This is a genomic window from Mycobacterium sp. P2_H7, assembly GCF_056403275.1.
This window is the reverse complement of record NZ_JBFUFU010000001.1, coordinates 338,594-380,031: the sequence shown is the minus strand read 5'-3', so window position 1 is coordinate 380,031 and position 41,438 is coordinate 338,594. Positions and strand designations below refer to the sequence as shown.

Sequence of the window (41,438 nt, the reverse complement as noted above, 5' to 3'; positions counted from 1 at the left end):
CACCGACGAAGACACCGCCACCACCGGCAACGTCCTCACCAACGACACCGACATCGACGGCGGCCCTCTCCAAGTCACCACCACCACCCCGATGAACGGCACCTACGGCACCGTCACCATCAATCCCGACGGCAGCTACACCTACACCCCCTACAACGGCAGCGCACCCGGCCATGGCACCACAGTCGGAGCCACCGGCGGCACCATCACCCTCAACGACCCCACCCAAGTCACGCAAGGCACCACCGTCTTCTTCGGCAGTGGAGATAGCCCGCGCAACTACATCGCATTCGTCTTCACACCGAGCGCGACCCAGAGCTACCTGTTCGGCCAACCCAGCGGACCGATCGACACCATGCTCGCGCTATACAACGGCCCCTTCGACCCCGCATCACCCGAGAACTGGATCGCATTCAACGACGACAGCGGCGGTGGCACCTGCGGCGGCTACTCGTGCCCACAGGTCACCGCCAATCTCACCGCCGGACAACCCGTCACCATCGTCATCACAACCTTTGGTGTCGCCGTTCCCCTCGGCTTACCGCAGAATCTCTACACCACCGGCCCCGGCACCTTTGCCAATACTTCAGCAGGCGCCGATGCCCTCGCCGAAGGCCAAACCGGCACCGACACCTTCACGTACGAGGTCTCCGACGGCAACGGCGGCACCGACACCGCCACACTGACCATCACGATCACCGGCACCAACGACACACCCGTCGCGGCCGATGACCTCAACGCCACCAACGAAGAAACCCCGGTCTCCGGGAACGTCCTGACTAACGACACCGACGTCGACAACGGCGATGTCCTGACAGTCACCACCACCACACCGATGACCGGCAACTACGGCACCGTCACCATCGGAACCGACGGCTCCTACACCTACACCCCCGGCACCGCAGCCCAAGGCCTCGCCGCAGGCGAAACAGCCACCGAAACCTTCACATACAGCATCACGGATACGCACGGCGCCACAGACTCCGCCGATCTCATGATCACTCTCACCGGAGTCAACGACGCACCAGTGGCCAATCCCGACGCGTTCGGCACCGACGAGGACCATCCACTGACCGGGGATCCAAATGCATTCCTGGGCATCAACGACACCGACGCCGACGGCGATCTGTTGACCTTCACCGGATTTACCCAGCCCACCAACGGCGGGATCGTCGTAGACAACGGGAACGGCACCTGGACCTACAATCCCAACGCGCAAGACCTCGCCGGCGGCCAAACCCGAACAGATACGTTCACGTACTTCGTATCGGACGGCACCGCGACAACTGAGGGCCTCGTCACCGTCACCATCACCGGCCTGGACGACGCCCCCACGTTGACCGCGAGCCCGGGCGGCACCACCTACACCGAGAACGATGCGCCCGTGGCCGTCGACAGCGGAATCACCCTGACAGACATCGACACTCCCATCATGGTCGCCGCCATCATCAGCATCAACAACGCTCAAACCGGTGACACACTGCACTGGACCGAGCCCACCGTCAGCAATATTCACATCCAGTACAACGACGGTCAGCAGATCGTCCTGGTGGGCAACGCCTCTCAGGCGGAGTACGAGGCGGCCCTACAAAGCATCACTTTCGAAAGCATCGGCGACGACCCGGTGGCCGGCAACCGCACCATCAACTTCACCATCGTCACCCCCGACGCGCAGAACACCGTCTCCAAGTCCGTCACCGTCGTCGCGGTCAACGACAACCCGGTGGGTCAACCGGACGAATACACGACTGCTGAGGACACCGCGTTGGTGATCGCGGCACCAGGCCTGCTGGCCAACGACTCGGATGTAGACAACGCCGTCATCAAGGCGACTATCTGGGTGAACCCCAATCCGGCTACCGGCAGTGTCGTCGTCAACAACGATGGTTCCTTCACCTTCACCCCAGCGCCGGACTTCAACGGCACCACGTCGTTCTACTACGCTGCCAATGACGGCTTGGGGGGCGTCGCCGACCCCACATTGGTCACCGTCCACGTAACACCGGTCGATGAAACACTCCAACCTTTTGACACGGTCACCCTCAACACAGGCGGCTCGCCGAGTGACATCGCGATCAGCCCCGACGGCAAACGCGCGTACGTCACCAACACCTTCGGAAATGCCCTGACGGTGATCGATGTCGATCCCAACAGTCCCAACTTCAACGAAGTCATCGACACAAACACCGCGGCCAGCGGCGTACAGGGCATCACGGTCGGCGGCGATGCGCACACCATCGCGATCACACCGGACGGCAAACGCCTGTACGTCACGCACTACGGAAGCAGCGGCGGAGTGTCAGTCGTCGACATAGACCCCGCCAGTGCGACATACAACAAAGTGATCGACACGAACCCGTCTGCAAGCGGCGTACAGGACATTACCGTCGGGAGCTTTCCTGCGGGAATCACTATCAACCACAACGGCACTCGCGCCTATGTGGTGAACAGCAATAGCAACTCAGTGTCCGTGATCGACATCGACCCCGCCAGTGCTACCTACAACCAGGTCGTCGATGCAGACCCGACAACTGGTCCGATCGACTCCATCACCGTCCCGAACGGTCCTTTCAAGGTCGCCGTCAGTCCCGACGGTAAGCGGATTTACGTCAGCCACATCACAGCCAGCGCGGTCACGGTGATCGACATCGACCCCTCCAGCGCCGACTACCACAAGGTGATCGACACCGATCCGATTGCCGCCGGGATCAATTCGATTGCGATTGGCGGGGTGCCCGAAGGGATCGCCGTGACTCCCTCGACGACCGGCGCACGCGCCTATGTGGTCACTCAGGGCGGCAACAGCGTGGCAGTCATCGATATCGATCCGACCAGTCTGAACTACAACAAGCTCATCGACGCCAATCCGTCGGTGGGCGGCATCCAACAAATTCCCGTCAGCGGAGTCCCGGTCGCAATCGCCATCAGTCCCGACGGCAAGCGGGCGTACGCCACAAATCTCATCGGCAACACTGTGGCTGTGATCGATACTGACCCAACCAGTGTTACGTACAACCAAGTGATCGATACGAATCCAAGCACAGTCGCGATGGACAACATCAACGTGCCGGCCAATCCTGGAGGAATCGCGATCACGCCGGACGGTACCCGCGCCTACGTGACCAGCTATACAACCGGCACCGTCACAATGATCTATCTCGGCGAGGCTGATACGTCGATACCTGAGTTGAATTTCGAGAGCGGCTCGCTGGCTGGGTGGAATATCGGCACCCAGAACGGAACTCAAGGAGCCACCATTGATATCAGTGGGACCGGCGTCAGCTTTATTGGTGGTCCCGTGACTTACGTTGGCCCGTTTGGTACCTATGTCTACACGCCGAGCGGCACAGGAGCGGCGTCGCTATCGCCGGACAGTTCTCAGACGTTCGGACAAGCAACCACTTCGCTCGGACTGACCCCAGCTGAACAACAAGCGATCACGGCGAGCAGTCCTAGTTCAGTACCCACAGACGCCGCCTGGATGTCTCGCATGGTTTACCTGGACGCAGATACGACATACACGATGGCCTGGAACTTCATCAGCACCGACAGCACTTCCTGGGGCGACGGCTCCATCACGACGCTCGTATATCAGGGCGGAGGCCCAGCACCCACCGTGCTGATCAATGGGGATGCCGGAAATTACGCGCTCCTGGGTTACATCGCGGACCCCGGCGACTACTCGACGGGATCCTACGAATCGACGGGCTGGCAAAACGTGACATACAAGGTGTCTCAGTCAGGTGACTACCTGCTCGGATTCTCGGTATTCAATGGCGGTGACACAGCCGTTGACCCCGTGCTTCTGGTCGACAACGCACCGGGAAGCACAACTCGAGATGGGCAGCCGTACACGCTGACGCCCGAGAATATCTGAACGCGACCGCGGCTAGTACGGAGCAACCGTGAACTATTCGACACCCGGCCGGCTACACCCGGTGCACGACTACCCCGACTTCCCACCCGACCCACCCCGCCGGGCACCGTGGCTCTGGATCTCCCTGGCCATCGCGGTCGTCGTCATCCTGGCCCTGTCCGTCGTCGTCATCGCACAGCAGAAGGACGGCGCCACGACCACCGCGGCCCCCGAGCAGTCCCAGGCCCAACCTGCCGCCCAGCCGCGCCAACAACAACCACAGCCGAATACCACTGCGGGACTGTCGACTACCTGCGAAGGCTTCACCGCCTCCGTCGACGCGAAGTCCCAACCCGGCTGGCACGCCACGATCAACAAGTACGGGCTGGCCTACGCGGTCCCGCCGGATTGGGCCGTCGCGGCGTGCGGTGTGCGGATGGGGTGGGCCCAGCCCTGTCCGGACGGTCAATGCGTCGTCCGCGATGTCAGTGCGGCCACCGCGGTTGCCAACCCGGCCTGCACCAAACAGAACCTCGCAATGGCCGGCGTAGCCGGATCCAAGAACCCGGACATCAAGGCCGCACTCGACGAGGAAACCTCCACGGTGCCAACGATCTACACCCGTAACGGCCAGCCGCCCCCGAACGTCGACTTCACCCCGGTCCGCGAGTTCAGCATCGGCGGCCGCCCGGCGGTGCAGACGGTGGCGACGGTGACCGGCATGGCACCGGACAGTTGCAACGGCTCATCGGCGCTGCACAGCATCGTGGTCACCACGGTGCCCCACGTCGAAGGCTCCGTCGTCTTCCTCATCTCGCTGCGGCAAGGAGCCAACGCCACACCGAAGCCTGATGTGATCAACAAGATCGTCGCGACCTTACGCAGCCCCGCCTAATCTCGCGAAAACGCTTGGTTCACTTCCGGTCCGCATCGAGATGCGCGGCTGATGTGGGCCACCGCTGGCAATCACTGGCCATTCCGGAGATGACGCGAGAAAAATGAAGAGAGCGCTCAGGCCATCGGGTTCGACTGCTCGTTGACTCGGTACAGCCGCCAATCCGGTTGACTGTCGCCATCGTTGGGAATCTCCAGTTCCAGCGTCGCGATGTCGGCGCCGGTCTCGTACAGCGTCGGGTAGCGCTGGTTGAGCGCATCGGAGATGCCACGCCCGGTGGGCGGAACCGCGAGGAGGTACTTGACGCCGTGCGCTGACGGGTCGTTGAGTAGCTGCACGAAGTCGGGATCCGACGGGACCACGAACGTACGCGGTTTGTCCGACGCGACGACGACCGCGAAACCATAGACAGTGTCGGTGATCACGGAACTCTCGGGCAGATTCTGCCCGTCCAGGTAGTCGGCGATCTGCCGCTCGGTGGAGAAGGTGGCGGCGATGCGCCGCTCCACCGCTTTCTGCGGCCGGACATCGTCACGATCGGGGCGCAGCACCGTCGCCAGCGCGTACTCCTGTGGAGCGTAGTCGGGTAAGGACATCCCGTACGCCGACACCGGAACGGTGACTGCGAACACCAGAATGACCGGCACGTAGGCGAATCGGCCGAACCGGGTGCTACTCACGCCCGTGTCGACGGCAGCATGACGGCCCCGCCGTTTGGGAACGAGCAGCTTTCCGTCAGGGACGGCGAGCATGGCCAGACACGCCGCGAAGGGAATCGCCACGATGTAGAAACGCAGGAACGGAAAGGTGGAACCGGTGGCGAACGTGTAGGCCTGGAACGCGAGCACCGCGCCGTACATCAGGATCGGCGCGGCAAGCACGGCCCATTGTGGCCGGCGCCAGCGCATGAACCCCGCCCATCCCGCGAGTGGCACCAGGGTCGGGGCCAGCAGCGTGATGCAGACCAGAGCGAAGGACAGGCCGTCGGTGAAACTGCTTGCCGTCGCACCGCCGGACTGTTTGAGAATGGCCGAGTTGCCGTATTGGGAGCTGAACTGAGCGAACGCATCCCCGGTGATCAACCAGCTGGTCGCCGCCCACCCGACGAAGGCGACGAAGCCGGGGGCGCTCACCAACAGCACGTCGAGCAGGGCCCGGCGGAACCGCGGTGCCGTACGGGCCCGTAGGAACGTCGTAACCCCCACCAGCAGGCCGGCGGCGGCGACAGTTCCGACGGCGTCATAGCGCGTCAGGTAGGCCAGGCCCATCGCGATGCCACCGGCGGTGACCAGATGATGCACATCGTCGTCGACCACCCACAGGATCAACCGGCGCACCGCCCAGGTGAGAAAGAAGATGAACGGCGCCTCGCTCATCCCGTTGGACCCGTAGAAGGCGATCATCGGATTACAGGCGAACAGCGCGGTGATGGCAACGACGTAGCTGCGCGGCAGTCCACGATCGGTGCCGACCGTGAATATCTGCACCACCGCCCCGGCCATGAAGATCGCCGACATGATCGATCCGGAGTAACCCCGGGCGGTCAAGTCCGACCAGTAGGGCATCAACAGCATGCTGGGAATCTCCAGCATCGCCGTCAATGGTGTGAAGATGAATCCGATTGCCGCCAAATGGGGATCACGGCTGTGGAGAACGCTCTCCGACGCCTGCACCCGCGAGAGCGCGTCACCGAGAATGAACCCGTGCTGCACCTGCAGCCAGTAGCCGAGACCCAGATACAACCCGAACGACAATGCGAACGCGATCTGCTTGCAACGCCTGTCCGACAAGCCGGTGCTCACGTGGTGTCGCTCGTCGCGACGTCTGGTTTGGCCGCCAGCCCGTGAAAGGTCTTCTCCCAGTACGACGGATTCCGGATGATCTGGTACACACCTTTGGCGGCGGCAATACTCATCATGAGCCAGAACGCCGGTACGGTCAGCGCCGGCACCAGCAGATCCGAGCGGTCGTCCTCACGCAGGGCAATCACATTCATGTACAGCGTGGCCGTGTTTCCCAGTACGAGGGCGACCAACGCGGGGAAGTAGATGAGGGGCGGGAACACCTCCCCAACCACCGCGGGCTGCCCGAGGAACCAGGTGATGGTGATGAGCCAGAACAACAGGTTGAGCACCGCGATGATCGGCGTGCCCGCCAGCACCAGGGTGAATCGGAGGAAGCTGCGGGGCCCCAAGATCCGGAACACCTTGACCGGTTGGCGGATGTGCACCAGCCAGGTCTGCAGATAGCCCTTGTACCAACGGGAACGCTGACGGATCCAGTTGATCGGATCGGAGTTGGCCTCTTCCAGCGTGGCCGAGTCGATAACCGCAGTGTGATAACCCGATGCGTCGATCCGCAGGCCCAGGTCGGCATCTTCGGTGACGTTGAAGGGATCCCACGCGCCGATCTCGTCGAGGACGGCACGGCGCAGGTGATTCGAGGTGCCGCCCAACGGAATCGGCGACGTCGTCGTCATCATTCCCGGCAGCAGGTAACCGAACCACAGACCGTACTCTGCGGTGAACCAGCCGGCGAGCAGATTCTGCTGCCCGTTGTGATACGCCAATTTGGCCTGCACACAGGCGATGTTGTCCGGCAGGCTCCGGAACGCCGCAACGACCCGACGCAACTGCAGCGGCTCGGGCAGATCCTCCGCGTCGTAGATGGTGACGATCTCACCGGTGGAGAAGTGCAGGCCGTAATTGCAGGCTTTGGGTTTCGTCCTGGGCTCGGCCGGCGGCACCAGCAAGATGGTGATCACCTCGGATTCACCGCACGCCTTGGCCGCGGTGATGGTGATGTCGTCGTCTTCTTCCAGCAGGAGCAGCACCTGGAGTTTGTCGCGCGGGTACTCCAGCGCGGTCATCGCCCCGATCAGGTCGCCGACCACTTCCGGCTCGTTGTAGGCGGGGACCAGGATCGTGTAGAGCGGCAGGTCGTCATCCGGGATGGCGCGGGCCTGTTCGTCGGTGATGGTGATGGGCCGCGACGCCAAGCCTTCCTTGAAGATGAGTACGCGGTCGAACATCGTCAAGACGTAGCCCACGGTGCACAGCCCGATCAGCACGACCGCGGTCTGCATCGGGCGCCACGCGGCGAAAGCCGCGGTGATGATGAGCAGCGAAACGAGAACCGGCTTCTGCCAGCCCCACACGGCCTGCGAGGCCGACTGCATCGGATGTTCTTCGCGCAGTTCGTTGATGGCCCGGTCCAGTGCGTACTGCCGCTGCTCGTCGGTCCCCGGGCTCGAGAACGGGAGGTGCTCGGCGTGCGTGGTCACGGCTTGTATCCCAACGGCTCCAGTTGGGCGCGCAGCAGGCCGTGCCCGAACTCGGTCAGGAGGTCGTCGTCCTTCATGTTCGGGTCGGTGTCGTGTGCTGCGGCGTTTCCGCGGAACAGCACGGTGAACATGGAGTTGATCGTCGGACCGACGCCGCCCGTCGGTTCTGGGAAAGGGGCATTGTCCTCGTGGTTGTCCACGGCGATCGACAGCACCCGCCGACCGATCGCGCCGTTGGTCCACGTCCACTGCAGGCCGTCCCATGTCACCAGGATGCGGTCGTCCACGACGGAGAAGAGGTCGGCCTGCTGGCCGTACCCGAGATCGATCGGCCGGATACCACTGAGCCGAATCCCATTGACCCGGTAGATCATTCGAGCAGGATAAACGTAGAGGGAGAACGGGCGCAGCGTGGTGATGGTGTCGACCATGACGGTGCGCGGCCTGCCGAATTTGTCGTGCCGGTAATCTCCGGCATCGGCGACCATCTTCTGCCGGACCAGTGTCGCGCCCCTGCCATAGAACCGGGCCACCCAGTCGTACTCCCGGGTCTCGATGATGCGCCAGCCCTGCGGGGCTTTCAGCGGCTCGGCGAAGTTCATTGAGCTGACCCCCAGCGGCGGCGCCAGGCCGACGTCGGGCAACCGGACGAACGACAACAGGATCGCGACCACGAAAACCACCGGAACGGCCGACCAGATCTGCTTGGCGGCAAGCGGTTCGAGCTTGCGGTCCAGCACGCGCTTGGGCGCTCCGCGGCGGGATGCCAGATACATCAGCGTGCCGACCAGACAGATCGACGTCAGTGCCGGGACGTACTGGTAGGTGCGCAACGAGGCGTTCGGGAAGAAGATCGCCATCGCCCCCAACATGAGCAGCCCGACCAGCCACGCGAGGTTCGATCCGATCATCGCGCGGCTGGTGTGCCTGCCCACCGCGGTGGCGGTGGCCGTGGCGGCAACGATCATCGTGCCCACTCCGGCGGCCACCCGGTTTCCACCCAACAGGATGACCGTCAGGAAGTACGGCAGCGGGAAGATCATCAGCAGGATCAGCCAGGCCCAGCCGAAGCGGATGATGGGCCGCAAGCCGAACAACGCGACGCTGGCGCTGACCACGAACAGCCACAACGCCACGAAATCGAGTCGTAGCAGGTGGAAATACAGTCCATACCGCGGCAGCAGAATCGCGTGCACCAGCAGGGCCAGCACCAAACCCATCGAGCCGACGATGACGTCGGTCTGTCGGTCATGGATGGGCAACTCGGTGCGGTGGCGGCGGGCGATACCGACGGCCGCGAGCGCCGCCGCGATCGGGACGATCCAGGTGTAGCCGCCGAGCCCACCACCGACGGTCGTGGCCCACGCACTGCGCAAGGTGTCCTGGAACGCGATCGCGGTCAGTAGCGCGATGTAAGCCCAGCGCACGACGAGACGGGTGATCGGGTGCCACGTCTGAGTCGAGGAGAGGCGCCACGCCTGCACCTTCACTGGGGCAGACATGTCAGGCGTCCCGCGCGCGGCGCCGCTCCCGTACCCGCATCCACACCGTGAGTGCCAGCACGACAACCAGTGCGGCGCCGCCGATCCACCACCACGGCGCTATCGACGATGCCGTCGTCGGCTGCGCAGACTGCGCCATCAGGTCCGGCGCCGACACAGTGATGGGCTCACGGTCGGCCACCGAGATGAGCGCCACCCCGTTGACAATCGACCAGCGTCGTTCGTCGCTGCCCAACCATCGCAGCAGTTCGTCGAGTTGACCGGACGCGCCGTTCGAGGTGGCGACAAGCACCGACCGGTGACCATCGAAAGCCGTTTGCAGCGAAGCGAATTTCAAGGCGGGATCCAGCGTCAGGGTGGTCGGATCCCCGTCGTCGTCGAACGCGTTCAGGGTCATCGGAACCGCGTCGGGCGCAGACACCGGGAGCGGAATGTCGGGTTGATCCCAGCCGTCGGGTGAGATCAAAACGGCGGGGTTGGTGGACTTGAGCGCTTCGTCCAGCGGAACCACCGAGGTATCGATGGGTAGGGCGCTGAGCCTTTGCATACCCGTCATGATCTGCACTGCGCGAACGGTATCCGCGAAGATGTCCTTGTTGACACCGATCTGGACCTTCGGCATCAGCGCCTGCGGCAGCGACTGGAACCCCGGCGGGACAGGCGGATTGGCGGGTTCGCTCAGAACCGCACTCTCACCGTCGATGGTCAGGGTGATGGGCTGGAACTCGCCGCATCGACCGGTGTTTCCCGAGATGTTCACCTGGACGTTCAGCGTGGTGTAGCGCTGCAGCAGCCGATCCGGCACGTCGACCCAACGGTCCACAACGCCCGATGCGTCTGCCTGCCAATGGGCGATGGTCTCACCGGCGATGGAGACCACGATCTGTCCGCCGATGCTGTTCGGCAGTGGGGTGTAGGAGCCTTGGAGGTGAACGCGGAGGTTGTGCGCCGAGCGCCCCAGCCGAGTCTGATCCAGCCCGATACCCACCTGTGGATTCAGCGCGACCGCGTTGACACCCGGTTGGCCGAGCTTACGGATGGTCGTTTCGTTGCCGGTCAGCTGTGGCGTCGACTTCAGCGGGCCGGCAACGGCTTTGGAGGTGAGCGCATACTCGGCGAGCCTGCTGTTGATCAACCGCACCTGGTTGACCAGCTCGGCGGCCGGTCCCGTGATGAGCAAGGCCGGCATCCCGCCCGCCCCGTACAGCGACACACCCGCGTCGGGCCCCTCCGAGATGACGATGTGCCGTTCCAGCGCGCCGCCCGTGCCCGGCGGCCGCACGTCGGGCGCCGGTAGTGCGGCCACCTCGACCGCGGGGTACTGCTTGCCGTACCGGGCGACGACGGCTGTGGCGAGTTGAACCGCGGCGTCGGCCTCGGCAAGTGACGGGCTGGCGCCGATGTACACGACCAGTTTGCGCAACACCGGGGGCAGGAAGTCGGCCACCACCACGGGGGCGCGTTCCACGCCGGCGTAGGTCACTGTGACGTTGGTGAGCCGCAGCGGGTTGGTCGGGTCGAGGCAGTAACCGTCCAGCGGCAGCAGATAACTGCGCAGCAGTAGGGTGATCGAGTTGTCGACGACCTGCACCCCAGCGAGCGGGATGACGACCGGTCCACGCTGCGCGGGGATCTCGATCCGGGTGAGCACCCGGTTGTCCTGACTGACGGTGAGCTCGGCGCTACGGACATACGTCGGCAGTTCGGCGGTGATGTTCAGGGTGGCGGGAGTCATCCCGGCCGGTACCGGCACCGTCAGAGCGGACGTGCCGATCTGGCCGTAGAACAACAGGTCTGGCTCCAGGCCCAGATCCGTGAGCGCGAGCGTGGGCGAGTCCGCCAGCCAGGGCTGGTCGGGTGCCGCACGCACGACGGCGGGAGCAGGCACCGTGAACACGGCCGCGAGAACGGCCAGCAATCCTAGGATCGAGCGCATTCGCTGCAACATTGCACAAAACGATATGCGCTTGCGCGGCTGTTTGACCTGCAAGTCGTCGAATTGTCACCCGCAACTGATTGCGCCTTCATATCTCTATCGACCGAAATACGGTTCTGGCAAACTACCGTCCGCCCACTTGGCCGGCAGTGGTCGACGGCCTGCGAAGACGGCATTGCCATTGCACGTTGTCATTCGACCCTAGAGCCAGGCAACACAAGCTCAGGACTCTGTACCGATATGCAAAAACAGCAATGCCCGGTGGCACGGACCGACGGTAAGCGTCAGCCGATCAGCCACTGCGGCAACAGCATCCGCGTATCGGCGACAAACGGCCAGTCCGGCTCCGCCAACCGGGCCCACAGTTCGGCGTCGGTCCGCCACCGTCCATCACCCAACACGGGGAGACGACAACTCCACATACGCAAAAACCCCCGCCCAGTAGGGCGGGGGTTTCACGAATACGGACTTACTTGGCGCGCTCGAGAACCTCGACCAGCCGCCACCGCTTGGTGGCCGACAACGGCCGGGTCTCCATCAGCGAGACGCGGTCGCCGACACCGGCATCACCGTTCTCGTCGTGCGCCTTGACCTTGGTGGTGGTCCGGATGATCTTGCCGTAGAGCGGGTGGCTCTTGCGAGATTCCAGTTCGACCACGATGGTCTTCTGCATCTTGTCGCTGACCACGTAGCCGATGGCCGTCTTACGACGGCCACGCGGCGACTCGGTGGCCGGCGTGTGGTTGGGGCCCTTAGTTTCTGCCATTACGAATCCTCACCAACGGGTCCGGCGGCCAGACCCAGTTCACGTTCACGCAGCACGGTGTAAACCCGTGCGATCTCCTGGCGAACCACGCGCAGCCGCCGGTTGTTGGCCAGCTGGCCGGTTGCCATCTGGAAGCGCAGGTTGAACAGCTCTTCCTTCGACTCACGCACCCGAGTGGTGAGCTCCTCATCGGTGAGCTCACGCAGTTCGCCGGGCGAAATTCCCACTGCCATCAGAACTGCTCCTCTCGTGTAATGATGCGTGCCTTGATCGGCAGCTTGTGGATCGCGCGGGTGAGCGCTTCCTTGGCGATCTTCTCGTCCGGGAAGCTGATCTCGAACAGCACGCGTCCGGGCTTGACGTTGGCGACCCACCACTCCGGCGAACCCTTACCGGAACCCATGCGGGTCTCGGCGGGCTTCTTGGTCAGCGGGCGGTCCGGGAAGATGTTGATCCAGACCTTGCCGCCACGCTTGATGTGCCGGTTGATGGCGATACGAGCGGACTCGATCTGCCGGTTGGTGATGTAGGCATGCTCCAGAGCCTGGATGCCGTAGTCACCGAAGCTGACCGCGGTGCCGCCGCTGGCGATGCCACGCTGCTCCGGGTGGTGCTGCTTGCGGTGCTTGACCCTGCGGGGAATCAACATGATTAGTTCTCCGTAGCTTCCGGCTGACCGGAATTGGAAGCTGCCTCGACAGCAGCGTCAGCGGTCGGCGCAGCTGTCTCGTCACCGCTGGCGGCACGCCCGGCGTCGGTGCTCGTCGCCGTGGTACCCGACGCACCGCTACGGCGCGGACGGGTGCCCGTCGGACGATCCCGGCGGGGACGGTCTGCGGCCGGCGCAGCGGCGGCGGTCAGCTCACGCTTACCACCGACGATGTCGCCCTTGTAGATCCAGACCTTCACGCCGATGCGGCCGAAGGTGGTCTTTGCCTCGTAGAGGCCGTAGTCGATGTCCGCGCGCAGCGTGTGCAGCGGGACGCGACCTTCGCGGTAGAACTCCGAGCGGCTCATCTCAGCACCGCCGAGGCGACCCGAGCACTGGACCCGGATGCCCTTGACGTTGGGCTGGCGCATGGCCGACTGGATCGCCTTGCGCATCGCGCGGCGGAACGCCACGCGGTTGCTCAGCTGCTCCGCGACGCCCTGGGCCACCAGCTGTGCCACTGCCTCGGGGTTCTTCACCTCGAGGATGTTCAGCTGCACCTGCTTCTTGGTGAGCTTCTCCAGGTCGGTGCGGATCCGGTCGGCCTCGGTGCCACGACGCCCGATCACGATGCCGGGACGCGCGGTGTGGATATCAACACGGACTCTGTCGCGAGTCCTTTCGATCTCCACATCGGCGATGCCGGCACGCTCAAGGCCGGTGGCCAGGAGGCGACGGATCGCGACGTCTTCCTTCACGTAATCCGAGTACTGCTTGTCCGCGTACCAACGCGACTTCCAGTCGGTGGTGATACCGAGGCGGAAGCCGTGCGGATTGATCTTCTGGCCCACTACTCCGAGCCCTCCTTCGCCTCTGCAGAAGCCTTGGTGGATGTGGCCTTGGTCGTAGCGGCCTTGCTGCCCTGCGCACGACGTGCGCGAGCCGCACTCGCCGAGGCGCCCTGCTGCCCGCTCTTGCGCGGCGGCCGGCTCTCCACGATCACAGTGATGTGGCTGGTGCGCTTACGGATCCGGAATGCACGCCCCTGGGCGCGCGGACGGATCCGCTTGGCGGTCGGGCCACCGTCGGCGTGGATGGTGGCGACCACGAGGGTCGCCGGGTCCAGCCCGTTGTTGTTCTGCGCGTTGGCGGCCGCACTGGCGATCACCTTGGCGACCGTCTCGCTGGCCTCCTGGGGAGCCCAGCGCAGGATGTCGAGCGCCTCGGCCACGGACTTGCCGCGGACCAGGTCGATGACCCGGCGTGCCTTGGTCGGCGACATGTGCACGTAGCGTGCAACCGCCGTCGCGGACGGATATTCAGTCGTCGTACTCATTACCGGCGCTTCGCCTTCCGGTCATCCTTGATGTGACCCTTGAACGTACGGGTGGGCGCGAACTCGCCCAGCTTGTGCCCGACCATCGCCTCGGTGACGAACACCGGCACGTGCTTGCGACCGTCGTGGACGGCGAAGGTGTGACCGATGAAGTCCGGAATGATGGTGGACCGGCGCGACCAGGTCTTGATGACCTGCTTGGTGTTCTTCTCGTTCTGGACGTCGACCTTCTTGAGCAGATGGTCGTCGACGAACGGGCCCTTCTTGAGGCTGCGTGGCATCGCTTTACTCCCTAGCGCTTATTCTTGCCGGTGCGCCGGCGACGGACGATGAGCTTGTCGCTCGCCTTGTTCGGCTTGCGGGTGCGGCCCTCGGGCTTGCCCCAGGGGCTCACCGGGTGACGACCACCGGAGGTCTTACCCTCACCACCACCGTGCGGGTGGTCGACCGGGTTCATCACGACACCACGGACGGTGGGGCGCTTGCCCTTCCACCGCATACGGCCGGCTTTACCCCAGTTGATGTTGGCCTGCTCCTTGTTGCCGACCTCGCCGACGGTGGCGCGGCAGCGCACATCGACGCGACGGATCTCGCCGGAGGGCATACGCAGGGAGGCGTAAGTGCCTTCCTTACCCAGCAGCTGGATGCTGACGCCGGCCGAGCGGCCGAGCTTGGCACCGCCGCCGGGCCGCAGCTCCACAGCGTGGATGACGGTACCGGCCGGGATGTTGCGCAGCGGCAGGTTGTTACCCGGCTTGATGTCGGCGTTGGGGCCCTGCTCGATGACATCGCCCTGCTTCAGACCCTGCGGCGCGATGATGTAGCGCTTCTCGCCGTCAAGAAAGTGAAGCAGCGCGATGTTCGCGGTGCGGTTGGGGTCGTACTCGATGTGCGCGACCTTGGCGTTGACGCCGTCCTTGTCATTGCGACGGAAGTCGATGACGCGGTAGGCACGCTTGTGGCCACCACCCTTGTGCCGAGTGGTGATGCGGCCGTGGGCGTTACGTCCACCAGTGCTGTGCAGCGGGCGGATGAGCGACTTCTCCGGAGTCGAACGAGTGATCTCGGCGAAATCGGAGACGCTCGAACCGCGACGACCCGGGGTCGTCGGCTTGTACTTGCGAATTGCCATTATCAGTTAATCCCTTAACTCCCGGCCGGTCAGGCCGGTGCTCCGAAGAGGTCGATCGGCTTGCTGCCCTGCGCCAGGGTCACGATCGCGCGCTTGGTGCTCTTGCGCTGGCCGTAACCGGTGCGGGTGCGCTTGCGCTTGCCGTTGCGGTTGAGGGTGTTCACCGAATCGACCTTGACGGAGAAGATCTTCTCGATGGCGATCTTGATCTGCGTCTTGTTCGAATCCGGGTGCACCACAAACGTGTACACGTTGCCCTCGATCAGTCCGTAGGACTTCTCCGAGATGACCGGGGCCAGAATGATGTCGCGGGGGTCGGTAATCGTTGCCATCAGACCGACGCTCCTTCTTTGTGATCCTTGGTGTTCGCATCGATGTACGCGTTGAGCGCTTCGACGCTGAACACGATGTCATCTGCGCGCAGCACGTCATAGGTGTTGAGCTGGTCGGCCGAGAGCACGTGCACACCGGGAAGGTTGCGCACGCTCTTGGCGCCGACTTCGTCGGCACGGCCGATGACCACCAGCACGCGCTTGCGGTCGGTCAGCGTGCCCAGGAAACCCTTGGCGCTCTTGGTCGACGGGTTCTGGCCGGCCACCAGTTCGGTGACGGCGTGGATCCGCTCGTTGCGCGCCCGGTCCGAGAGCGCCCCGCGCAGTGCGGCGGCGATCATCTTCTTGGGGGTGCGCTGGCTGTAGTCACGCGGCTTCGGAGCGTGCACTGCGCCACCACCGGTGAACTGCGGTGCACGGGTCGAGCCCTGACGCGCCCGGCCGGTGCCCTTCTGGCGGTACGGCTTCTTGCCGCCACCGGAGACCTCGGCGCGAGTCTTGGCCGAGTGCGTGCCCTGGCGGGCCGCGGCGAGCTGCGCGTTGACCACCTGGTGCATCAGCGCGATGCTGGCTTCGGCGTCGAACAGCGCGGCGGGCAACTCGACGGAGCCGTCCAGCTTGCCGTCCGGGGTATGAACGTCAATCTTCAAAGAAGTCATTACTTCTCACCTCGTTTGATCGCGGTGCGAACCACGACGAGTCCACCGTTGCGCCCGGGAACTGCGCCCTTGATCAACAGCACGCCATTCTCGGCGTCGACCTTGTGCACCTTCAGGTTCTGGGTGGTGACGCGGTCACTACCCATACGGCCCGACATCCGGGTGCCCTTGAAGACACGACCCGGGGTGGCGCAGCCACCGATCGAACCGGGACGACGGTGCACAGCCTGCGCACCGTGCGAAGCGCCCTGGCCCTTGAAGCCGTGACGCTTCATGGTGCCGGCGAAGCCCTTGCCCTTGCTGGTGCCGGTCACGTCGACGTACGCGCCGTCGGCGAAGATCTCGGCAGTCAGCTCCTGCCCGACCTCGTACTCGGCGGCCGCGGCCTCGTTCTCCAGGCGCAGCTCTGCCAGGTGCCGGCGCGGGTTGATCCCGGCGGCGGCGAACTGACCGGTGACCGGCTTGGTGACCTTGCGCGGGCTGATCTCGCCGTAGGCGAGCTGCACGGCGCTGTAGCCATCGAGCTCGGTGGTGCGGATGCGGGTCACCACGTTGGGGCCGGCCTTGACGACCGTCACCGGGACGACTTTGTTGTTCTCGTCGAACACCTGCGTCATGCCCAGCTTGGTGCCCAGAATGCCTTTTCTAGCCATTTCTCTGAGTCTCCTACTGGATATTGACGTCGACGCTCGCCGGCAGATCGATGCGCATCAAGGCGTCAACGGTCTTCGGCGTCGGGTCGAGGATGTCGATAAGGCGCTTGTGGGTACGCATTTCGAAATGCTCCCGCGAGTCCTTGTACTTATGGGGAGACCGGATAACGCAATACACGTTCTTCTCGGTCGGCAGCGGCACCGGGCCGACCACGCTGGCGCCCGTACGGGTGACAGTCTCGACGATCTTTCGCGCCGAGGCGTCGATCGCCTCATGGTCGTAGGCCTTGAGCCTGATGCGGATCTTCTGTCCCGCCACGCTTCTCCTACCTCACTATTAACGGGCCCAGTGTTGGGCCATGTTCTGCTTGGTCTAGCGCGCACCGCACGAATGCGCTGCGCTGGCTATGCCGCCGCTGTTTACCTGTCTCTGGTACACCGACCCCCGCGCTCGGGTGTGTCGCCCTTGCGCACACTCGTCCGCGTTCGAAATATCGATCACGATCGAGGTGGGGACCGGACGCGTCCGTGAGGACGCTGGTCGCATGCCCGGCCAGGCGAACCCGGCTCAAGGCAACCCGAACAGTATGCCTCAGATCCGGGCGGCAGCCAAATTCCGGCTGATCGGCCCCGCGCCAGCTGCGATGAGGGCCGGGAGAGGCGCAGACACTGAAGCCAGGGACCCCCTCGTGAGACGAATTCGTCCCTGGCTTCAGCCTCGGCGTCGGGCCCTACCTTACTCCACAGTAAGGTCTAGCTCCATGCCCGCTCAGAACCCCACCTACCGCGCCTGGAAGGCACTCTCGGGACGCCCGGGCGGCACGCGAGTGTTCTCGGCCGCCGCCATGGTGCGGGTGCCGTATTTCGCCTCGGTGTTACCGCACGTCCTGACGATGGAGCCGGGTCGCGCCGAGGTGGCGGTGCCCAAGTGGTTCTTCGTCTACAACCACCTGCACACCGTGCATGCCATCGCGTCCTGCAACGCCGCCGAGGTGGCGATGGGCATGGCCATGGAAGCCACCGTGCCCACCACCCATCGCTGGATCCCCAAGGCGATGACGGTTCAGTACCTGGCCAAGGCGACGTCGTCACTGCGGGCGGTCGCCGAGTTCGAGGTGCCGGACTTCGGCGCCATCACCGAGGGCACCGAGATCACCGTGCCGGTGAGCATCACCGATCGGGACGGCACCGAGGTGGTGCACGCGGACATCACGACGTGGGTGACGCGGGTCTAGCTACTCCAGGTAGGTGCCGTGCCCTTCGCGCACCAGGTCGCCGTCGAAGATGAGGACCTCGTTGACCAGCTGCCCGCGGTGGTTGCGGTAGTTGATGACGATGGTGGACACACCCTGATAGACGCCGACGATCTCGAAGTGCAGGTCGGGCAGCTGCGCCAGCGCGCGGGTCCAGTACTCGCGCAGCGCCTGCTTGCCGCGCGCGACTCCCCCGCTCTCCGGCACCACACGCTCGGCCACCGGCGAGGTGAACACCACGTCCTCGTGGAAGTGCGCGAGCACCGCCTCGACATCGTGGTCGTTCCACGCATCCACCCAGCGTTGCGCGAAGTCGCTCATCCCGTCAGCCTTCCAGCCCGGCCCAGAACGGGCAGTGGTGCGACGCCGCGAAATCGGTGATCACCCTGCTGCCGTCGGGCCGAAGCTGCATCCACTGCTCGGGCACATCGTTCACGGGCGGCCAGACCGGCCCGCCCGGTGCCGCGGGTACACCGGTGGTGACGAATTGTGTCCAGTAGGACAGCATCTGGTCGGACAGCTGTTGCTGTGCGGCGTCGAGCCGGGGGGCTCCGCCAATCTCGAACAGGTACCGAAGTTCCAGGGAGTGACTGGCGCCGACCGGGAACGGCAAGTGCCGCAACGGATCCGGTGTCGGTGGCATCGGATCGTCGAATTCGTAGCCGTACACCGGCGCAGATCTGGCCAGGTCGGTCGCCATCCGGTGCGCAACGCAGGCGAAGACACCGTCGGTGACCGTCGCGGCATACGCCAGCGATGCGCTGCCGCCGAAGTGGGCCAGCGGATACTGCGCCCCGACGGCAGCCGCGTCGGGCCCGAAGGTGTCCGCGAGCAGACCCGGGTAGTCGGCCGGGGTGGCGTCATGGCGGGTGCGCAGGTACTGCAGCGCCACAAAGAGCGTGAACTCATCGGCCGTGGTGCCGACGAGCACCGGGACCTTGGCCGCCTTGCCGTCGCGCATCATGGCGACCGGATCCGCCGGCAGGATCGGTGTTCCCGTCACCGGACCGGTCAGCCAGTCGCTGCCGATGCGGTAGAACCACGGCGGCTGGTCGAGCTTGGCGGCGGGCAACTCCCGCAGGCAACGCGCGGCGTCGGCCGGATCGGTACAGCCCACCCGCGCGGCATAGCGCAGGCTTTCGCGGCGGGCGGTGGCCAGGTCAGCCTGCGCCTGGCACGGACCGCTCTGGATGATGGCGGCGCGGAACAGCCCTGTCGAACCGGGTGCGACAAGGTGATCGCAGACCGACATCGCACCCGCGGATTCCCCGGCGATGGTGACCTTCGCGGGGTCGCCGCCGAAGGCGCCGATGTTGTCGTGCACCCAGCGCAGCGCGGCCTGCTGATCGGCGAGCCCGTAATTGCCGTCCCCGACATCCGGGTGGGCGAGGAATCCGGGCGCGCCGAGCCGGTAGTTGACGGTGACCACGATGACGCGGCCTTTGGTCGCCATCCAGCGCGAGCCGTAGAGCTCGCCGCTGCCATTGATGAACGCTCCGCCGTGAATCCAGAACATCACCGGTAGGCCAACGGCACCGGCCGGCACCCACACGTTGAGGGTGAGGCAGTCTTCGGAGGTCTTGCGACCCCAGCCGGGATCGCGCGAGGTGTCCTGCACGCATCGTGGACGCGGGATGGCCGCGTCCCGGACGCCCACCCACGGCGCGACCGGAGCGGGCGGCTGCCAGCGCAGCGCTCCCAGTGGGGGTGCGGCATACGGAATGCCTTGGAACAGAACGTAGCCCGACGCCGCAGCGCCTTCGAGCAGGCCTTCGGCGACGTGCACCAGGCCGCGGTCGAGCCCGGGGTCCGGTTTCGGCACCAGACTGGTTCCGGCCACCTGTCCGGCACCCCGACCGCAGCCGCCGAGCACCAGCACACCGATCGCCAGGACGGCCAGCAAGCGAGCGACAGGGCCTGGCAGACGGCGCCCGAACGAACCGGAGGGCATGATTCGCGAGCCTACGGCAGCCGATCGACGCAATCCCGCCCGTGCGGCGGCGTACATCGTCGACACTGGGGGTGACCGGAAACCTGACACCCGTCAAGTCAACCGCAAGGAGCTGCCGATGAGCACCCCGCCCACCGACCGCCCGGTGAGCCCGCAGAACCGAGTCCTCGCCGACCCGGCCGCCTACGCCGACGACGCGCGTCTACACGCGGCCCTGCGTCAACTGCGCGCCGAACAGCCGGTGTCCTGGGTCGAGCACCGGCACTACCGGCCGTTCTGGGCCATCACCAAGCACGCGGACATCATGGCGATCGAGCGGGAGAACGACCTGTTCATCAGTGGGCCGCGGCCGCTGCTGGCCACTGCCGCCGCCGACGACATGGCCAAGACGCAGTTGGAGGCCGGGATGGGCCTGCGCACCTTGATCCACATGGACGATCCGCACCATCGCAAGGTGCGGACCATCGGCGCGGACTGGTTCCGGCCCAAGGCGATGCGCGATCTGAAAGTCCGCGTCGACGAATTGGCCAAACGCTATGTCGACCGGATGCGCGACATCGGGCCCGAGTGTGACTTCGTCACCGAGATCGCGGTGAATTTCCCGCTGTACGTGATCATGTCGCTGCTGGGGCTGCCCGAATCCGATTTCGGCCGGATGCACACCCTGACCCAGGAGATGTTCGGCGGCGACGACGAGGAGTACCAGCGTGGCAAGTCCCTGGAGGACGGCCTGGAGGTGCTGATGGACTTCTTCGCCTACTTCGCCCAGTTGACCGCGTCACGCCGGGCGACCCCCACCGGTGATCTGGCATCGGCGATCGCCAACGGGAGCATCGACGGGCAGCCGCTCTCCGATGTGGACACCGCGTCCTACTACGTGCTCGTGGCCAGCGCCGGACACGACACCACCAAGGATGCGATCTCCGGCGGCTTGCACGCCCTCATCGAGAATCCCGCCGAACTGGAGCGGTTGCGCGCACAACCCGACCTGATGGGCACGGCAGTCGAGGAGATGATCCGCTGGACCACGCCGGTCAAGGAATTCATGCGCACCGCGACCGCGGACACCGAAGTGCGCGGCGTCTCGATAGCCAAGGGCGAATCCGTCTATCTGGCGTACGCGTCGGGCAACCGTGACGAAGAGGTCTTCACCGATCCGTTCCGCTTCGACATCTGCCGGGATCCCAACAAGCACTTGGCATTCGGGTATGGCGTGCACTTCTGTCTCGGTGCCGCGCTGGCCCGGATGGAGATGGCCAGTCTGTTCACCGAGCTGATCCCGCGCCTGGAATCCATCGAATTGGCCGGTGCCCCCACGCTTTCGCGCACGGTCTTCGTCGGCGGCCTCAAGCACCTGCCGATCCGGTATTCGTTGCGCTGATCGAGTGGGTGGCCAGGAAACCGTCCACCGACGCCTTGGCGACCTCGGCGTAGTCGAAGTCGGGCAGCGTACTGAGCTTGCCGAGCACGACGGGGCCGAGGAGCAGGGCCGCGGCCCTGGTGCGGTCCACGTCGCCGAGTGCGGCGACCGCCTCCGGGCTGCCCAGGACGGCTTCCAGCGGCGCCGCGTACTGTTCGGCGACCCGCTCGCGCAGGGTCTGCACCTCCGGACTCTCCGAGTGCCCGGAGGTACCGACCCAGGGCAGTGCGGTCATGTCGCCGCCCAGCGCCAACCAGGACATCGCCGCCACCGTGACCGGCACCTCGGCGATCAGGGCGGCCTGAGCCTGCACCAGCACTGTCAACCGTTCGCGCAGCGGTCCGTCCGGCGGCGGTTCCGGCGCGGGCGGGATCAGCGCGTGAAAAGCGGCCGCCAGCAAGTCGTTTCCGCTGGGAAAGTGCCGGTAGAGGGTGGCCCTGGCCACGTTGGCGCCACGCAAGACGGCATCGACGGTCACCGCGCTGGGGCCGCCGGTGCGCAGCAGGGCCGTCGCCGCGTCGAGCAGCCGGGCCCGGGAGCGAGCCGGCCGCGGATCCGATTCGACCGCCACCTCGAAAACTCCTCACTACAGAAACAAGACTGTTAGTCTCGTAGAAAGACCAAGAGTCTCGTTATTGTCGCACCCGTGAGGAGCCGAGCATGGTCGACACCCCACAACTCGAGATACCCGACATCTCCGCGCGCACCCGGGCGTGGACACTCTGCATCGCCTGCCTGGGTGTCCTGCTGGTCATCTCGTCGATGGTGGCGCTGAACACCGCGCTCGGCGACATCGCCGTCGCGATGTCGGCCAGCCAGACGCAGCTGACCTGGATCGTGGACGTCTACACACTGGCGCTGGCATGTCTGCTGCTGCCGGCCGGGGCGATCGGCGACCGGTTCGGCCGCCGGGGCGCGCTACTCGCGGGGCTCGCGGTGTTCGCCGCGGCCTCGGTGGTTCCCGCGGTGTGCTCGGATCCCGGGTACGTGATCGCGGCCCGCGGGGTGGCCGGGGCCGGGGCCGCGTTCATCATGCCCGCCACCTTGTCGCTGCTGACGACGGCATACCCGAAAGATCAGCGCGCCAAGGCGATAGCCATCTGGGCCGGCGTCGCGGGCTGCGGGGCCATCGTCGGGATGCTGGGGTCGGGTGTGCTGGTGCAGGTCTGGTCATGGCAGGCGGTGTTCTGGGGCTTCGCCATCGGCGCGGCGCTCATCTTCGTACTGGCCCTGACCATCGCCGAATCCAAGGATCCCAATGCCACGCCATTGGACGTCGTCGGCGCGGTGACGATCGGCGTGGCCGTCGCGGTGCTGGTATTCGGGATCCTGGAGGCTCCCGCCCGCGGCTGGGGCCATCCCGTCGTGTTGTGCTGCATCGCCGCGGGGGTGCTGCTGATGATCGCCTTCGGCATCGTCGAATTGCGCAGGGTGCATCCGTTGTTGGATGTGCGGTTGTTCCGGGTACCCGAGTTCGCCACCGGCGCGGCGGCGATCACCGCACTGTTCATGACGATGTTCGGCTTCTTCTTCCTGGAGATGCAATTGCTCCAGTTGGTGTTGGGGTACTCCCCCTTGGGAACAGCTGTCGCGCTGTCCCCCTTGGCCGTTCCCTTGCTGATCCTGTCGCCGCTGTCGGCGTGGTACCTGCCGCGCCTGGGGTTGCGGTTCGTGGTGTTCACCGGCTTGATGCTGATGGCGACCGGGCTGCTGTGCATGCGCGGCCTCGCGGTGGACGCGACCTACTGGGAGCTGGCCTGGCCATTGCTGATCATCAGCACCGGCGTCGGGTTGTTCACCGCGCCGACCACCTCGGCGATCATGACCTCGGCCCCCGACGACAAGCAAGGTGTGGCCTCAGCGGTCAACGACACCACCCGCGAGATGGGTGCCGCGCTGGGGATCGCACTGGCCGGTTCGATGCTGGCGGCGGGCTACACCCACGAGATCCTGCCTGCGCTGGGCGGCTACCCCGAACCCCTGCGCAGGGCGGCGGCCGGATCCTTGGGCGAGGCGCTCAATGCCGCAACACAATTGGGACCCCACGGCACCGATTTGATCTTCGCCGCAAAAATGTCGTTTCTCTACGCGATGCAGAGCTCGCTGACGGTGCTCGCGGTCGTGACAGCGGTTGCCGCCCTGGTGATCTCGTTGTTCGCGCCCGGCCGCGACGGTCGCCTGCTGTTCAGGAGATGAATTCGGCCGCCCGGTGCCCGATCATCGCGATGGTGGCATGTGGACCGCGGCTGGGCAGTGTCGGCATGATCGACCCGTCCACCACCCAGAGGCCGTCCACCCCGTGCACCCGGCATCGCTCGTCGAGCACCGAACCCATCGGCACGGTAGCGCTCAGATGCTGCGTGGTGGACCAATGCGCCTCCAGCCCAGCCATTCCCGCTATCGCGCGGGCGAGTCCTGCGCCGGCACCCAGCGCGGCGACATCGGCTTCCGCGCCGTCATAACGATGTTCGAGCACCGGGGCATCGGTGAGGTCGGGCGACAGCACCGAGAGCCGGCCCCGGGACCGGGGCCGCATCAGCGCGACACCGATATGCGGATGGTCGGCGGGACCCGCTCCGATCATCTCCGCGAAACCCGTTGTATAGAGCCTGATCTCCAGATCATCGACGGACAGCGCCGCCTCCACCGGCGGCCGGCCCGGGGCCGCGGGCCACTCGACGGGCAGCACCCACTCGGGGTGATCGCAGAACGCCGTCCCGACCGGCAGATCGGCCTGCACCGCGATGCCGGCGCGTTCCAGCATGCCGGCCGGCCCGAAACCCGACACCATGAGCAGCTGTGCCGAACCGATAGCCCCGGCGGACAACACGATTCGATCTGCCGTGAGGACTTCCGCGCCGGCCGGGCCCAGCACCTCCACACCGACGGCCCGGGACCCGCGGATCAGGATCCGCAACACCGGGGTGCTCGACCGCACGCTGAGGTTAGGTCGCCCCTGCGCGGGCAGCAGGAACGCCGAACCGGGGCCGAGCCTGACCCCGTCGTCGATGTTGAGCGGTATCGCCCCCACCCCATCCGGCCCGGGCGCACCGTTGAGATCGTCGAGCCAGGGATACCCGAGGTCGAGCACCCCCTGCACGAACGTCGCGGTGCCGGGACTGAGGTTCGTCGTCCGGCTGACGCGGATGGGGCCCACCGCGCCATGTAGGGGCCCGGTGCGGTCCAGGTCGGTCTCGATGGCCCGGAAGTGGGGCAGCACGTCGTCCCAGCGCCACCCCGGCAGGTCCCAGCCGTCGAAGTCCGCGGGCCGGCCGCGGCAGAAGTAGCCGCCGTTGATGGCGCCCGAGCCGCCCACCACGGCACCGCGCATCACGGTCGCCGTTCGATGAGGGTGGTCGGTCAGTGTCGTCACGTAGTGCCGGGCGACCGCGCTACCCGGCCCGATCGGGAGCCGGGTGGCGTCGCGCAGCTGCGCGGCAACCGCGGGGTCGTCGGCGGCCGGGCCCACTTCCAGCACCGTGACCCGGCAGCGTTCGTCGACCGAAAGGCGTTCGGCCAGAACCGAACCAGCGCTTCCCGCGCCGACGATCAGGACATCGCTGTGCAAGTGTCAGGTCACGACCGGATCTGCGGCTTGAGCGCTCCGACGTGGCGCTCCCGCACCACCCCGGTCCACAGGCCGAGCCCGTAGGCGATGTCGTCGAGGCGTTTGAGCAACAGGTAGCTCAGCACACCGACCCGTTGCGTGTCCTGGTCGGCGCTGTTGTTGCGGCTGGCCCAGTCGGCGAGGCCGTCGAGAATCGCGGCCAGCAGGACCACCTGCCGACAACGCCGGAAGAACACGGCGGCCAACAGTGTCACGGGCCAGTAGTGCCGGCAGATGGCGGACGCGGTCTGCAGCGCCGACCCCCACAACCCGCGCGCGGCCATCGCGGCGACCTGTTTGGGTTCGGTGTCCACCGCACCGAGCGAAGCCGATATCCGGCGCCCGAACAACACCGTGATGACCGCGGCGGCGAGGTACCCGACGCCGGACCCGCTCGCCATCAGGATCCAGACCAGCAGCATCCAGCGGTGCACCACCATCGGAGCGGTCTTACCGGGGTGGCGCACCGAGAGCGGCGCCGCAGACTGCCCGTAGAAGGCCTTGCGTCCGAACCACTCCCGCAATTGCGTCCGGTGGTCGTGGCCCACCTGCGCAATGGGCTCGTAGCGGAGCCGGTGACCGGCCTCCACGAATCGCCAGCACAGGTCGACGTCCTCGCCCGAGCGCAGGGTCTCGTCGAAGCCGCCCACCTCTGTCAGCAGGCTGCGCCGGCAGATGATGGCCGCACTGGGCACGTAGGACACGGGGCCGTACGGGACGACGGGGGCCTCCCGCATTCCCAGGTCCAGCGACGACCGCACGGACTCGTACCGGGCGACCAGATTGTCGGGCTCACGCAGGCTCACGATGCGCGGCGCCACCAGAGCCACCGCGGGGTCGCAGAAGTGCCCCAGGAGCGCTTCCAGCCAGCCGCGCCGGGGCACCACGTCGGAGTCCAGGAACGCCACGAAGTCGGTGGTGCACGCCAGCAGGCCGGTGTTGCGCGCGGCGGCCGGACCACGGCTGCGAGCATGCCGCAGCACCAGCATATCGCTGCGCACGCCGTCGAAATCGGAGTCCTGCACCGGCACCGTCGAGCCGTCGTCGACCACGACGACGCGCATGCCCCGCAGCGAGCGCACCAACCGGCACAGGCCGAGGGTGTTGTCACGCACTGGCACAACGACTGTGACATCGCGGTGGGACGGACCGGTGGCCGGCCGCGGATGTGCGACGGTGGCATCCAGCAGGGTGCGGGCCAGCTGCGCCGACAACGCGTCGTGCACCTCAAGGCGGCCGTCGTCGAGCATGGTCTGGGCCACCGGTGCCAGCCGCAGCAGTCGGGTCGGCGACCCGCCCAGCAGTGCGGCGCCCTCGCCGAGAACCTTCACCCTGCGGTCGACCTGGACCGCGAAACCGTCGGGCAGCCGCGGACCCGTCATATCAGCATCCCGCGCGCGTCCGGTGCCCATGCCGACACCCTGCGCACACACCCGTCGACCATGGCGGCGAAAAGTTGCTCGCCGTCCTGTTCGGTCGCCGTCGTCGGATCCCCCAGGACCCCTATCTCACTCACCGCAGCCACCCCGCCGCGACGCATTGCCGGCATCAGTTCCGACAACGGTGCACTGTTACCCGGCACGCGTTCCTCTATCCGCACGTTCTCTGGTGAAATATGTAGCAATACAGAAGTTTCGGTATGGCCCGCATGTGCGTCGGCGCCTGCGACCGTACAGGAGGACCAGGCGGCGTCGCGGCCTTCCGCGCGAAGTAGCGTCACCGCCGCCACCAAGGCCTCGACGTTCCCACCGTGGCCGTTGACGAAGAACAGGCGTGTTGCCCAGCCGCACGCCGAGCGGCCGAACTCCGTCAGGACCATCCGCAGGGCCTCGGTGCCGATCGACACCGTGCCGGGGAAACCCTCGTGTTCGCCACTGGCGCCATAGCTCAGTGCCGGCGCCAGCAGCCAGCCCGCCCCGACCCGGGCGGCCGCCGAGCGGGCGACCGCGACCGCAATCCTGGTGTCGGTGTCGAGCGGGAGGTGCGGACCGTGCTGCTCAGTCGACCCGAGCGGGACGATCAGCGAAGGATTCCGTGCAGGCGAAGCCCCATGCAACCGATTCGACGTCGCAGTGCCGAGGTCGGTGGGGAAGGCCACGCGACGATGGTAGGCCGAATTCACCTGGCGTGCGCCGATTGTTGGCGCATGCGCAGCAATTGATTTCAATTGCCGGGCGTGGCTGACGGACGAGGGGTCACGTCAGCCACGTCAGCCACGTCCGTATCAGCTGGCGGGGACCCCGAGCGTGCGGGTGAACCCTTGCGGAATCAAGATGTCGTCGGGCGTCAGATCGTGGATCGAGGACTTGCCGAGCCCGCGCAGGGCGGAGTCGATGCCGCCGTGCAGGATGTCCAGCACGTTCTCGACGCCGGCCTGACCGTTGGCCGCGAGACCCCAGAGGTAGGCCCGGCCGATCATGACGGCGCGGGCGCCGAGGGCCACGGCCTTGACGACATCGCTGCCGCGCCGCACGCCACCGTCGAGCAGGACCTCGACCTGATCGCCGACCGCGTCGGCAATGGCAGGCAGGCAACGAATGGCCGCCGGGGTGCCGTCGAGGTTGTTGCCGCCGTGGTTGGACACCGTGATGGCCGAAACACCCGCATCCACAGCGCGTTTGGCGTCGTCGACCCGGACCATGCCCTTGAGCAGGAACGGACCACCCCACTGCTCACGCAGCCAGGAGACGTCTTCCCAGGTCGGCGGCGGTGTGCCCATCCACTGGCCGTAGGCCTCGAAGAAGGTCGGACCCGCCTCACCGCGGCGGCCCTGGTTGGGGACCCGCAGGTCCGGCGGGCGCAGATTCTTGCCGAAGCTCCACAGCCAGCGGGGCTTGCTGATGACCTCCGGCGCCATCTTCACCATGGTCTTGAGGTCCATGCTCTCCGGGATCTTGGGGCTGCCCCAGTCCCTGCCATGGCTGAAGCTCCAGTCCGTGGTGAGGATCAGCCCGACCGCGCCGGCCTCGCGGGCCCGGATCATCCGGGCCAGGATTTCGTCGCGGCCGCCCAGCCAGTAGATCTGGAAGAAGATCTTGCCGTTGACGGCCGTCACTTCCTCCATCGGCTTGCTGGCAAACGACGAGAGCCCCATCGCGGTGCCGCGGGCCGCAGCAGCGCGGGCGACGGCCACCTCGCCATCGGGGTCGACCGCCTGCACGCCGGTCGGCGAGATGACGACCGGCATCGAGATGTCCTGGCCCATCACCGTTGTCGACATGTCACGCTTCTCGGTGGCACCGATGACGTGCGGGGCGAAACCCAACTCGGCGAATGCCTCGACGTTGTCGGAGACCGACACCCCCTTCTCGCTCGCCGAGATCAGCGAGGAGTAGGCGGAGCGGGGCAGCCGTTTCTTCGCACGCTGTTGGGCGATGGCAACGGTCTCGAACCAGGTATCGCGAGCCATGATCTACACAGGACTTTCGTTACAGAACTTCTTGGGCGGGACGGTGAGCAGTTTGAGTGGGATGGGGCCTTTGCGACCGCCCGCGCGGGAGTGGTCGCCGCTGGGCTTGGGCTTGTCCCGCTCCAGCGCCAGGGCGGGCTCCCCGAAACCCTGCACACATTCGGGGTCCGGGCCGTCCATCGGCAGCCCGGTGAAGAACTTCGCGGCCATGCAACCGCCACGGCAGGCGTCGTAGTGCCCGCATCCGGTGCAGGCGCCGGCCGACTGCGGTTCACGCAGTTCACGGAACAGTTCGGAGTTCTGCCAGACGTCCTGAAAACCGTTGCTGGTGAGCACGTTTCCGGCAAGGAACTGCTCGTGGATGGCGAACGGGCAGGCGTACACGTCACCGATCGGGTCGATCAGGCACACGACGCGGCCGGCACCACACAGGTTCAGACCGGCGAGCGCACCCGGCTCACCCAGGCCCGACAGGTGGAAGAACGAATCACCGGTGAGCACACGCTCGCCCTTGGCGACGAGCCAGTCGTAGAGCTGCTTCTGCTGCGCGGCGGTCGGGTGCAACTCGTCCCAGACGTCGGCGCCGCGGCCCGAGGGGCGCAGCCGGGTGATGCGCAGGGTGGCGCCGTAGCTGTCGGCCAGGGCCTTGAACTCGTCGAGTTGATCGACGTTGTGCCGGGTGACGACGACAGAGATCTTGGCGTCCTTGAAGCCCGCGGCGGCCAGGTTCTCCAGCGCACGGATGGCCATCGCGAACGAACCGGGCCCGCGCACCTCGTCGTTGATCTCGGCAGTGGCACCGTCGAGCGAGATCTGCACATCGACGTAGTCGCTGGCGGCCAGTTTGGCGGCCACCTCGGGGGTGATCCGCACGCCGTTGGTGGAGAACTTCACCCCCACCTGATGCGCCGTCGCGTAATCGACCAGCTCCCAGAAGTCCGACCGCACAGTCGGTTCGCCGCCGCCGATGTTCACGTAGAACACCTGCATGCGCTGCAGCTCGTCGATGATGTCCTTGCACTGCCGGGTGCTCAGCTCACGCGGATCGCGTTTGCCCGACGCCGACAGGCAGTGCACGCAGGACAGGTTGCAGGCGTAGGTCAACTCCCACGTCAAGCAGATCGGGGCGTCGAGGCCGCGCTCGAATTGATCGATCAGCCGTGGGACGGGTTGCATGGTTGTCACTCGGAAGCCTCCCTCGGGACCAGCATGTGGGACTGTGCGAGCACGCTCAGCGCGTGCAGATAGGGGCCCTGCGCGTCGTCATCGATACCGGCGGCGCGGCAGGCGGACGGGACGTCGGGGTGGTCAGCCAGCGAGCTGACCACCTCGACGATGATCCGGTTCTTCAGAAACGACAGCTTCCGGGTACCGAAGTGATACAGCAACGCCCCGAACGGTTCCGGTCGCACCGCCACTTGGTGGTGCAGGGTCCAGGCCATCGCGGGGTCGAAGGCCGGAGCCGGGGCTGTCGGCGCCGACATGGTCAGTAGACCCCGCACATCCCGTCGATCGAGACCTCTTCGACGAGAGACTCGGTGACCAGTTCGGTGTCAGACGCAACCTGCTGATTGGGTTCCATGGACTGCCCCTTTCGTTACCGTGAGAGTTACCGCAGGGTCTGGACAACTGTGACCCACGCCGCACACAATATGGCATCGAGTGCCGAAATGGAAGGGGAGTTGCCCGATGAGCGTGGGACGGCGCCCTTCGACCACCCAGGACCACATCAGCGGGGTGGCCCTGGAACTGTTCGCGACCCGCGGTTTCGACGATGTCAGCGTCGACGACGTGGCCGCCGCCGCGGGCATCTCCCGGCGCACCCTGTTCCGCTACTTCTCGTCCAAGAACGCCATCCCCTGGGCCGACTTCGACGCGCACCTGCAGTACCTGCGCGACGTACTGGGCGCGGTGCCGACCGATGTGCCGCTCGAGGCGGCGTTGCGCTCAGCGTTGTTGACGTTCAACGACTTCGGAGTCGACGAGACCCCGCAACACCGCCAACGCATGCGCGTCATCCTGGAGACCGATGCGCTCCAGGCCTATTCGATGACGATGTACGCCGGGTGGCGCGAGGTGATCGCCGCCTTCGTGGCGCGCCGGCTGGGTCGCAAGCCGGCCGACCTGGTGCCGCAGACGGTCGCATGGACGGCACTGGGCGTGGCGCTGACCGCCTACGAGCAGTGGCTGGCCGACGAGTCGGTGTCGCTACCCGACGCACTCGGCGACGCCTTCGACGTGGTGGGCCACGGGCTGCGTGAACTCGCCCCGCAGAACTGAGGCGAAAAAAGTTCGCCCAACCCCGTCGGAGTTCGGGCCGCCACGACGACGATAAGGGTATGAGCGCCCAAACCGAGTCTGCGCGGGCTCTGTTGACGCTGTACGACGAAGCCCTGCCGGTGGTCTACGGGTACTTCGTCAGGCGCTGCGGCGACCGCGGCACGGCCGAGGATCTGACGTCGGAGACGTTCCTGGCCGCGATGGATGCGGCCCGAAAGCCGGCGCCACCGCCGATCACGGTGCCCTGGCTGATCGGGGTGGCCCGGCACAAGTTGGCCGACCATTACCGCAGACGGTTCAGTGTGCCGGTCGGTGAAGTGCCCGAGACGGCCGATCCCGTCGACGACTGGGATGCCGAACTGGACCGCATCGTCGCCGAGGCGGTGCTGGCCCGACTGCCCGAACACCACCGCACGGTGCTGGCGTTGCGCTACATGGATGACCGCACGGTCCCCGAGTGCGCGGAATTGATCGGCCGCACCGTGCACGCGACCGAGGCCCTGCTGGTACGGGCCCGCCGCGCCTTCAGATCGCACTACCCGGAGGGAGGCAAGCCATGACCGACAACAGCCACGACCCGCTGACCGCGCTGCACGGCGACGACCTGCCCACCACGCCCGACCCGGCTTTCGCGGCCCGCCTGCGCGCCCGTCTGGAAGCCGCCCTGTCCCTACCCGCCGGAACCGAAGGAGTGGAAATGAGCGGAACCGATTCCCTGCTCGCCGAACTGAGTACGCCCGTGGTCACCAACGCCGTCATCCCGTACCTGGCCGTCGCCGACGCCCGCGCCGCACTGGACTGGTACACCGAGGCGTTCGGCGCCTCGGTGGTGGGTGCACCCGTGCTGATGGGCGACGGCCGCATCGGCCACGCCGAACTGTCGATGGCGGGCGCGGTGGTCTACCTGGCCGACGAATACCCCGAGATCGGACTCAAAGCACCTGCACCCCAATCTGTTTCGGTGAGCCTGATGCTCGATGTCCCAGACACCGACACCGCATTGCGACGCGCGCGCGCACGCGGCGCCCAGGTGCAGCGCGAGGCGTCGGAGAGTCACGGCTCCCGTAACGCCGCGATCATCGACCCGTTCGGGCATCGCTGGATGCTCTCGGGCCCGCTGACCGGCGCCCCGGTGACCATCCGGCACGGCGATGTCGGCTACGTGTCGATCAACACCCCCGACGCCGCACGCGCAGAGGCGTTCTACGCGCACGTGTTGGGCTGGTCCTTCGACGGGCAGCACGTCGCGAATTCCACTCTGTCGATGGGCATTTTCGAGACCACCGGGCCGAGCACGCTGTTCTGCTGCTACGCCGTCGACGACCTCGACACCGCGCGCGACTCGATCCTCGCCGGTGGCGGCACCGTCGGCGAACCGCAGCAGCGGGAGTTCGGCACGGTGTGCGATGCCACCGACCCGTCGGGCACGCCGTTCGCCGTCTACCGCGATACCGCGGGAACGCCGCGGCCCGCTCTGAACGGCACCGGCCCGGGCGAACTGTCCTACCTCACCTACGAGGTGCCGGATTCAGCCGCATTCAAGGCGTTCTACAGTCGGGTGCTGTTCTGGGCGTTCGAGCCGGGCCGGATCAACGACGGCTGGGGCGTGCAGGACACGCACCCGATGGCGGGCGCGGCCGGCGGCGCGCAGGTGGCCCGGACGGTGCCGATGTGGACGGTGCACCCGTAATGATCACGGGTGCGGCTCCACAAATCACGGGAGAACGTCGGCGATCGGGGTGCCGGCGGCGATCTTGCCGCGGGCCTTCATCACCTTGCCGGGCATGCCGCCGCCCACGACGGCGGTCAGCACGCCGTCACGCTCGTAGTAGGCCAGGAACTTGCGGCCGTCGTCTTCGACGATGTGCACGGTGTCATCGGCCGCCGGCTCACCGAGGCACTGGATCTTCACGTCGTACTGGTCGCTCCAGAAGTACGGCACCACGGTCAGCGCCGCACCGGGCTCCCGCCCCAGCAACGCGGGCACCATGGCCCGGGCCTGCTCGGCCACGTTGCTCCAATGCTCCACGCGCACTTGGTGTCCCACCTCGGAACGCCAGGAGGCCACGTCGCCGATGGCCCACACGTGCGGCGCGCTGGCCCGGCCGGCGTCATCGCACACCACACCGTTCTCGACGGTGATACCGCTGCCGTCCAGCCAGCCGGTGACCGGATGGCTGCCGATGCCCACGACGACCACGTCGGCCTCGAGTTCGGTGCCGTCGGACAGCACGACCTTCTCGACCTTGTCGGTACCGGATACCGAAGCGACCCCGATGCCGCAGCGCACGTCGACGCCCTCGGCCCGGTGCAGGCGGGTCACCAGCTCACCGATCTGCTCCCCCAGCACCGAGGCCAGTGGAGTGGGCTGCGGCTCGACGATCACCACGTCCACACCGAGCTGGCGCAGGCTCGCGGCCACCTCGCAGCCGATGAACCCGGCGCCGACGATGACCGCGCGCTGCGCGGTGGACGAATGCGCCCGCAGGGCCACGCTGTCGTCGAGGGAGCGCAGCACCCGGATGCCCTCCAGGTCGGGGAAGGACGGAATACGTTTGGGCACAAGACCGGTCGCGATGACCAGGTCGTCGTAGCCGACCACCGATCCGTCGGCCAGCGTCACCGTCTGCGCGGCGGTGTCGACGGATGCCGCGGCCGACCCCAGTCGCAGGGTGATGTTGTTGTCGTCGTAGAACTCCTGCGGCTTGAGCACGACATCGTGATCGGGGTTGCGCAGCACTTCCTTGGACAGCGGCGGCCGGTCATACGGGAGGTGCGTCTCATCGCTGACGATGGTGATCGGCCCGGCGTATTCGGCCCGGCGCAGTTGCTCGGCGGTACGGGCCGCAGACAACCCACCACCGACAATGACGATTCCACCATTATTTGTCACGTGGGTCTTCTTACACGATGACAGGGGTCTTCTGCCTGTCCACCCCGTCGGTACTGCTCAGGACCGAGCGCGCTCGATGATGTTGGACAGCACCACGATGCTTTCACTGCGTTCGATGTCCGCGCTGGCCCGGATGCGCTCCAGCGCGTCCTCCAGATGCCGCATGTCGCGCGCGAGCACGTGCAGGATGGCATCCGCGGTTCCCGTCACCGTGGCCGCGCCGACCACCTCCGGGATGTCGATCCAGGCCTGGCGCAACTCGGCGGGCGCGATGGTGCCGTGACAGTAGACCTGCACGTAGGCCTCGGTGCCCCAGCCCAGTGCGTTGCGGTCGACGACGGTGGTGAAACCGCGGATGACCCCGTGATCCAGCAGGCGGTCCACCCGTCGTTTCACCGCGGGCGCGGACAGGCTGACCCGCTGCCCGATCTCGGCGAAGGTGGCCCGAGCGTTGTCGGTCAACTCGGCCAGGATCCGCTCATCGGTCTCGTCCAGGCGATCCATCACCCCTCCTCGCACAACAGACAGCCGCAGATCGCCACTGTACGCAACGAAACGTTACTCAACACGCAATATATGGCGATTGATTGCATTCGAGAGCGCACATACCGTTGAATCATGACGATTTCTGAGGTCGCCAGCCAATCCGTCCTGCATCCGACCCGGTCTGCCCGCACCAGGCACTACGCCATGACGGCACCGACGCATTTCGCCGTCGAATACGCGATCAACCCCTGGATGGACACCTCGACCCCGGTGGACACCGGTCTCGCGGTGCGACAGTGGGAAAACCTGCGCCGCGTCTATCTGGACCTGGGCCACACCGTCGACCTGGTGGCACCCGCACCGGGGCTGCCGGACATGGTCTACGCCGCCAACGGCGGTCTGCTGGTCGGAGGCCATGCCGTCGTCGCCCGGTTCGCCTACCCACAACGGGCGGGGGAAGCCGACGCCTACGCCGCGTGGATGGCCGCGCACGGGCACCGGCCGGTGCAGACCCGCCACGTCAACGAAGGCCAGGGCGACCTGCTGGTCGCCGGGTCCAAGATCCTGGCCGGACACGGTTTTCGCACCGACCCGCGCGCACACGACGAGATCGCGGCCATCACCGGAATGCCGGTGATCGGCCTGGAACTGGTGGACCCGCGCTTCTACCATCTGGACACCGCGCTGACCGTGCTGACCGACGAGCTCATCGCGTACTACCCGCCGGCGTTCACCGACGCCGCGCGCAACACACTCGAGCAACACTTCCCCGACGCCATCGTGGTCACCAGTACCGACGCCTTCGTGCTGGGCCTCAACGCCGTGTCCGACGGCCGCCACGTCGTGCACCCCGCGGCCGCCACCGGCTTCGCTGAGCAGTTGTCCGCGGCGGGCTTCAAGCCGATCGGCGTCGATCTGTCCGAGCTGCTCAAGGGCGGCGGATCCGTCAAATGTTGCACCCTGGAAGTCCATTCATGACCATCCTGGGTGGCATGGACAAAGCGGACACCGCGATCGCACTCGACGACCGCCACACCGCGCACAATTACTCCCCGCTGCCCGTCGTCGCGGCCTCGGCCGAGGGCGCCTGGATCACCGACGTCGACGGCCGGCGTTACCTGGACTGCCTGGCCGCGTACTCCGCGGTCAACTTCGGCCATCGCCACCCCGAGATCACCGCCGCCGCGCATGCCCAGCTGGACAGCGTCACCCTGGTCAGCCGGGCGTTTCACTCCGACCGGCTGGGCCCGTTCTGTGCGGCCCTGGCCCGGATGTGCGGCAAAGAGATGGTGCTGCCGATGAACACCGGCGCCGAGGCCGTCGAGAGCGGCATCAAGGTGGCCCGCAAATGGGGCACCGACGTCAAGGGCGTCGCGCCCGACCAGGCCAATATCGTGGTGGCACAGAACAACTTCCACGGTCGCACCACCACCATCATCAGCTTCTCCGACGACGAGACGGCACGCGCGGGTTTCGGCCCGTTCACACCGGGGTTCCGCTCCGTGTCGTTCGGCGATGCCGACGCGGTGGCCGGTGCGATCGACGAGAACACCGTCGCCGTGCTCCTCGAACCCATCCAGGGCGAGGCCGGGATCATCGTGCCGCCCGACGATTTCCTGCCCGCGGTGCGTGCGCTCTGCACCCGGCACAACGTGCTGATGATCGCCGACGAGATCCAGTCCGGACTGGCGCGCACCGGGCGGACCTTCGCCTGCGACCACTGGGCCGTGACTCCGGACGTGTACTTACTGGGCAAGGCGCTCGGCGGTGGGGTGGTGCCTGTCTCCGCGGTGGTGGCCGACCGCGACATCCTGGGCGTACTGCATCCCGGTGAGCACGGTTCCACCTTCGGTGGTAATCCGCTGGCCGCGGCCGTCGGCAGCACCGTGGTGGCAATGCTTGAGCGCGGCGAATACCAAGCCCGCTCAGCCGAATTGGGCATGCACCTGCACACCCGGCTGACCGCGCTGCGCGGCCATGGCGTGCTCGCGGTACGCGGCAAAGGGCTGTGGGCCGGCGTCGACATCGACGCGCGCCTGGGCACCGGTAAGCATCTCAGCCTGCGCCTGGCCGAACGCGGCGTCCTGGTGAAGGACACCCACGGTCATACTCTGCGCTTCGCGCCGCCCCTGGTCGTCACGGAGGCGGAAATCGATTGGGCGATAAATCAGTTCGCGACCGTCCTCGCCGCCGGGTGAGACCTACCAGCTCCAGACGATGCCGCGCCGGCGGCGGTCTGGGGTGATCTCGCCAACGTGCGGAGCGCGCGTCTGCGGCACCGCTTTGATCGAGACGCTGCCACTCGACTCGCACCGGACGTGACTGCCGGCGTCCTGGCAGGTCGGCATGGCACCGGCCGTGGGCGCCATGAACAGCGACACCGCCACCACACCGACCGGGATCAGTGCAGTCTTCTTGTAATTGAACATGTTCGACTCCCTACCGGTACGCCAGGAAAACGGTGTGCTCACGGGCAGACCGACGCGAGAATGCGGGCGCCCGGCCCGAGCGGCGCACCGGCGTCCTGGGCATGGCGGTAGGCATCGTCGCGGGCCGCCTCGATCGTCGGGCCGGCCCCACCGGACACGACCCCGCTGTCGTCATCGGCGCCGACGGATACCACGCACAGATTGTCGTTGGTGACCTCGTCCCGGGTGCATTCTCCGGCGCCGGCCTGCTGACACGCAGCGACGACGGCCGCCGAGGCCGCCTCGTTGGTGGGGCCGGTGACGGTGAATCCCACCAGGTTTCCGTTCAGCACGCCCGAGCCGACGGCTCGGGATATGTCGACGACGCCGGCCGGGCCGTCGGCCCAGGCCGAACCCATCGAGATCATCACGGCGGCTGCGCCCACGGCGGCAAGCCCAAAACCCTTGCGGATCAAAGCCATCCCATTCCTGTCGAGAGGTGATCGGCGATCGCCACCGCGATGATATCCCGATCAACCGTCACCGGCGTCAAAAAGGGGGCTTGCCGCTAGTACTTGAGCACACCCCGGTCGACGGCGATCTGGCTGCCGGACAGCGTCGCCGACCCGTCACCGGCCAGCCACGCCACCACATTCGCGACCTCCTCGGGCGCCATGAACGCCGCGAGTCCCTCGTTCTTGCCGTCGGTCACCTTGTGGTACGGCATCGGGGCGAAACTGTGCAGGAAGCTCGGGAACTTGGAGAAGATGGTCGCCATCGCCTCGGGCTCGATCATCGGGGTGTCGATGGAGTACGGGTGGATCGAGTTGACCCGAATTCCGAACTCCCCCACCTCGAGTGCCAACGAGTTGGTCAGCGCGACCAGGCCGTGCTTGGACGCCGCATAGTGCGAGTTGCCGGGGGTGGCCTTCACACCCGCCGACGAGCTCACGATGATGATCGACCCGCCGTTGCCCGCGTCGATCATCGCGGGCACCGCCGCCTTGATGGTGCGCCAGGTTCCGTTGAGGTTGACATCGATGACGGTGTCCCACTGCTCGGGCGTGAGCTCCCACACCCGGCCCCAGCTCAGCACGCCGGCATTGGCGACCACCACATCGAGCCGGCCGAACTGCTCGATGCCGTCGGCGATCAACTGCTGCTGGGCATCGAGGTCGCGGACGTCGACCGCGCGCGCCAGGATCTTGCGGCCGGCGGCTTCGACCCCGCGCACCGTCTCGGCCAGGTCGTCGGCGGTGGCCGCCGGATAGGTGACGGTGTCCGAGACCGGAGCGCAGATGTCGGCGGCGATGATGTCGGCGCCCTCATTGGCCAGCCGGATCGCGTGGGCCCTGCCCTGGCCGCGCGCGGCTCCCGTCACGAATGCCACACGTCCCTCGAGGGATCCGTTACCCGCCGCCATTGCCGGTCCTTTCGTCAACCCGCGCCCAGGCTAGCAGCCAGACTGAAACGTGTTCTAGTAATCGATCGCGTCCCGGATAATCGGGCAGGTCATGCAGTGGCCGCCGCCGCGCCCGCGGCCCAGCTCCGCACCCACGATGGTGATGACCTCGACACCGGCCTTGCGCAGCAGCGAGTTGGTGTGGATGTTGCGGTCGTAGGCGAAGACCACGCCGGGTTCGACGGCGACGAGGTTGTTGCCGCTGTCCCACTGCTGACGCTCCGAGTCGTAGCGGCTGCCGCCGGTCTCGACCACCCGCAACTCGGCCAGACCCAGTGCGGCCGCGACCACCTCGATGAACGGTTTGGACTCCTCGATGACCTCGACGCCCGGCGCCGCGTCGGTGGGGACCAGCGTGAACGGTTCGATGCCGTCGACGATGTCGGGGTAGATCGTCACGACATCACGGTCGGCGAAGGTGAAGACCGTGTCCAGGTGCATGGCCGAACGCAGTTTCGGCATACCCGCGACGATCACCTTCTCGGCCGCACCGGCGGCGAACAACTCGGCCGCGACCTGGGTGATGGCCTGGCGCGACGAGCGTTCGCTCATGCCGATCAGGACGACGCCGTTGCCGGGGATCAACACGTCCCCACCTTCCAGAGTGGCCAGCCCCCAGGTCTTTTCGGGGTCGCCCCACCACACGGTCGAGCCGACGTAGTCGGGGTGGAACTCGTAGATCGCCTTCATCAGGAGGGTTTCGTCGTGCCGGGCGGCCCAGAACAGCGGGTTCAGCGTCAGACCGCCGTAGATCCAGCACGTCGTGTCACGGGTGTAGAGCGTGTTGGGCAGCGGCGGCATCAGGTATTCGGTGACGCCGCTGTCCTCGCGGGCCAGTGCACGGTAGCCGGTCCGGACATCGGCGGGCAGGTCGCGGGTGGACATCCCGCCGATCAGGAACTCGGTGAGCCGGCGCGGTTGCAGCGAATCCAGGAAGCCCCTGGTGTCGTCGACCAGACCGAGCCCCACCTCGTTGGCGACGATCTTGCGGTCCAGCAGCCAGTCCCTGGCGGCCGGGATCTCCATGGTCTCGGTCAGCAGCTCGTGCAGCTCGATGACTTCCACGTCGCGGTCACGCATCTTGTCCATGAAGTCGAAGTGATCGCGGCGGGCGTTCTGCACCCACAACACGTCGTCGAACAACAGGTCATCGCAATTGGTCGGAGTGAGACGCTCATGCGCCAGGCCTGGTGAGCACACCAGTACCTTGCGCAGCTTGCCCACCTCGGAGTGCACGCCGTACGCGGCCGAAGTCGCTGTCATGACGGTCCTTTCGCTCAAATCTGGATGGAGCCCGACACCAGTCCGTACACCCCGCTGATCGCGCCCAACACGATGATCCCGAACAACACCGCCTCGGGCGGACTGAACACCCGCAGCGAACGTTCCCGGCGGGCCTTGACATACAGCAGTGCCGCCGGCGCATAGAGCACGCAGGACAGCAACAGATGGTCCCACCCGGCGGCGTAGACCAGGAACAGGGTGTAGATCGTGGCCAGTGCCGCGACGACCATGTCGGGCACCAAAGACTTTGTATCACCGTATGTTTCGCGAGTGATGGTCAGTTTGAGGGCGTACCCGGCAGCCAGCAGATACGGGATCAGGGACAGCGCAGCGGTGAGGTCGAGCATGAAGTCGAGGGCATCGGAGGTGAACAACAGCAGGATCAGCAGCAGCTGCACCAGGCCGGCCGCCATCACCAGGGCAGCGACCGGGGCGCCCTTGGAATTGCTGCGCGCCAGGAACTTCGGCATGTCGTCGGCCTTGGCGGGGATGTAGAGGACTTCGGCCGCCATCAGGGTCCAGGCCAGGTACGCGCCGAGGACGGACAGGATGACGCCCACCCGGATGAAGATGGAACCCCAGTGCCCGACGATGGATTCCAGCACCGACGCCATGGACGGCTGCTCGATGGTGGCCAGTTCCGATTGGGTCAGCGCACCGTAGGAGACCATCGTCACGAGCATGAAAACGCTGAGCACCGAGAGGAACCCGATGACGGTGGCGCGACCGACGTCCTCCCGTTTGCGGGCGAACCGGGAGTACACGCTGGCGCCCTCGATGCCGAGGAAGACGAACACGGTGATCAGCATCGTGCCCTTGGCCTGTTCGAACAGCGACGCCAGCGAGTAGTGGCCGTCCCCGCCCCAGAAGTTCCCGGTGAACACGTCGGCGTCGAAGGCGACCAGGGCGATGACGATGAAGGTGAGGATGGGAACGATCTTGGCGATCGTGGCGATCCGATTGATGATCGCCGCCTCCTTGACCCCGCGCAGGATGAGGAAGCAGAACAGCCACACCCCGACGGAGGAGCAGACCACCGCGAGGACGGTGTCCCCGGACCCGAGGCCGGGAAACAACGCACTGGTCGTCGCCATGATGAGCACCCAGTACGAGGTGTTGCCCGCGCAGGCCGACGCCCAGAATCCGAACGCCGAGTTGAATCCGACGTAGTCACCGAAGCCGGCCTTGGCGTAGGCATAGATCCCGGCGTCCAGGTCCGGCTTGCGGGTGGCGAGCCGCTGAAAGACGAAGGCCAGCATCAGCATTCCGGCGCCGGCGATGGCCCAGGCGATCAGCGCACCGAGCACCCCGGTCTCGACACCGAATCGGCGCGGGAGCAGGAAGACGCCGGATCCGATCATGGATCCGATCACCATGGCCGTCAGCGTCGGCAGGCTGACCTTGTCGACGACGGTCGAATTCTCAGCACTCATGGTCGCCCTTCAGCATCAGCAGAACGGGTCGCACATCCGAGACGGCATGCGCCGCACGCGGACCAAGCCGGACGCTATCAGGGCTGGGTGACGGGCGCCGAGTATCCGGGCATCCGGCAGGCGGTCACAGCTGGGCGATGATCTGCTGTCGCTTGCTGGAGTACTCATCCTCCGAGATCGAACCGGTGGCCCGCAGTGTCTCAAGTTCCTGCAGACGTTGGGCGACCGACGGGGCGGGAGGCGCCGGGGGGACATAGGCGGCCGGAGCGGGCGCCGCTGCCGGCGGGGCCTGCTGGTGGGCGCCGGCCCGGCGAACCACCGCCTGCACCTGGGCCCTGGCCGCCGGATTGCTGCGCAGGTCGATCATGCCGTTCATGCCGATGTTGTTGGCCTTGAGGATCTGCAGGATCTCCATCAGGGGGCCCACCTGACCGGACAGATCGTAGGTTTGGTGGTCTTCGTCGATGGAGAACGTCGCCGGGACCTGCCCGTTGATCAGAGCGCTGCGTTCCCAGTCGATCTGGAACTGATTGGTTGCCGGGTCCACCAGTAC

At 66.3% G+C, this 41,438-nt stretch carries 43 protein-coding genes (1 of these 43 cut by a window edge); 10 read left to right on the top strand and 33 right to left on the bottom strand.

Translation table 11 applies throughout. The features are described from left to right. Both AC1DY7_RS01890 and AC1DY7_RS01885 read left to right on the top strand, forming a co-directional pair. Window positions 1–3,877: tandem-95 repeat protein (locus AC1DY7_RS01890; RefSeq protein ID WP_477491939.1), on the top strand; the 3,877-nt coding region annotated here is incomplete at its 5' end. A 28-nt stretch (window positions 3,878–3,905) separates the two neighbouring features. Beyond that, window positions 3,906–4,751, top strand: coding sequence for a DUF8017 domain-containing protein (locus tag AC1DY7_RS01885; RefSeq protein WP_477491938.1), 846 nt, complete (start codon window positions 3,906–3,908; stop codon window positions 4,749–4,751). A gap of 116 nt (window positions 4,752–4,867) precedes the next feature. Here AC1DY7_RS01885 and AC1DY7_RS01880 read toward each other — a convergent pair whose 3' ends face one another. From AC1DY7_RS01880 to rpsJ, 15 genes are all read right to left on the bottom strand, one after another. Then, on the bottom strand, window positions 4,868–6,553 hold the full coding sequence (locus AC1DY7_RS01880; protein WP_477491937.1) for an ArnT family glycosyltransferase: 1,686 nt from the start codon (window positions 6,551–6,553) through the stop codon (window positions 4,868–4,870). Continuing rightward, window positions 6,550–8,034 carry a glycosyltransferase gene (locus tag AC1DY7_RS01875; protein WP_477491936.1) on the bottom strand — a complete coding sequence of 495 codons (1,485 nt, stop codon included), beginning with the start codon at window positions 8,032–8,034 and terminating at the stop codon, window positions 6,550–6,552. The genes AC1DY7_RS01880 and AC1DY7_RS01875 overlap by 4 nt, the downstream gene beginning before the upstream one ends. After that, window positions 8,031–9,536 carry a hypothetical protein gene (locus AC1DY7_RS01870; RefSeq protein ID WP_477491935.1) on the bottom strand — a complete coding sequence of 502 codons (1,506 nt, stop codon included), beginning with the start codon at window positions 9,534–9,536 and terminating at the stop codon, window positions 8,031–8,033. The genes AC1DY7_RS01875 and AC1DY7_RS01870 overlap by 4 nt, the downstream gene beginning before the upstream one ends. Window position 9,537: 1 nt before the next feature. Further along, window positions 9,538–11,472, bottom strand: a complete 1,935-nt coding sequence (locus AC1DY7_RS01865) for a hypothetical protein (RefSeq protein WP_477491934.1) — start codon at window positions 11,470–11,472, stop codon at window positions 9,538–9,540. 469 nt (window positions 11,473–11,941) lie between these two features. Beyond that, entirely contained in the window at window positions 11,942–12,238 is a 297-nt protein-coding gene (gene rpsQ / locus AC1DY7_RS01860; RefSeq protein WP_477491933.1) for a 30S ribosomal protein S17, read from the bottom strand. After that, window positions 12,238–12,471, bottom strand: coding sequence for a 50S ribosomal protein L29 (rpmC, locus tag AC1DY7_RS01855; protein ID WP_477491932.1), 234 nt, complete (start codon window positions 12,469–12,471; stop codon window positions 12,238–12,240). Before rpmC ends, rpsQ begins: the two co-directional genes overlap by 1 nt. Continuing rightward, entirely contained in the window at window positions 12,471–12,887 is a 417-nt protein-coding gene (rplP, locus tag AC1DY7_RS01850; protein ID WP_477491931.1) for a 50S ribosomal protein L16, read from the bottom strand. Before rplP ends, rpmC begins: the two co-directional genes overlap by 1 nt. A 2-nt stretch (window positions 12,888–12,889) precedes the next feature. After that, the gene (gene rpsC, locus AC1DY7_RS01845) at window positions 12,890–13,738 is read right to left on the bottom strand and encodes a 30S ribosomal protein S3 (RefSeq protein WP_477491930.1); all 849 of its coding nucleotides are present in this window, start codon (window positions 13,736–13,738) and stop codon (window positions 12,890–12,892) included. Further along, window positions 13,738–14,223, bottom strand: coding sequence for a 50S ribosomal protein L22 (rplV, locus tag AC1DY7_RS01840; RefSeq protein ID WP_477491929.1), 486 nt, complete (start codon window positions 14,221–14,223; stop codon window positions 13,738–13,740). The genes rpsC and rplV overlap by 1 nt, the downstream gene beginning before the upstream one ends. Beyond that, on the bottom strand, window positions 14,223–14,504 hold the full coding sequence (rpsS, locus tag AC1DY7_RS01835) for a 30S ribosomal protein S19 (RefSeq protein WP_010908582.1): 282 nt from the start codon (window positions 14,502–14,504) through the stop codon (window positions 14,223–14,225). Before rpsS ends, rplV begins: the two co-directional genes overlap by 1 nt. Before the next feature lie 11 nt (window positions 14,505–14,515). Continuing rightward, a complete protein-coding gene (rplB, locus tag AC1DY7_RS01830) occupies window positions 14,516–15,355 on the bottom strand; it encodes a 50S ribosomal protein L2 (RefSeq protein ID WP_477491928.1) in 840 nt (279 codons plus the stop codon). Window positions 15,356–15,384: 29 nt separating this feature from the next. Beyond that, window positions 15,385–15,687 (bottom strand): 50S ribosomal protein L23, encoded by a 303-nt coding sequence (rplW, locus tag AC1DY7_RS01825; protein WP_477491927.1) that lies wholly within the window; start codon window positions 15,685–15,687, stop codon window positions 15,385–15,387. After that, complete coding sequence (gene rplD, locus AC1DY7_RS01820; RefSeq protein ID WP_477491926.1) at window positions 15,687–16,346, bottom strand: 50S ribosomal protein L4; 660 nt, start codon at window positions 16,344–16,346, stop codon at window positions 15,687–15,689. The genes rplW and rplD overlap by 1 nt, the downstream gene beginning before the upstream one ends. After that, on the bottom strand, window positions 16,346–16,999 hold the full coding sequence (gene rplC / locus AC1DY7_RS01815) for a 50S ribosomal protein L3 (protein WP_477491925.1): 654 nt from the start codon (window positions 16,997–16,999) through the stop codon (window positions 16,346–16,348). The genes rplD and rplC overlap by 1 nt, the downstream gene beginning before the upstream one ends. A gap of 13 nt (window positions 17,000–17,012) precedes the next feature. Continuing rightward, the gene (gene rpsJ, locus AC1DY7_RS01810; RefSeq protein ID WP_003883485.1) at window positions 17,013–17,318 is read right to left on the bottom strand and encodes a 30S ribosomal protein S10; all 306 of its coding nucleotides are present in this window, start codon (window positions 17,316–17,318) and stop codon (window positions 17,013–17,015) included. Window positions 17,319–17,760: 442 nt separating this feature from the next. Between rpsJ and AC1DY7_RS01805 the strand changes: the two genes are divergently transcribed. Continuing rightward, window positions 17,761–18,234 carry a hotdog fold domain-containing protein gene (locus AC1DY7_RS01805; RefSeq protein WP_477491924.1) on the top strand — a complete coding sequence of 158 codons (474 nt, stop codon included), beginning with the start codon at window positions 17,761–17,763 and terminating at the stop codon, window positions 18,232–18,234. Here AC1DY7_RS01805 and AC1DY7_RS01800 read toward each other — a convergent pair whose 3' ends face one another. Together AC1DY7_RS01800 and AC1DY7_RS01795 are read right to left on the bottom strand one after the other, a co-directional pair. Then, complete coding sequence (locus AC1DY7_RS01800; RefSeq protein ID WP_477491923.1) at window positions 18,235–18,573, bottom strand: nuclear transport factor 2 family protein; 339 nt, start codon at window positions 18,571–18,573, stop codon at window positions 18,235–18,237. 4 nt (window positions 18,574–18,577) lie between these two features. Next, window positions 18,578–20,203, bottom strand: coding sequence for a carboxylesterase/lipase family protein (locus AC1DY7_RS01795; protein ID WP_477491922.1), 1,626 nt, complete (start codon window positions 20,201–20,203; stop codon window positions 18,578–18,580). Window positions 20,204–20,321: 118 nt separating this feature from the next. Between AC1DY7_RS01795 and AC1DY7_RS01790 the strand changes: the two genes are divergently transcribed. Next, the gene (locus AC1DY7_RS01790; RefSeq protein WP_477491921.1) at window positions 20,322–21,584 is read left to right on the top strand and encodes a cytochrome P450; all 1,263 of its coding nucleotides are present in this window, start codon (window positions 20,322–20,324) and stop codon (window positions 21,582–21,584) included. Here AC1DY7_RS01790 and AC1DY7_RS01785 read toward each other — a convergent pair. Further along, window positions 21,550–22,194 carry a TetR/AcrR family transcriptional regulator gene (locus tag AC1DY7_RS01785; RefSeq protein WP_477491920.1) on the bottom strand — a complete coding sequence of 215 codons (645 nt, stop codon included), beginning with the start codon at window positions 22,192–22,194 and terminating at the stop codon, window positions 21,550–21,552. The two genes, AC1DY7_RS01790 and AC1DY7_RS01785, sit on opposite strands and share 35 nt — an antisense overlap. A gap of 89 nt (window positions 22,195–22,283) precedes the next feature. On the opposite strand from AC1DY7_RS01785, the gene AC1DY7_RS01780 reads away from it, so the two are divergent. Further along, window positions 22,284–23,819 carry an MFS transporter gene (locus AC1DY7_RS01780; protein ID WP_477491919.1) on the top strand — a complete coding sequence of 512 codons (1,536 nt, stop codon included), beginning with the start codon at window positions 22,284–22,286 and terminating at the stop codon, window positions 23,817–23,819. Here AC1DY7_RS01780 and mftG read toward each other — a convergent pair. The 7 genes from mftG to mftA form a co-directional block, all read right to left on the bottom strand. Then, window positions 23,809–25,191 carry a mycofactocin dehydrogenase MftG gene (gene mftG, locus AC1DY7_RS01775; protein WP_477491918.1) on the bottom strand — a complete coding sequence of 461 codons (1,383 nt, stop codon included), beginning with the start codon at window positions 25,189–25,191 and terminating at the stop codon, window positions 23,809–23,811. The two genes, AC1DY7_RS01780 and mftG, sit on opposite strands and share 11 nt — an antisense overlap. Window positions 25,192–25,199: 8 nt before the next feature. After that, window positions 25,200–26,612 carry a mycofactocin biosynthesis glycosyltransferase MftF gene (mftF, locus tag AC1DY7_RS01770; protein WP_477491960.1) on the bottom strand — a complete coding sequence of 471 codons (1,413 nt, stop codon included), beginning with the start codon at window positions 26,610–26,612 and terminating at the stop codon, window positions 25,200–25,202. Next, on the bottom strand, window positions 26,609–27,352 hold the full coding sequence (gene mftE / locus AC1DY7_RS01765) for a mycofactocin biosynthesis peptidyl-dipeptidase MftE (RefSeq protein WP_477491917.1): 744 nt from the start codon (window positions 27,350–27,352) through the stop codon (window positions 26,609–26,611). Before mftE ends, mftF begins: the two co-directional genes overlap by 4 nt. A gap of 102 nt (window positions 27,353–27,454) precedes the next feature. Further along, window positions 27,455–28,639 (bottom strand): pre-mycofactocin synthase MftD, encoded by a 1,185-nt coding sequence (mftD, locus tag AC1DY7_RS01760; protein ID WP_477491916.1) that lies wholly within the window; start codon window positions 28,637–28,639, stop codon window positions 27,455–27,457. Between the two features lie 3 nt (window positions 28,640–28,642). Beyond that, complete coding sequence (gene mftC / locus AC1DY7_RS01755) at window positions 28,643–29,815, bottom strand: mycofactocin radical SAM maturase (RefSeq protein ID WP_477491959.1); 1,173 nt, start codon at window positions 29,813–29,815, stop codon at window positions 28,643–28,645. 5 nt (window positions 29,816–29,820) lie between these two features. Beyond that, window positions 29,821–30,123, bottom strand: coding sequence for a mycofactocin biosynthesis chaperone MftB (gene mftB, locus AC1DY7_RS01750; RefSeq protein ID WP_477491915.1), 303 nt, complete (start codon window positions 30,121–30,123; stop codon window positions 29,821–29,823). A gap of 2 nt (window positions 30,124–30,125) precedes the next feature. Then, entirely contained in the window at window positions 30,126–30,221 is a 96-nt protein-coding gene (gene mftA, locus AC1DY7_RS01745; RefSeq protein ID WP_477491914.1) for a mycofactocin precursor MftA, read from the bottom strand. A 107-nt stretch (window positions 30,222–30,328) separates the two neighbouring features. On the opposite strand from mftA, the gene mftR reads away from it, so the two are divergent. Genes mftR through AC1DY7_RS01730 form a run of 3 tightly spaced genes read left to right on the top strand, consistent with a single transcriptional unit; the run spans window position 30,329 to window position 32,609 of the window. Further along, window positions 30,329–30,919: a mycofactocin system transcriptional regulator gene (gene mftR, locus AC1DY7_RS01740; RefSeq protein WP_477491913.1), complete on the top strand. Its 591-nt coding sequence runs from the start codon at window positions 30,329–30,331 to the stop codon at window positions 30,917–30,919. Between the two features lie 59 nt (window positions 30,920–30,978). Then, window positions 30,979–31,479: an RNA polymerase sigma factor gene (locus tag AC1DY7_RS01735; RefSeq protein WP_477491912.1), complete on the top strand. Its 501-nt coding sequence runs from the start codon at window positions 30,979–30,981 to the stop codon at window positions 31,477–31,479. Then, window positions 31,476–32,609: a VOC family protein gene (locus AC1DY7_RS01730; protein ID WP_477491911.1), complete on the top strand. Its 1,134-nt coding sequence runs from the start codon at window positions 31,476–31,478 to the stop codon at window positions 32,607–32,609. Before AC1DY7_RS01735 ends, AC1DY7_RS01730 begins: the two co-directional genes overlap by 4 nt. 24 nt (window positions 32,610–32,633) lie before the next feature. Here the strand turns inward: AC1DY7_RS01730 and AC1DY7_RS01725 are convergent, their stop codons facing one another. Further along, window positions 32,634–33,836, bottom strand: coding sequence for an NAD(P)/FAD-dependent oxidoreductase (locus tag AC1DY7_RS01725; RefSeq protein WP_477491958.1), 1,203 nt, complete (start codon window positions 33,834–33,836; stop codon window positions 32,634–32,636). Between the two features lie 33 nt (window positions 33,837–33,869). Next, on the bottom strand, window positions 33,870–34,316 hold the full coding sequence (locus AC1DY7_RS01720; RefSeq protein ID WP_477491910.1) for an Lrp/AsnC family transcriptional regulator: 447 nt from the start codon (window positions 34,314–34,316) through the stop codon (window positions 33,870–33,872). A gap of 114 nt (window positions 34,317–34,430) precedes the next feature. On the opposite strand from AC1DY7_RS01720, the gene ddaH reads away from it, so the two are divergent. After that, window positions 34,431–35,276 carry a dimethylargininase gene (gene ddaH, locus AC1DY7_RS01715; RefSeq protein WP_477491909.1) on the top strand — a complete coding sequence of 282 codons (846 nt, stop codon included), beginning with the start codon at window positions 34,431–34,433 and terminating at the stop codon, window positions 35,274–35,276. Further along, entirely contained in the window at window positions 35,273–36,496 is a 1,224-nt protein-coding gene (gene rocD, locus AC1DY7_RS01710; protein WP_477491908.1) for an ornithine--oxo-acid transaminase, read from the top strand. Before ddaH ends, rocD begins: the two co-directional genes overlap by 4 nt. A 3-nt stretch (window positions 36,497–36,499) precedes the next feature. Here rocD and AC1DY7_RS01705 read toward each other — a convergent pair whose 3' ends face one another. From AC1DY7_RS01705 to AC1DY7_RS01680, 6 genes are all read right to left on the bottom strand, one after another. Next, window positions 36,500–36,727 (bottom strand): hypothetical protein, encoded by a 228-nt coding sequence (locus AC1DY7_RS01705; protein WP_477491907.1) that lies wholly within the window; start codon window positions 36,725–36,727, stop codon window positions 36,500–36,502. Window positions 36,728–36,765: 38 nt separating this feature from the next. Beyond that, entirely contained in the window at window positions 36,766–37,188 is a 423-nt protein-coding gene (locus AC1DY7_RS01700; RefSeq protein ID WP_477491906.1) for a DUF4189 domain-containing protein, read from the bottom strand. Window positions 37,189–37,274: 86 nt separating this feature from the next. Continuing rightward, window positions 37,275–38,129, bottom strand: coding sequence for a mycofactocin-coupled SDR family oxidoreductase (locus tag AC1DY7_RS01695; protein ID WP_477491905.1), 855 nt, complete (start codon window positions 38,127–38,129; stop codon window positions 37,275–37,277). A 54-nt stretch (window positions 38,130–38,183) separates the two neighbouring features. Next, complete coding sequence (locus AC1DY7_RS01690; protein ID WP_477491904.1) at window positions 38,184–39,431, bottom strand: arginine deiminase; 1,248 nt, start codon at window positions 39,429–39,431, stop codon at window positions 38,184–38,186. A gap of 14 nt (window positions 39,432–39,445) precedes the next feature. Then, entirely contained in the window at window positions 39,446–40,885 is a 1,440-nt protein-coding gene (locus AC1DY7_RS01685) for a basic amino acid/polyamine antiporter (RefSeq protein ID WP_477491903.1), read from the bottom strand. 124 nt (window positions 40,886–41,009) lie between these two features. Next, window positions 41,010–41,438, bottom strand: the 3' portion of a protein-coding gene (locus tag AC1DY7_RS01680; RefSeq protein WP_477491902.1) for an SHOCT domain-containing protein. The gene runs 402 nt beyond the window's last position; 429 of the gene's 831 nt are visible here — the last part of the coding sequence; its start codon lies beyond the right edge, outside the window; its stop codon occupies window positions 41,010–41,012.

What these genes read in the sequence shown, in the direction of transcription:
- AC1DY7_RS01700 (WP_477491906.1), bottom strand. Translation starts at nt 37,188, where the DNA reads ATGGCTTTGATCCGCAAGGGTTTTGGGCTTGCCGCCGTGGGCGCAGCC.
- AC1DY7_RS01690 (WP_477491904.1), bottom strand. Translation starts at nt 39,431, where the DNA reads ATGACAGCGACTTCGGCCGCGTACGGCGTGCACTCCGAGGTGGGCAAG.
- rpsS (WP_010908582.1), bottom strand. Translation starts at nt 14,504, where the DNA reads ATGCCACGCAGCCTCAAGAAGGGCCCGTTCGTCGACGACCATCTGCTC.
- AC1DY7_RS01795 (WP_477491922.1), bottom strand. Translation starts at nt 20,203, where the DNA reads ATGCCCTCCGGTTCGTTCGGGCGCCGTCTGCCAGGCCCTGTCGCTCGC.
- rplV (WP_477491929.1), bottom strand. Translation starts at nt 14,223, where the DNA reads ATGAGTACGACGACTGAATATCCGTCCGCGACGGCGGTTGCACGCTAC.
- rpmC (WP_477491932.1), bottom strand. Translation starts at nt 12,471, where the DNA reads ATGGCAGTGGGAATTTCGCCCGGCGAACTGCGTGAGCTCACCGATGAG.
- AC1DY7_RS01870 (WP_477491935.1), bottom strand. Translation starts at nt 9,536, where the DNA reads ATGTCTGCCCCAGTGAAGGTGCAGGCGTGGCGCCTCTCCTCGACTCAG.
- AC1DY7_RS01790 (WP_477491921.1), top strand. Translation starts at nt 20,322, where the DNA reads ATGAGCACCCCGCCCACCGACCGCCCGGTGAGCCCGCAGAACCGAGTC.
- AC1DY7_RS01800 (WP_477491923.1), bottom strand. Translation starts at nt 18,573, where the DNA reads ATGAGCGACTTCGCGCAACGCTGGGTGGATGCGTGGAACGACCACGAT.
- ddaH (WP_477491909.1), top strand. Translation starts at nt 34,431, where the DNA reads ATGACGATTTCTGAGGTCGCCAGCCAATCCGTCCTGCATCCGACCCGG.
- AC1DY7_RS01695 (WP_477491905.1), bottom strand. Translation starts at nt 38,129, where the DNA reads ATGGCGGCGGGTAACGGATCCCTCGAGGGACGTGTGGCATTCGTGACG.
- AC1DY7_RS01705 (WP_477491907.1), bottom strand. Translation starts at nt 36,727, where the DNA reads ATGTTCAATTACAAGAAGACTGCACTGATCCCGGTCGGTGTGGTGGCG.
- mftB (WP_477491915.1), bottom strand. Translation starts at nt 30,123, where the DNA reads ATGTCGGCGCCGACAGCCCCGGCTCCGGCCTTCGACCCCGCGATGGCC.
- mftD (WP_477491916.1), bottom strand. Translation starts at nt 28,639, where the DNA reads ATGGCTCGCGATACCTGGTTCGAGACCGTTGCCATCGCCCAACAGCGT.
- mftA (WP_477491914.1), bottom strand. Translation starts at nt 30,221, where the DNA reads ATGGAACCCAATCAGCAGGTTGCGTCTGACACCGAACTGGTCACCGAG.
- rplB (WP_477491928.1), bottom strand. Translation starts at nt 15,355, where the DNA reads ATGGCAATTCGCAAGTACAAGCCGACGACCCCGGGTCGTCGCGGTTCG.
- AC1DY7_RS01720 (WP_477491910.1), bottom strand. Translation starts at nt 34,316, where the DNA reads ATGGATCGCCTGGACGAGACCGATGAGCGGATCCTGGCCGAGTTGACC.
- rocD (WP_477491908.1), top strand. Translation starts at nt 35,273, where the DNA reads ATGACCATCCTGGGTGGCATGGACAAAGCGGACACCGCGATCGCACTC.
- AC1DY7_RS01735 (WP_477491912.1), top strand. Translation starts at nt 30,979, where the DNA reads ATGAGCGCCCAAACCGAGTCTGCGCGGGCTCTGTTGACGCTGTACGAC.
- AC1DY7_RS01805 (WP_477491924.1), top strand. Translation starts at nt 17,761, where the DNA reads ATGCCCGCTCAGAACCCCACCTACCGCGCCTGGAAGGCACTCTCGGGA.
- rpsQ (WP_477491933.1), bottom strand. Translation starts at nt 12,238, where the DNA reads ATGGCAGAAACTAAGGGCCCCAACCACACGCCGGCCACCGAGTCGCCG.
- AC1DY7_RS01780 (WP_477491919.1), top strand. Translation starts at nt 22,284, where the DNA reads ATGGTCGACACCCCACAACTCGAGATACCCGACATCTCCGCGCGCACC.
- rplC (WP_477491925.1), bottom strand. Translation starts at nt 16,999, where the DNA reads ATGGCTAGAAAAGGCATTCTGGGCACCAAGCTGGGCATGACGCAGGTG.
- AC1DY7_RS01865 (WP_477491934.1), bottom strand. Translation starts at nt 11,472, where the DNA reads ATGCGCTCGATCCTAGGATTGCTGGCCGTTCTCGCGGCCGTGTTCACG.
- mftF (WP_477491960.1), bottom strand. Translation starts at nt 26,612, where the DNA reads ATGACGGGTCCGCGGCTGCCCGACGGTTTCGCGGTCCAGGTCGACCGC.
- AC1DY7_RS01685 (WP_477491903.1), bottom strand. Translation starts at nt 40,885, where the DNA reads ATGAGTGCTGAGAATTCGACCGTCGTCGACAAGGTCAGCCTGCCGACG.
- rplP (WP_477491931.1), bottom strand. Translation starts at nt 12,887, where the DNA reads ATGTTGATTCCCCGCAGGGTCAAGCACCGCAAGCAGCACCACCCGGAG.
- rplW (WP_477491927.1), bottom strand. Translation starts at nt 15,687, where the DNA reads ATGGCAACGATTACCGACCCCCGCGACATCATTCTGGCCCCGGTCATC.
- rplD (WP_477491926.1), bottom strand. Translation starts at nt 16,346, where the DNA reads ATGACTTCTTTGAAGATTGACGTTCATACCCCGGACGGCAAGCTGGAC.
- mftC (WP_477491959.1), bottom strand. Translation starts at nt 29,815, where the DNA reads ATGCAACCCGTCCCACGGCTGATCGATCAATTCGAGCGCGGCCTCGAC.
- AC1DY7_RS01730 (WP_477491911.1), top strand. Translation starts at nt 31,476, where the DNA reads ATGACCGACAACAGCCACGACCCGCTGACCGCGCTGCACGGCGACGAC.
- mftR (WP_477491913.1), top strand. Translation starts at nt 30,329, where the DNA reads ATGAGCGTGGGACGGCGCCCTTCGACCACCCAGGACCACATCAGCGGG.